Origin of the sequence: Streptomyces sp. NPDC048248 (assembly GCF_043201875.1) — a bacterium.
Lineage (GTDB): Bacteria > Actinomycetota > Actinomycetes > Streptomycetales > Streptomycetaceae > Streptomyces.
The window spans coordinates 1-57,671 of record NZ_JBICZL010000006.1; the positions used below are offsets into that span (position 1 = coordinate 1).

At 71.3% G+C, this 57,671-nt stretch carries 46 protein-coding genes, 1 tRNA gene and 1 rRNA gene (1 of these 48 running past the window's edge); 31 read left to right on the forward strand and 17 right to left on the reverse strand.

Annotated elements, in window-relative coordinates:
* Positions 1-148 precede the first annotated feature (148 nt).
* The 3 genes from rrf (at position 149) to ACGFZW_RS13770 (ending at position 1,189) form a co-directional block, all read left to right on the forward strand.
* Positions 149-265, forward strand: a 5S ribosomal RNA gene (gene rrf, locus ACGFZW_RS13760).
* A 116-nt stretch (positions 266-381) separates the two neighbouring features.
* Positions 382-1,059, forward strand: coding sequence for a DegT/DnrJ/EryC1/StrS family aminotransferase (locus tag ACGFZW_RS13765; RefSeq protein ID WP_393893292.1), 678 nt, complete (start codon positions 382-384; stop codon positions 1,057-1,059).
* A gap of 57 nt (positions 1,060-1,116) precedes the next feature.
* Positions 1,117-1,189: transfer RNA gene (locus ACGFZW_RS13770), tRNA-Thr, on the forward strand.
* A 133-nt stretch (positions 1,190-1,322) separates the two neighbouring features.
* Here the strand turns inward: ACGFZW_RS13770 and ACGFZW_RS13775 are convergent.
* Complete coding sequence (locus tag ACGFZW_RS13775; RefSeq protein ID WP_393893293.1) at positions 1,323-3,992, reverse strand: SpoIIE family protein phosphatase; 2,670 nt, start codon at positions 3,990-3,992, stop codon at positions 1,323-1,325.
* A 263-nt stretch (positions 3,993-4,255) separates the two neighbouring features.
* On the opposite strand from ACGFZW_RS13775, the gene ACGFZW_RS13780 reads away from it, so the two are divergent.
* The 9 genes from ACGFZW_RS13780 (at position 4,256) to ACGFZW_RS13820 (ending at position 18,485) form a co-directional block, all read left to right on the forward strand.
* Positions 4,256-9,781, forward strand: a complete 5,526-nt coding sequence (locus ACGFZW_RS13780) for a HAMP domain-containing protein (RefSeq protein ID WP_393893294.1) — start codon at positions 4,256-4,258, stop codon at positions 9,779-9,781.
* Between the two features lie 255 nt (positions 9,782-10,036).
* Positions 10,037-10,696: a two-component system response regulator gene (locus tag ACGFZW_RS13785; protein ID WP_393893295.1), complete on the forward strand. Its 660-nt coding sequence runs from the start codon at positions 10,037-10,039 to the stop codon at positions 10,694-10,696.
* A gap of 92 nt (positions 10,697-10,788) precedes the next feature.
* Positions 10,789-13,557 carry a DNA translocase FtsK gene (locus ACGFZW_RS13790; protein WP_393893296.1) on the forward strand — a complete coding sequence of 923 codons (2,769 nt, stop codon included), beginning with the start codon at positions 10,789-10,791 and terminating at the stop codon, positions 13,555-13,557.
* Positions 13,558-13,782: 225 nt separating this feature from the next.
* Entirely contained in the window at positions 13,783-14,592 is an 810-nt protein-coding gene (locus ACGFZW_RS13795; RefSeq protein ID WP_393893297.1) for a helix-turn-helix domain-containing protein, read from the forward strand.
* A gap of 102 nt (positions 14,593-14,694) precedes the next feature.
* Complete coding sequence (rimO, locus tag ACGFZW_RS13800; RefSeq protein WP_393893298.1) at positions 14,695-16,179, forward strand: 30S ribosomal protein S12 methylthiotransferase RimO; 1,485 nt, start codon at positions 14,695-14,697, stop codon at positions 16,177-16,179.
* The gene (gene pgsA, locus ACGFZW_RS13805) at positions 16,176-16,826 is read left to right on the forward strand and encodes a CDP-diacylglycerol--glycerol-3-phosphate 3-phosphatidyltransferase (RefSeq protein ID WP_393893299.1); all 651 of its coding nucleotides are present in this window, start codon (positions 16,176-16,178) and stop codon (positions 16,824-16,826) included. Before rimO ends, pgsA begins: the two co-directional genes overlap by 4 nt.
* A complete protein-coding gene (locus ACGFZW_RS13810) occupies positions 16,823-17,344 on the forward strand; it encodes a CinA family protein (RefSeq protein WP_393893300.1) in 522 nt (173 codons plus the stop codon). Before pgsA ends, ACGFZW_RS13810 begins: the two co-directional genes overlap by 4 nt.
* Before the next feature lie 109 nt (positions 17,345-17,453).
* The gene (locus ACGFZW_RS13815; RefSeq protein ID WP_393893301.1) at positions 17,454-17,837 is read left to right on the forward strand and encodes a helix-turn-helix domain-containing protein; all 384 of its coding nucleotides are present in this window, start codon (positions 17,454-17,456) and stop codon (positions 17,835-17,837) included.
* A gap of 177 nt (positions 17,838-18,014) precedes the next feature.
* On the forward strand, positions 18,015-18,485 hold the full coding sequence (locus ACGFZW_RS13820; RefSeq protein ID WP_393893302.1) for a Dps family protein: 471 nt from the start codon (positions 18,015-18,017) through the stop codon (positions 18,483-18,485).
* 476 nt (positions 18,486-18,961) lie between these two features.
* Here ACGFZW_RS13820 and ACGFZW_RS13825 read toward each other — a convergent pair whose 3' ends face one another.
* From ACGFZW_RS13825 to ACGFZW_RS13835, 3 genes are all read right to left on the reverse strand, one after another.
* The gene (locus ACGFZW_RS13825) at positions 18,962-19,738 is read right to left on the reverse strand and encodes an SDR family NAD(P)-dependent oxidoreductase (RefSeq protein ID WP_393893303.1); all 777 of its coding nucleotides are present in this window, start codon (positions 19,736-19,738) and stop codon (positions 18,962-18,964) included.
* A 77-nt stretch (positions 19,739-19,815) separates the two neighbouring features.
* A complete protein-coding gene (locus ACGFZW_RS13830) occupies positions 19,816-20,634 on the reverse strand; it encodes a DNA-formamidopyrimidine glycosylase family protein (RefSeq protein WP_393893304.1) in 819 nt (272 codons plus the stop codon).
* Positions 20,635-20,768: 134 nt separating this feature from the next.
* Positions 20,769-25,523, reverse strand: coding sequence for a DEAD/DEAH box helicase (locus ACGFZW_RS13835; protein ID WP_393893305.1), 4,755 nt, complete (start codon positions 25,521-25,523; stop codon positions 20,769-20,771).
* A gap of 180 nt (positions 25,524-25,703) precedes the next feature.
* On the opposite strand from ACGFZW_RS13835, the gene ACGFZW_RS13840 reads away from it, so the two are divergent.
* From ACGFZW_RS13840 to ACGFZW_RS13850, 3 genes are read left to right on the forward strand one after another with little or no spacing between them, the layout of a single operon-like run.
* The gene (locus tag ACGFZW_RS13840) at positions 25,704-26,639 is read left to right on the forward strand and encodes an AraC family transcriptional regulator (RefSeq protein ID WP_393893306.1); all 936 of its coding nucleotides are present in this window, start codon (positions 25,704-25,706) and stop codon (positions 26,637-26,639) included.
* A gap of 10 nt (positions 26,640-26,649) precedes the next feature.
* On the forward strand, positions 26,650-27,462 hold the full coding sequence (locus tag ACGFZW_RS13845) for an AzlC family ABC transporter permease (RefSeq protein WP_393893307.1): 813 nt from the start codon (positions 26,650-26,652) through the stop codon (positions 27,460-27,462).
* A complete protein-coding gene (locus ACGFZW_RS13850; protein WP_393893308.1) occupies positions 27,459-27,767 on the forward strand; it encodes an AzlD domain-containing protein in 309 nt (102 codons plus the stop codon). The genes ACGFZW_RS13845 and ACGFZW_RS13850 overlap by 4 nt, the downstream gene beginning before the upstream one ends.
* 37 nt (positions 27,768-27,804) lie before the next feature.
* On the opposite strand, the gene ACGFZW_RS13855 is transcribed toward ACGFZW_RS13850, so the two are convergent.
* Positions 27,805-28,728: a hypothetical protein gene (locus ACGFZW_RS13855; RefSeq protein ID WP_393893309.1), complete on the reverse strand. Its 924-nt coding sequence runs from the start codon at positions 28,726-28,728 to the stop codon at positions 27,805-27,807.
* Positions 28,729-28,805: 77 nt separating this feature from the next.
* Here ACGFZW_RS13855 and ACGFZW_RS13860 point away from each other — a divergent pair, with 77 nt between their 5' ends.
* The 4 genes from ACGFZW_RS13860 to recX all read left to right on the forward strand — a co-directional run bounded on the left by ACGFZW_RS13860 (position 28,806) and on the right by recX (position 32,565).
* The gene (locus tag ACGFZW_RS13860) at positions 28,806-29,000 is read left to right on the forward strand and encodes a DUF3046 domain-containing protein (protein WP_393893310.1); all 195 of its coding nucleotides are present in this window, start codon (positions 28,806-28,808) and stop codon (positions 28,998-29,000) included.
* Between the two features lie 152 nt (positions 29,001-29,152).
* The gene (locus tag ACGFZW_RS13865) at positions 29,153-30,532 is read left to right on the forward strand and encodes an AI-2E family transporter (RefSeq protein WP_393893311.1); all 1,380 of its coding nucleotides are present in this window, start codon (positions 29,153-29,155) and stop codon (positions 30,530-30,532) included.
* Positions 30,533-30,765: 233 nt separating this feature from the next.
* Entirely contained in the window at positions 30,766-31,887 is a 1,122-nt protein-coding gene (recA, locus tag ACGFZW_RS13870) for a recombinase RecA (protein WP_393893312.1), read from the forward strand.
* Positions 31,888-31,893: 6 nt separating this feature from the next.
* Positions 31,894-32,565, forward strand: coding sequence for a recombination regulator RecX (gene recX / locus ACGFZW_RS13875; protein WP_393893313.1), 672 nt, complete (start codon positions 31,894-31,896; stop codon positions 32,563-32,565).
* 228 nt (positions 32,566-32,793) lie between these two features.
* Here recX and ACGFZW_RS13880 read toward each other — a convergent pair whose 3' ends face one another.
* The 8 genes from ACGFZW_RS13880 to ACGFZW_RS13915 all read right to left on the reverse strand — a co-directional run bounded on the left by ACGFZW_RS13880 (position 32,794) and on the right by ACGFZW_RS13915 (position 39,654).
* Positions 32,794-33,171, reverse strand: a complete 378-nt coding sequence (locus ACGFZW_RS13880) for a rhodanese-like domain-containing protein (RefSeq protein WP_393893314.1) — start codon at positions 33,169-33,171, stop codon at positions 32,794-32,796.
* 193 nt (positions 33,172-33,364) lie between these two features.
* The gene (locus tag ACGFZW_RS13885) at positions 33,365-33,907 is read right to left on the reverse strand and encodes a cysteine dioxygenase (protein ID WP_393893315.1); all 543 of its coding nucleotides are present in this window, start codon (positions 33,905-33,907) and stop codon (positions 33,365-33,367) included.
* A 75-nt stretch (positions 33,908-33,982) separates the two neighbouring features.
* Positions 33,983-34,099, reverse strand: a complete 117-nt coding sequence (locus tag ACGFZW_RS13890; protein WP_393893316.1) for a putative leader peptide — start codon at positions 34,097-34,099, stop codon at positions 33,983-33,985.
* Positions 34,062-35,915 (reverse strand): FAD-dependent monooxygenase, encoded by a 1,854-nt coding sequence (locus ACGFZW_RS13895; protein ID WP_393893317.1) that lies wholly within the window; start codon positions 35,913-35,915, stop codon positions 34,062-34,064. The genes ACGFZW_RS13890 and ACGFZW_RS13895 overlap by 38 nt, the downstream gene beginning before the upstream one ends.
* Positions 35,916-36,090: 175 nt before the next feature.
* Positions 36,091-37,026: an amino acid ABC transporter permease gene (locus ACGFZW_RS13900; RefSeq protein ID WP_393893318.1), complete on the reverse strand. Its 936-nt coding sequence runs from the start codon at positions 37,024-37,026 to the stop codon at positions 36,091-36,093.
* Between the two features lie 73 nt (positions 37,027-37,099).
* Positions 37,100-37,747 carry an amino acid ABC transporter permease gene (locus ACGFZW_RS13905; RefSeq protein WP_393893319.1) on the reverse strand — a complete coding sequence of 216 codons (648 nt, stop codon included), beginning with the start codon at positions 37,745-37,747 and terminating at the stop codon, positions 37,100-37,102.
* Between the two features lie 153 nt (positions 37,748-37,900).
* On the reverse strand, positions 37,901-38,812 hold the full coding sequence (locus tag ACGFZW_RS13910) for a glutamate ABC transporter substrate-binding protein (RefSeq protein WP_393893320.1): 912 nt from the start codon (positions 38,810-38,812) through the stop codon (positions 37,901-37,903).
* 56 nt (positions 38,813-38,868) lie between these two features.
* Positions 38,869-39,654 carry an amino acid ABC transporter ATP-binding protein gene (locus ACGFZW_RS13915; RefSeq protein WP_393893321.1) on the reverse strand — a complete coding sequence of 262 codons (786 nt, stop codon included), beginning with the start codon at positions 39,652-39,654 and terminating at the stop codon, positions 38,869-38,871.
* A 276-nt stretch (positions 39,655-39,930) separates the two neighbouring features.
* Between ACGFZW_RS13915 and ACGFZW_RS13920 the strand changes: the two genes are divergently transcribed.
* The 4 genes from ACGFZW_RS13920 to ACGFZW_RS13935 all read left to right on the forward strand — a co-directional run bounded on the left by ACGFZW_RS13920 (position 39,931) and on the right by ACGFZW_RS13935 (position 44,036).
* On the forward strand, positions 39,931-40,674 hold the full coding sequence (locus ACGFZW_RS13920; protein ID WP_393893322.1) for a response regulator transcription factor: 744 nt from the start codon (positions 39,931-39,933) through the stop codon (positions 40,672-40,674).
* A gap of 16 nt (positions 40,675-40,690) precedes the next feature.
* Positions 40,691-42,106 carry a sensor histidine kinase gene (locus tag ACGFZW_RS13925; protein ID WP_393893323.1) on the forward strand — a complete coding sequence of 472 codons (1,416 nt, stop codon included), beginning with the start codon at positions 40,691-40,693 and terminating at the stop codon, positions 42,104-42,106.
* A gap of 225 nt (positions 42,107-42,331) precedes the next feature.
* Positions 42,332-42,535: a cold-shock protein gene (locus ACGFZW_RS13930; protein ID WP_393893324.1), complete on the forward strand. Its 204-nt coding sequence runs from the start codon at positions 42,332-42,334 to the stop codon at positions 42,533-42,535.
* Between the two features lie 145 nt (positions 42,536-42,680).
* On the forward strand, positions 42,681-44,036 hold the full coding sequence (locus ACGFZW_RS13935) for a DEAD/DEAH box helicase (protein ID WP_393893325.1): 1,356 nt from the start codon (positions 42,681-42,683) through the stop codon (positions 44,034-44,036).
* A gap of 15 nt (positions 44,037-44,051) precedes the next feature.
* Here the strand turns inward: ACGFZW_RS13935 and ACGFZW_RS13940 are convergent, their stop codons facing one another.
* The gene (locus ACGFZW_RS13940) at positions 44,052-45,050 is read right to left on the reverse strand and encodes a TAXI family TRAP transporter solute-binding subunit (protein WP_393893326.1); all 999 of its coding nucleotides are present in this window, start codon (positions 45,048-45,050) and stop codon (positions 44,052-44,054) included.
* A 160-nt stretch (positions 45,051-45,210) separates the two neighbouring features.
* Between ACGFZW_RS13940 and miaB the strand changes: the two genes are divergently transcribed.
* Positions 45,211-46,725: a tRNA (N6-isopentenyl adenosine(37)-C2)-methylthiotransferase MiaB gene (gene miaB, locus ACGFZW_RS13945; protein WP_393893327.1), complete on the forward strand. Its 1,515-nt coding sequence runs from the start codon at positions 45,211-45,213 to the stop codon at positions 46,723-46,725.
* A 164-nt stretch (positions 46,726-46,889) separates the two neighbouring features.
* A complete protein-coding gene (locus ACGFZW_RS13950; RefSeq protein ID WP_393893328.1) occupies positions 46,890-47,609 on the forward strand; it encodes a class III extradiol dioxygenase subunit B-like domain-containing protein in 720 nt (239 codons plus the stop codon).
* 149 nt (positions 47,610-47,758) lie between these two features.
* Here ACGFZW_RS13950 and ACGFZW_RS13955 read toward each other — a convergent pair whose 3' ends face one another.
* Together ACGFZW_RS13955 and ACGFZW_RS13960 are read right to left on the reverse strand one after the other, a co-directional pair.
* Positions 47,759-48,031 (reverse strand): antitoxin, encoded by a 273-nt coding sequence (locus ACGFZW_RS13955; protein WP_393893329.1) that lies wholly within the window; start codon positions 48,029-48,031, stop codon positions 47,759-47,761.
* A 55-nt stretch (positions 48,032-48,086) separates the two neighbouring features.
* The gene (locus tag ACGFZW_RS13960; RefSeq protein ID WP_393893330.1) at positions 48,087-48,413 is read right to left on the reverse strand and encodes a hypothetical protein; all 327 of its coding nucleotides are present in this window, start codon (positions 48,411-48,413) and stop codon (positions 48,087-48,089) included.
* Positions 48,414-48,592: 179 nt separating this feature from the next.
* Between ACGFZW_RS13960 and miaA the strand changes: the two genes are divergently transcribed.
* The 6 genes from miaA (at position 48,593) to hflX (ending at position 57,285) form a co-directional block, all read left to right on the forward strand.
* The gene (gene miaA, locus ACGFZW_RS13965; protein WP_393893331.1) at positions 48,593-49,531 is read left to right on the forward strand and encodes a tRNA (adenosine(37)-N6)-dimethylallyltransferase MiaA; all 939 of its coding nucleotides are present in this window, start codon (positions 48,593-48,595) and stop codon (positions 49,529-49,531) included.
* 108 nt (positions 49,532-49,639) lie between these two features.
* A complete protein-coding gene (locus ACGFZW_RS13970) occupies positions 49,640-50,134 on the forward strand; it encodes a hypothetical protein (RefSeq protein WP_393893669.1) in 495 nt (164 codons plus the stop codon).
* 82 nt (positions 50,135-50,216) lie between these two features.
* Positions 50,217-51,092: a diaminopimelate epimerase gene (gene dapF / locus ACGFZW_RS13975; RefSeq protein ID WP_393893332.1), complete on the forward strand. Its 876-nt coding sequence runs from the start codon at positions 50,217-50,219 to the stop codon at positions 51,090-51,092.
* Between the two features lie 218 nt (positions 51,093-51,310).
* A complete protein-coding gene (locus ACGFZW_RS13980) occupies positions 51,311-53,653 on the forward strand; it encodes a RelA/SpoT family protein (protein WP_393893333.1) in 2,343 nt (780 codons plus the stop codon).
* 111 nt (positions 53,654-53,764) lie between these two features.
* Positions 53,765-55,474 carry a M1 family metallopeptidase gene (locus ACGFZW_RS13985; RefSeq protein WP_393893334.1) on the forward strand — a complete coding sequence of 570 codons (1,710 nt, stop codon included), beginning with the start codon at positions 53,765-53,767 and terminating at the stop codon, positions 55,472-55,474.
* Positions 55,475-55,803: 329 nt separating this feature from the next.
* Positions 55,804-57,285 (forward strand): GTPase HflX, encoded by a 1,482-nt coding sequence (gene hflX, locus ACGFZW_RS13990; protein WP_393893335.1) that lies wholly within the window; start codon positions 55,804-55,806, stop codon positions 57,283-57,285.
* A 142-nt stretch (positions 57,286-57,427) separates the two neighbouring features.
* Here hflX and ACGFZW_RS13995 read toward each other — a convergent pair whose 3' ends face one another.
* Positions 57,428-57,671: the end of a trypsin-like serine peptidase gene (locus tag ACGFZW_RS13995; protein WP_393893336.1), read on the reverse strand. Its footprint extends 947 nt past the window's final position; only the last 244 of its 1,191 coding nucleotides appear in the window; the start codon falls outside the window, past its right edge — the gene reads right to left on this strand; it ends in the stop codon at positions 57,428-57,430.

Below are 57,671 nucleotides of genomic sequence, written 5' to 3' on the forward strand. Positions count from 1 at the left end.
GGTTGATAGGCCAGATATGGAAGACCGGTAACGGTTGGAGTTGACTGGTACTAATAGGCCGAGGGCTTGTCCTCAGTTGCTCGCGTCCACTGTGTAGGTTCTGAAGTAACGACCTGTGTTTTTGCCGGGTTGGTTAACTTCATAGTGTTTCGGTGGTCATTGCGTTAGGGAAACGCCCGGTTACATTTCGAACCCGGAAGCTAAGCCTTTCAGCGCCGATGGTACTGCAGGGGGGACCCTGTGGGAGAGTAGGACGCCGCCGAACAATCATTCAGCTCCGGTCCCTGAACCTCTTGGTTCAGGGACCGGAGCTTTTTTGTTCTGGTTCTCTGGTGGTGCTCGTAACGTGACGTTCACCTGGCCTGACCAGGATCCGCAGACATGGGGACATTCGAAACACTCAAGTCCGCCGGTGTGCGCGCCGGCGATGAGGTCGTGGTGCCCGCCTATGGCAACGCCGAAGTGGCTGAGGCGGTCGTGCAGTTGCGTGCCTTGCCGGTGTTCGCCGACGTGGACGCCGACAGCTACTGCGTCGACCCGGCCGCTGTGTCGGACGTCGTCACCAGCAGGACCGCGGCGGTCGTCGCCGTACACCGCTTCGGTCGGCGGGCTAACGAGGCCTGGATACGCGAGGTCGGCCAGCGCCATGGGTTGCTGGTGGTGGTCGAGGAAGAGCCCGGGGCGGACCCGGGCGGTGTGGAGCGGCGCCGGGAGCATGCGTCATACCTGGACGGCAGGCTCAGTGGAGTCCGGACGCCGGAGGCGGCCGTGGGGCACACCTACGAGCACTATGTGGTGCGGGTGCCGGGGAACGGGCGGCCCGACCGGGACGCGTTCGTGCGTGCCCTGCGGGCCAAGGGCGTGATGTGCCGGGTTCCCGTGCAGGCGCCCGTGTATCGGATGCCGGGGCTGCGGAGGGATGTGTTCCTGCCGCACACCGAGCGGGCCGTTGACGAGACGCTGGCGCTGCCGGCGCATGCGGGACTGTCGCGGCGGGAGTTGCACAAGGTCGTAGGTGCCTGCAATGCGCTGGGTGGATTGTTGCAGCCGGCCTTTTGATCCGATGGGTGGTTCGGAGGCGGCGCGGACTTCAGGTATGATCTATCCCGTTGACGCGCCCCAATAGCTCAGTCGGCAGAGCGTCTCCATGGTAAGGAGAAGGTCTACGGTTCGATTCCGTATTGGGGCTCAAAGAACAAAGGCCCCCGCCATTCGGCGGGGGCCTTTGTTGTGTCCGGAAGTTGACGGCGCTTCAGCCATCGGCGGGTTTTGCTCGGGTGGGGGTCAGGGCCGGATCGGGAGATCCGGCCCTGAGACGGACCTCATTCGGCTGGGACCTCGGGGACGCGCATGGCGAGGATCGCCATGTCGTCGGAGGCCGGTTCCGCAGCGAAGCGCTCCACGGCGCGCAGGACGCGGGCGGCGACAGCGCCGGCGGTCAGGCCGGTGCAGGTGGTCAGGACGTCGGTGAGGCCGTCGTCGCCGAGCATGCGGGTGCCCTCGCGGCGTTCGGTGACGCCGTCGGTGACGCACAGGAGGACATCGCCCGGGTCGAGGGTGACGTTCTGCTCGTAGAGTTCGAGGTCTTCCATGACGCCGAGGAGCGGCTGGGGTTCCGCGGCCGGCTCGACCGAGCCGTCCTGGCGCAGGCGCAGCGGCAGGGGGTGTCCGGCGCAGACGACCTTGAGGAGGGCGCTTCCGTCCTCCTGCGGCCACAGTTCGCCGTAAAGGAGCGTCAGGAAGCGGCTGCGGGCGCCTTCGTCGAGGATGGCGGCGTTGAGCCGCTCCAGGACGGCGGGGCCGCTGAAGCCCTCGCGGGCGAGCAGGCGCAGGGCGTGCCGGGCCAGGCCGGTGACGGCGGCGGCTTCGGGGCCCGTGCCGCAGACGTCGCCGATGGCGAAGCCGTACGCGCCGTCGCGGATGGGGAAGAGGTCGTAGAAGTCGCCGCCGACCTCGTTGCCCTCGCCCGCGGCGCGGTAGATGACCTCGACCTCGACGCCGGGGACGTCGGGGAGCTCCGGGGGCAGCAGGCTGCGCTGGAGGGACTGGCTGATGGCCGTGCGCTCGGAGTAGAGGCGGGCGTTGTCCAGGGCGAGGGCGGCCCGGCGGGAGAGGTCCTCGGCGAGTTCGAGGATTTCCTGGCGGAAGTGCTCCTCGGTGGGCTTGCCGAGGGTGAGCATGCCGATGACGCGGTTGCGCGCGACGAGGGGGAGTACGACGGTCTCGCCGCCGACTGCGGAGGCGGTGGCGAGCGTGGCACCCGGGCCGGTCGAGGGGCGGGCGGAGTTGCCCAGGCCCAGGCTGCGCAGGGACGTGCGCAGGGCGGCGTCGTGCGCGGCGTCGGTGGGGGCGGTCCAGACCCGGGCGCCGGGGGTGGGGACCGGCTCGGGCGGATCGACCTTCATCAGGAGGGTCTTGAGGCCGTCGATGCGGTCCTCGTCCTCGTGCAGGACGTAGGAGAGCTCGGGTTCGGAGCTCTGGTCGGCGACGGTGTAGACGGCGCACCAGGTGGCGAGGGTGGGGACCGTCATCTGGGCCATCAGGGCCAGGGTCTGGTCGCGGTCGAGGGTGCCGGCCAGGAGGTCGGAAGCCTCGACGAGGAAGGACAGCGAGCCGCGGCGGAGCCGTTCCAGTTCGGTGAGGCGGGCGCGTTCGACGGCGAGGGCGATGCGGTCGGCGGCGAACTGGAGGCGCAGCGCCTCTTCGTTGGTGTAGCGGCCGGCGGCCTCCGCGGCGACGCCGAGGGAGCCGGTCAGCCGTCCCTCGACCTTCAGCGGGACCGTGACGACCGAACGCATGCCCGTGCCGCTGAGCAGCGGGACCGCTCCGGGGACGGCGGTGAGGTCCTCGTGGACCGCGGGCATCCGGGCGGAGCCGTAGCGTCCGGAGCCGGCCTCGACCGGGACGCGGGCGAACCGCTGGCGGGCGGAGGGCAGGCCGGTGGAGGCGCGGACCTCCAGCTCGGTCTCGTCGTCGGTGGCCAGCAGGAGGTAGGCGGCGTCGCCGTCGAGCATGTCGCGGGCGCGTTCGACGGTGCGCTGGAGGAGGCCGTCGAGGTCGTCGGGGGCCGGGGAGCCGATGAAGACCTCGAACGGGTCGGACGATCGGCCCTCCGACTGGGCGCCCTGTGAGGCGGCGTCCGGGGCCGGGGTGCGCTGCGGGCTCTGGAGGATCGCCCGTTCGTGGTCGCGGACCAGGAGACAGACCGTGGAGGCCTCGCCGTCGGCGTCGCGGACGCGCAGGTGCGAGGCGTACACGGGGACGACCCGGCCGTCGGCGCCCCTTATGCCGTAGGAGCCCTCCCAGCGGGAGAGCTGCAGGGCCTCGGCGATGCCGGTGCCCGTGCCGGGGGTGTGCGGCCAGGCGGCGAAGTCGGTGAGGGGCTTGCCGATGACCTGCTCGGGGTCGTACGCGAAGAGGTCCTTGGCGTCGTCGTTCCAGAAGCCGATGCAGCCGCTGCGGTCGATCTGGATGACCGCGACCCGGACCCGGCTGTCGGTGACCGGGAGGGCGTCCACGGGGAGGGCGGGGCCGGCGGAGCGGGTGCCTGCGGGGCGCTCGGGGAGGTCGAGCTGGAACCAGACGTGCTTCTGGGCGGCGGTGTACTCCACGCCCCACCGGGAGGCGAGTGCGCCGCACAGAAGGAGGCCACGGCCACCCTCGCGGTCCGGGTGGACGATGGTCTGTCCGGCGTTCTGGAGGGGGATCTCACGTTCGGGGTACCGGTCGGCGACGGAGATGCGCACGCCGCCGTCCGTCCGCAGGCACAGCACGTCCGCGGCGGTGCCCGCGTGCACCACGGCGTTGGTCACGAGCTCGCTCGTCAACACGACGGCGTCGTCGACGATGTCGCCGTAGCCCCAGCCCTGGAGGGTGTCACGGACGAACGCACGGGCAGTGGCGACAGAGCGCCCGACCGGCTCGAAAGTGGCGGCGGCCCGCGCGGTGATCACTGGTCTCCTCGTGCGTGTGTCGGTGATCTGCTCCCCCATGCTGCGGCGCCCCTCCGAATACCTGTTGTGCTCGCACCACCGCCCGTACTGGATGGCCGGGGCGGGGTGGACAGCCGTATGCCAGGTTACTTACCTTCGCCGCGCCTGCGGATGCCGGTCACGTGTGTTTCCGCCCCAATCGTGCCCCGGGACGGGTGTGCGATGCTGCCGAACTGTTATGGCCTCGTTGGGCCATGGTGAAACACTGGGCAAGCATCACGAGAAAGCCTGGGTAGAACGGTCGACCCTGCGGGAGGGACACGGTGGAGTCTGGCGCAGCGGCGCGGGGCGCAAGCACACGCGCAAAAGGCGGACGATCCCGGAACAATGGGACGACCGAGGTGGATACGGCTGCCCTGAATCGGCTGTTGGTCGCTCTTGTCGCCATGCGGGACGGGAACTTCCGCAAGCGGTTGACGGTTTCCGGCGACGGCGTCATGTCGGAGATCGCGGCGGTATTCAACGAGGTGGCGGACCGCAATCTGCACCTGACGGGTGAGCTCGCCCGGGTGCGCAGGGTGGTCGGTCGTGAGGGAAAACTCACGGAACGGCTGGAGGTCGGCGCCTGCGAGGGTTCGTGGGCCGCGGCCATCGACGCCTCGAACGCCTTGGTGGACGACCTCGTACGGCCCGTCTCCGAAGTGGGACGGGTGCTGTCGGCGGTGTCCGAGGGTGACCTGGAACAGCGGATGGACCTGCGCTCGCGCAGTTCGGACAGCTCCTCGGAGCATCCGTTGCGGGGCGAGTTCCTCAAGGTCGGCCGTACGGTCAACGGCCTGGTCGACCAGCTCTCGGCGTTCACCGACGAGGTCACGAGGGTGGCCAGCGAGGTCGGTACGGAGGGCAAGCTCGGCGGTCAGGCGCGGGTGCGCGGAATGTCGGGTTCGTGGAAGGACCTCACGGAATCCGTCAACACGATGGCCTCCCGGCTCACCGCGCAGGTGCGTGACATTGCTCTCGTCACCACCGCGGTCGCGAAGGGTGATCTGTCCCGGAAGGTGACGGTTCACGTCGCCGGCGAGATGCTGGAGCTGAAGAACACCGTCAACACGATGGTGGACCAGCTCTCCTCGTTCGCCTCCGAGGTCACGAGGGTCGCCCGCGAGGTCGGCACGGAAGGGGAGCTCGGCGGCCAGGCGCAGGTGCCAGGTGTCGCCGGCGTGTGGAAGGACCTCACGGATTCGGTCAATCTCATGGCCGGAAACCTCACCGCGCAGGTCCGGGGTATCGCCCAGGTCACGACAGCGGTCGCCAACGGCGACCTGTCGCAGAAGGTCACGGTCAGCGCGCGCGGCGAGGTCGCGCAGCTCGCCGACACCATCAACACCATGACCGAGACGCTGCGCACCTTCGCGGACGAAGTGACGCGGGTGGCGAGCGAGGTCGGCGCCGAGGGGCAGCTCGGCGGTCAGGCGCAGGTGCCCGGCGCGGCGGGGACGTGGAAGGACCTCACCGACTCGGTGAACACCGCGTTCCGCAACCTCACGGCGCAGGTGCGGGACATCGCGCAGGTGACGACTGCGGTCGCCAACGGCGACCTGTCGCAGACGATCACCGTCGACGTGGCCGGCGAGATGCTGGAGCTGAAGAACACCGTCAATACGATGGTGGGTCAGCTGTCGTCGTTCGGTGCCGAAGTGACGCGCGTGGCGCGGGAGATCGGTGTCGAGGGTGAGCTGGGCGGCCAGGCCGCGGTGCCGGGCGCGGCGGGGACGTGGAAGGACCTCACGGACTCCGTGAACACCGCCTTCCGCAACCTGACCGGTCAGGTGCGCAACATCGCGCAGGTGACGACGGCGGTCGCCAACGGCGACCTGTCCCAGAAGGTCACCGTCGACGTCTCCGGCGAGATGCTCCAGCTGAAGAACACCGTGAACACCATGGTCGACCAGCTGTCGTCGTTCGCCGATCAGGTCACCCGGATGGCCAGGGACGTGGGCACGGAAGGCCGGCTCGGTGGCCAGGCCCGCGTGGACGGCGTCAGCGGCACCTGGAAGGAACTCACCGACTCCGTCAACTTCATGGCGGGGAACCTCACCTCGCAGGTGCGGCAGATCGCCCAGGTGACCACGGCGGTCGCGCGTGGCGACCTGTCGCAGAAGATCGACGTGGACGCGCGCGGCGAGATCCTGGAGCTGAAGAACACCATCAACACGATGGTCGACCAGCTCTCCGCGTTCGCCGAGCAGGTCACCCGGGTCGCCCGGGAGGTCGGCACGGACGGCAGGTTGGGCGGCCAGGCGCAGGTGCCGGGCGTCGCGGGCGTCTGGCGGGACCTGACGGACTCGGTGAACGGCATGGCCGGGAACCTCACCGCTCAGGTCCGCAACATCGCGCAGGTCGCCACGGCGGTCGCGCGCGGTGACCTCTCACAGAAGATCGACGTGGACGCCCGGGGCGAGATCCTGGAGCTGAAGAACACCCTCAACACGATGGTCGACCAGCTCTCGTCCTTCGCGGAGCAGGTCACCCGGGTCGCCCGCGAGGTGGGCACCGAGGGCATCCTGGGCGGCCAGGCCGAGGTGCAGGGCGTCAGCGGGACGTGGAAGGACCTCACCCAGTCCGTCAACTTCATGGCGAACAACCTGACCTCCCAGGTCCGCAACATCGCCGAGGTGACGACCGCGGTGGCCCGCGGTGATCTGTCCAAGAAGATCACCGTCGACGCCAAGGGCGAGATCCTCGAACTGGTCACGACCGTCAACACCATGGTCGACCAGTTGTCCTCGTTCGCCGAGCAGGTGACGCGGGTGGCCCGTGAGGTGGGCACCGAGGGGCAGCTGGGCGGTCAGGCGCGGGTGCCGGGTGCCACCGGTATCTGGCTGGATCTCAGCGACAACGTGAACCTGATGGCCAACAACCTGACCATCCAGGTCCGCAACATCTCGCAGGTCTCGGCGGCGGTCGCCAACGGCGATCTGACGAAGAAGGTGACGGTCGAGGCGCGCGGCGAGGTCGCGCAGCTCGCCGACACGGTCAACACGATGGTCACGACGCTGTCGTCGTTCGCCGACGAGGTCACGCGAGTGGCCCGCGAGGTGGGCACCGACGGCATCCTGGGCGGCCAGGCCCGCGTCCCCGGTGTCGCCGGTACGTGGAAGGACCTCACCGAGTCGGTGAACTCCATGGCCAACAACCTCACCGGCCAGGTCCGCAACATCGCCATGGTCACCACCGCCATCGCCAAGGGTGATCTGACCAAGAAGATCGACATCGACGCGCGAGGCGAGATCCTCGCGCTGAAGACCACCATCAACACCATGGTCGACCAGCTGTCGTCCTTCGCCGAGCAGGTCACCAGGGTGGCCCGCGAGGTGGGTACGGAAGGCCAGCTGGGCGGTCAGGCACAGGTGCGGGGCGTGGCCGGCACCTGGAAGGACCTGACCGAATCGGTGAACGAGATGGCGGGCAACCTGACCCGTCAGGTGCGTGCCATCGCCGCGGTCGCCGCCGCGGTCACCCTCGGCGACCACAACGTCCGCATCGATGTGGACGCGGCCGGCGAGATCCTGGAACTCCAGGACAACGTCAACACCATGATCTCCACGCTCCGCGAGACCACCCTCGCCAACGAGGAACAGGACTGGCTCAAGGGCAACCTCGCCCGGATCTCGGGCCTGATGCAGGGCCGGCGCGACCTCAAGGACGTCGCCACGCTCATCATGAGCGAGCTCTCGCCCGCGGTCTCGGCACAGCACGGCGCGTTCTTCCTCGCCGCGCAGCCCGACAGCCAGGAGATCGGCGCGGACGGCGGCGAGGCGGGCGCGTACGAGCTGCGGCTGATGGGCTCGTACGGCTACGCCATGGGCGGGATGCCGACGACCTTCAGGCCGGGCGAGACGCTGATCGGCACGGCCGCGGAGGAGGGGCGCACCATCCTGGTGGAGAACGTCCCCTCGGGCTACCTCAAGATCGCCTCCGGGCTCGGGGAGGCTCCGCCGGCCAACGTGATCGTGCTGCCGGTGCTCTTCGAGGACAAGGTGCTGGGTGTGATCGAGCTGGCCTCGTTCCAGCCGTTCACCCAGATCCAGAAGGACTTCCTCAGCCAGATCGCCGAGATGATCGCCACCAGCGTCAACACCATCTCGGTCAACACCAAGACCGAGGTCCTGCTCAAGCAGTCACAGGAGCTGACCGAGCAGCTCAAGGAGCGCTCCGGTGAGCTGGAGAGCCGGCAGAAGGCGCTGGAGCTGTCCAACTCCGAGCTGGAGGAGAAGGCCGAGCAGCTGCGTGCGCAGAACCGTGACATCGAGGTGAAGAACACCGAGATCGAGGAGGCGCGGCAGGTCCTGGAGGAGCGCGCCGAGCAGCTCGCGGTCTCCATGCGCTACAAGTCGGAGTTCCTGGCGAACATGTCGCACGAGCTGCGCACGCCGCTGAACTCCCTGCTGATCCTCGCCAAGCTGCTCGCCGACAACGCCGAGGGGAATCTCTCCCCGAAGCAGGTGGAGTTCGCCGAGACGATCCACGGGGCGGGCAGCGACCTGCTCCAGCTGATCAACGACATCCTCGATCTGTCGAAGGTCGAGGCGGGCAAGATGGACGTCAGCCCGACGCGGATCGCGCTGGTCCAGCTCGTCGACTACGTCGAGGCGACGTTCCGGCCGCTGACCGCGGAGAAGGGACTCGACTTCTCCGTACGGGTCTCCCCGGAGCTGCCCGCCACCCTGCACACCGACGAGCAGCGGCTGCTCCAGGTGCTGCGCAACCTGCTGTCCAACGCGGTGAAGTTCACCGACAGCGGCGCCGTGGAGCTGGTCATCCGGCCGGCCCGCACGGACGTGCCGGTGGCGATCCGGGAGCAGCTGCTGGAGCACGGTTCGCTGCGCGACCCGGACGCCGACATGATCGCCTTCTCGGTGACCGACACCGGTATCGGTATCGCGTCGAGCAAGATGCGGGTCATCTTCGAGGCCTTCAAGCAGGCGGACGGAACGACCAGCCGCAAGTACGGCGGCACGGGTCTCGGCCTGTCCATCAGCCGGGAGATCGCCCGGCTGCTCGGCGGTGAGATCCATGCGGCCAGTGAGCCCGGCCGCGGCTCCACCTTCACGCTGTACCTGCCGCACAACCCCGGTGGGCTGCCTCCGCAGGGCTACCCGCAGCTGGTGGCCGGCGGTCTTGCGATGGACGCGGAGGCGCGTGAGACGGAGGTCGTGCGGCAGGCCGAGGCCGAGGAGCTGCAGGGCGAGGAGCCGAACGACCCCGGTACCCTCAACCGGCGGCGCCGGCGCAGCGTTTCGGGTGGCGCCCGGCGGTTCGCGCTGCCGCCGTCGTCCCTCCCGCCGAAGCATCCGGCGCAGGCGCCTTCGCAGCCTTCCCAGCCCACGCAGCCGACCACCCAGCAGCCCGCGGACGAGCAATGGCTCGGCAACGGCCAGGATCTGGTGGCCCCGGGGCCCGAGGGCGGGTTCCACGGTGAGAAGGTGTTGATCGTCGACGACGACATCCGCAACGTCTTCGCGCTCACCAGCGTCCTGGAGCAGCACGGGCTCTCGGTGCTGTACGCGGAGAACGGCCGGGAAGGCATCGAGGTGCTCGAACAGCACGACGATGTGGTCCTGGTGCTGATGGACATCATGATGCCGGAGATGGACGGTTACGCGACCACGGCCGCGATCCGTCGGATGCCGCAGTTCGCCGGGCTGCCCATCATCGCGCTGACCGCGAAGGCGATGAAGGGCGACCGGGAGAAGAGCATCGACTCCGGAGCCTCCGACTATGTGACCAAGCCGGTGGATACCGATCATCTGTTGTCGGTCATGGAGCAATGGATGCGCGCGGAGTGACGGGGCGTCCACTATGGAGCCGAAAGAGGATCACCGCGTGCTGACTCAGGGTCGCCGTGGACGTGTGGAAGCGTGGGATTCGGGGAACCTTCTGGTCTCCCGCTGCGTTTCTGCTACGTGCACAGTGACATCGCGGTGACAGGGTGTGGCGACAAGCGGGGTGCAGCTACCATGACCGGCACAAGGACGGGCGGCGTGACGGAGTCGTCCCCTGGGGCGGCGTCCGGTTCCATGCCGGGGCGAGGAGGGCGGGCCATGGTGCAGAAGGCCAAAATCCTCCTGGTCGATGACCGGCCGGAGAATCTGCTGGCGCTGGAGGCGATCCTCTCTGCGCTCGATCAGACACTGGTGCGGGCATCGTCCGGGGAGGAAGCGCTCAAAGCGCTGCTCACGGACGACTTCGCGGTGATTCTGCTCGATGTACAGATGCCGGGAATGGACGGATTCGAGACCGCCGCGCACATCAAGCGGCGGGAGCGGACCCGCGACATCCCGATCATCTTCCTCACGGCCATCAACCACGGGCCGCACCACACCTTCCGCGGGTACGCGGCAGGTGCGGTCGACTACATCTCCAAGCCGTTCGACCCGTGGGTGCTGCGGGCGAAGGTCTCGGTCTTCGTCGAGCTGTACATGAAGAACTGCCAACTGCGGGAGCAGGCCTCTTTGCTGAGGCTGCAGCTGGAGGGCGGGCGGCCGAGCCCCGACGAGGCGAAGGAATCCGCCGGGCTGCTCGCCGAGCTGTCGGCGCGACTTGCCGCGGTCGAGGAGCAGGCGGAGGCGCTGTCCAAGCAGTTGGACGAGTCCGCGGATGCCGCGGCGGTGGCCACCGCCGCGCATCTGGAGCGGAAGCTGACGGGCCTGCGCAGAGCGCTGGACGCACTCGAGCCGGGGTCGGGAAACGGCGCCGGGTAACTGACGCCCCCTCATGAGGCGCAGGCGCGACACGAATGGGTGAAACGCCGCGCGCTCGTGTCCCGCGCGTCGTCGGCTGTAATCTCGTCACCATGGCCTCACGTACGTCCGGCAAGGGAACCCAGAGCACGGCGGGCCCCTCGAAGCAGCGCGCCGGACAGGCCGGAGGCGCCGCCAAGAAGGCCGCAGCGAAAAAGGCTTCGTCCGCCCGGAAGCCACCGGTGAAGAAGACCGTGGCCGCGAAGCGGGCGCCGGCCAAGAGGGCGCCCGCGAAGAAGGCCGCCCCCAAACCGGCGCCGTCGCCGACCGGGGGCATCTACCGCCTCGTCCGTGCCTGCTGGCTGGGCGTGGCGCATGCCGTCGGGGCGCTGTTCCGCGGCGTGGGCCGCGGTGCGAGGAATCTCGACCCGGCCCACCGCAAGGACGGGCTGGCGCTGTTGCTGCTCGGCGTGGCGCTGGTGATAGCGGCCGGCACCTGGTCCAACCTCAGCGGCCCGGTGGGCGATCTCGTCGCGCTGCTGGTGACGGGCGCCTTCGGGCGGCTCGACCTGGTCGTACCGATACTGCTTGGCGGCATCGCCGTACGGCTCATCCGGCACCCCGAGCAGCCCGAGGCCAACGGCCGGATCATCATCGGGCTGTCCGCGCTGGTCGTGGGGGTCCTCGGGCAGGTCGCGATGGCCTGCGGGTCGCCGGGCCGGGACGAGGGCGTCGCGGCGATGCAGGACGCCGGCGGTTATGTCGGCTGGGTCGCCTCCAAGCCGTTGATCTTCGCCGTCGGGCAGACCCTCGCGGTGGCACTGCTGGTGCTGCTGACCGTCTTCGGTCTGCTGGTGGTGACCGCGACACCGGTGAACGCCATCCCGCAGCGGCTGCGCGCGCTCTGCGTGAAGCTGGGCGTGCTGGAGCCCGCGGAGCCCGAGGGCTTCGTCGGCGAGCTGGACGAGTACGACGACGACTGGCGCGAGCAGCCCGCCCGCCGGCCGCGGCGCGGCGCCCCGGCGGATGCGAACGATCCGGACGCGCGGGAGGAAGAGGCGCTCGCCAAGCGCCGCCGTCCGCGCCGGGCGTCCGTACAGCCAGGTGACCGGACGATGGACGCGGTGGATGTGGCCGCCGCGGCCGCCGCCTCCCTGGACGGCGCGGTACTGCACGGCGTCCAGCCCTCCCCGCTCGTCGCGGGGCTGAGCAGCAGCATCTCCGGGGAGCGGCGGGAGCGCGGCGACGAGAGCGGCGCGGGGGAGAGCGGTTCGGTGCCGCCGGCCCGGGGCCCGGAGCCGTCGGCCGCCGTCGAGAAGTCCTCCGCGGTGCCGGACTACACCAAGGCCGCGCCGGAGCCGTCCGGAGAGCTGCCGGCGCGCGCCGAGCAGCTCCAGCTGTCCGGCGACATCACCTACTCGCTGCCCTCGCTCGACCTGCTCGCCCGGGGCGGTCCCGGCAAGACCCGCAGCGCCGCCAACGACGCCATAGTGGCGTCACTGACCACGGTCTTCCAGGAGTTCAAGGTCGACGCCGCGGTCACCGGATTCACCCGGGGGCCGACGGTCACCCGCTACGAGGTCGAACTGGGCCCGGCGGTGAAGGTCGAGAAGATCACCGCGCTGGCCAAGAACATCGCGTACGCCGTCGCCAGCCCGGACGTCCGGATCATCAGCCCGATCCCGGGCAAGTCCGCGGTGGGCATCGAGATCCCCAACACCGACCGCGAGATGGTCAACCTCGGCGATGTTCTGCGGCTGGCCGACGCAGCGGGCGACGAGCATCCGATGCTGGTGGCGCTCGGCAAGGACGTCGAGGGCGGCTACGTCATGGCGAACATGACGAAGATGCCGCACGTCCTCGTGGCCGGTGCCACCGGGTCCGGCAAGTCCTCCTGCATCAACTGCCTGATCACCTCCGTCATGCTGCGGGCCACCCCGGAGGACGTGCGGATGGTGCTGGTCGACCCCAAGCGGGTCGAGCTGACCGCCTACGAAGGCATCCCGCACCTCATCACGCCCATCATCACCAACCCCAAGCGCGCCGCAGAGGCGCTGCAGTGGGTGGTCCGCGAGATGGACCTGCGCTACGACGATCTCGCGGCGTACGGCTTCCGGCACATCGACGACTTCAACGAAGCGGTCCGCAGCGGCAAGGTCAGCTCACCCGAGGGCAGTGAGCGCGAGCTGTCGCCCTACCCGTATCTGCTGGTCATCGTGGATGAGCTGGCGGACTTGATGATGGTGGCGCCGCGGGACGTGGAGGACTCGATCGTCCGCATCACGCAGCTCGCCCGCGCGGCCGGCATCCACCTGGTGCTCGCCACCCAGCGCCCTTCCGTCGACGTGGTCACCGGCCTGATCAAGGCCAATGTGCCGTCCCGCCTCGCCTTCGCCACCTCCTCGCTCGCCGACAGCCGCGTCATCCTCGACCAGCCGGGCGCCGAGAAGCTGATCGGCAAGGGCGACGGGCTCTTCCTGCCGATGGGCGCCAACAAGCCGGTCCGCATGCAGGGCGCCTTCGTGACCGAGTCCGAAGTCGCGGCGGTCGTCCAGCACTGCAAGGATCAGATGGCGCCGGTCTTCCGCGACGACGTCACCGTGGGCACAGCGAAGAAGAAGGAGATCGACGAGGACATCGGCGATGACCTCGATCTGCTGTGTCAGGCCGCTGAACTGGTCGTTTCCACCCAGTTCGGGTCGACGTCCATGCTGCAGCGCAAGCTGCGGGTGGGCTTCGCCAAGGCCGGACGGCTGATGGACCTCATGGAATCGCGCAACATCGTCGGGCCGAGCGAGGGTTCCAAGGCACGCGATGTCATGGTGAAGCCGGATGAATTGGACGGAGTGCTCGCGGTGATCCGGGGGGAGGCTACCGAGTAGCACAGACGTCCGGCTCACCCGTACGAGACGGGGACGCAACCGTTTCTCCTGCCGATACGTCAAGTTGAGGGAGGTGAGGGAACGATGCTGCAACATCAGGCCCGCCGGCTCCGACCGCGGGCGTTCTGATGGCGTACAAACTCTGCTCTCCCGCTTGCCCGACCCTTTCGCTCCACCCCTAGACTGAACCTCCAGCAGGTGGCTACACGCTCGAAAGGCGCCCCCGTGTCCATCGGCAACTCCCCCGAAGACGACCGGCCTTCCGTCGGTCGCGCCCTCCAGCAGGCCCGTATCGACGCACGGCTGACCGTCGAAGAGGTCAGTACGACGACACGGGTGCGCATCCCCATCGTGCACGCGATCGAGCAGGACGATTTCTCGCGCTGTGGCGGCGACGTCTACGCCCGGGGACACATCCGTACGCTCGCCCGCGCCGTTTCCCTCGATCCCGAACCTCTCGTCCACCAGTTCGATGCCGAGCACGGCGGACGGCCCGCACCGACCCCCGCCGCGCCCCTCTTCGAAGCCGAGCGCATCCGCGCGGAGCCTCGACGGCCCAATTGGACCGCCGCCATGGTCGCGGCGATCGTCGCCGTCGTCGGCTTCGTCGGCTTCACGATGTTCAACGGCGGGGAAAAGAACACCGGCGGTCCGATCGCCGCCGACGACACCACGGGTGCCCGCAAGCCGGCGCCCGCCCCGCGCACCACCAGGCCCACCGTCAAACCCGACACCCCCCAGCCCTCCGACAGCGCCATCGCCGGGCTGCCCAAGGACAAGGTCACGATCAAGGTGACCGCCCGGGACGGCCAGAGCTGGGTGTCCGCCAAGGACGCCAACGGCAAGCTCCTCCAGGACGGCCTGCTCAAGCAGGGCGAGTCCAAGACCTTCACCGACAAGAAGCGGATCGACCTGGTCCTCGGTAACGCCGGAGCCGTACAGCTGTACGTCAACGGCAAGGAGGTCAAGCAGGTCGGCGACGAGGGATCCGTGGAGCGGCTCAGCTACACCCCCGGAGACCCGCAGGCGGGCTGATACCCGGCACGACCCCCTCCGCCGCCAGGCCCCGGATGCCCGGGACCGGCGGCGGAGACCTGGGCGCAATGGGTACGGCCGGGACGAAGTAGGCTGAGCCTCATGCCCGAACGCCGTACCGTCGCCCTCGTCACCCTTGGCTGCGCCCGTAACGAGGTGGACTCGGAGGAGCTCGCAGGCCGCTTGGCAGCGGACGGCTGGGAGCTCGTCGAGGAAGCCGCCGAAGCCGATGTCGCCGTCGTCAACACCTGCGGCTTCGTCGAAGCCGCCAAGAAGGACTCCGTCGACGCCCTGCTCGAAGCCAACGATCTGAAGGATCACGGCAAGACCCAGGCCGTGGTGGCCGTCGGCTGCATGGCCGAGCGCTACGGCAGCGAGCTCGCCCAGGCGCTGCCCGAGGCCGACGGTGTGCTCGGCTTCGACGACTACACCGACATCTCCGACCGCCTGCAGACCATTCTTAACGGCGGCATCCACGCCTCGCACACCCCGCGCGACCGCCGCAAGCTGCTGCCGATCAGCCCTGCCGAGCGGCAGGGCGCGGCCGAGGTCGCTCTGCCGGGCCACGCCCAGGACACACCCCCGGAGGACCTCCCGGAGGGCGTCGCACCGGCCTCAGGGCCACGCGCGCCGCTGCGCCGCAGGCTCGGCAGCAACCCGGTGGCCTCGGTCAAGCTCGCCTCCGGCTGCGACCGGCGCTGCTCGTTCTGCGCGATCCCGTCCTTCCGCGGCTCCTTCATCTCGCGCCGGCCCTCCGACGTGCTGGGCGAGACGCGCTGGCTGGCCGAGCAGGGCGTCAAGGAGGTCATGCTGGTCTCCGAGAACAACACCTCATACGGCAAGGACCTCGGCGACATCCGGCTGCTGGAGACGCTGCTGCCGGAGCTGGCCGCGGTGGACGGCATCGAGCGGATCCGCGTCAGCTATCTGCAGCCCGCGGAGATGCGGCCCGGGCTCATCGACGTGCTGACCGGCACCGACAAGGTGGCGCCCTACTTCGATCTGTCCTTCCAGCATTCGGCGCCCGGGGTGCTGCGCGCGATGCGCCGCTTCGGGGACACCGAGCGCTTCCTGGGTCTGCTGGAGCAGATCCGGGCGAAGGCGCCGCAGGCCGGCGCCCGCTCCAACTTCATCGTCGGCTTCCCGGGCGAGAGCGAGAGCGACCTCGCGGAACTCGAGCGCTTCATCACCGAGGCCCGCCTGGACGCCATCGGCGTCTTCGGCTACTCCGACGAGGACGGTACGGAAGCCGCCTCCTACGAGGAGAAGGTCGATCCGGACGTGGTCGCCGAGCGGCTGGCGCGGGTCTCGCGGCTGGCCGAGGAGCTGACCGCACAGCGCGCCGAGGAGCGGGTCGGTGAGCACGTCCGGGTGCTGGTCGACCGGATCGACGAGGAGGACGGCATCGTCGGGCGGGCCGCGCACCAGGCACCGGAAACCGACGGGGTCACGCTGCTCTCGTCCGACCTGGAGCTCGCTCCCGGTCGTATGGTCGAAGCAAAGGTGGTGGCGAGCGAGGGCGTGGACCTCGTGGCCGAGGTGCTGTCGGTGGACGGCGCGGCATGTACCGAGGAGGCGGGCAGATGACCGGAGTCCCGGCTTCCGCAGCGGGTGGCCCGCGCACGGCGCCGGTCGTCCGGCAGGCCGGGCTGTGGAACATCGCCAACGTCCTCACCATGCTGCGGCTGGTGCTCGTCCCGGCCTTCGTGATGCTGCTCATGCACGAGGACGGATCGGATCCGGCCTGGCGCGCCTTCGCCTGGGCGGCCTTCGCCGTCGCCATGATCACCGACATCTTCGACGGACACCTGGCGCGCGCGTACAACCTGGTCACGGACTTCGGGAAGATCGCCGACCCGATAGCGGACAAGGCGATCATGGGCGCGGCGCTGGTGTGCCTGTCGGTGCTGGGTGATCTGCCGTGGTGGGTGACCGGTGTGATCCTCTTCCGCGAGCTCGGCATCACGCTGATGCGCTTCTGGGTGATCAAGCACGGTGTGATTCCGGCCAGTCGTGGCGGCAAGATCAAGACATTGGCGCAGGGCACCGCGGTGGGGATGTACGTCCTGGTGCTCACCGGGCCGCTGGCGACACTGCGCTGGTGGGTGATGGCGGTAGCCGTGGTGCTGACCGTCGCCACCGGGCTGGACTACGTGCGCCAGGCCGTGTCCATGCGCCGGGCCGGGCTGGCCAAGGAGCGGGCCGAGCGGACCGATCGGGAAGCCGTACGGTGACCGGGCCGGGTTCTGCGGCGGCCGGGGCGTTGGAGCAGCTCGCGGGGCGCGGGCAGAGCCTGGCGGTGGCCGAATCGCTGACCGGGGGGTTGGTCGCGGGCGCGCTGACCGCCGTACCCGGGGCCTCGCGCGTCGTACGGGGTTCGGTGACCGCCTACGCCACCGACCTCAAGCGTGCCGTGCTGGGCGTGGACGGCGCGCTGCTGGCCGAGCGCGGAGCCGTGGACGGCGAGGTCGCGCGCCAGATGGCGAGCGGTGTGCGGCGGGCTCTGGGCGCCGACTGGGGCATCGCCACGACCGGGGTCGCGGGCCCCGACCCCCAGGACGGGCAGCCCGTGGGGACCGTGTTCGTGGCGGTCCAAGGCCCCGATGGCGCGGGCGGGGTGCGCCGGCTGGCACTGGAGGGGGATCGTGACCGAATCCGCCTGGACACCGTGGAAGCCGTGATCATCCTGTTGTTGAGCGAACTGACAGAAAATGCGCGGGCACAGGATACGGAACAACACAGGGGGAATTGATGTTTGCAGCCCTGAGAGAACACGAACTTGCGCCCGGCACGGCTGCGGCCCGAGGCGGTACGGTGGGGCGAGAAGGATCCGGATCCGAGGTCCGAGGAGGGAGCCAGCGATGATTCTGCTTCGTCGCCTGCTGGGTGACGTGCTGCGCCGACAGCGTCAGCGCCAGGGCCGAACCCTGCGCGAGGTCTCTTCCTCCGCTCGGGTATCACTCGGCTATTTGTCCGAGGTCGAAAGGGGGCAGAAGGAGGCGTCCTCCGAGCTGCTCTCGTCGATCTGTGACGCGTTGGATGTGCGCATGTCAGAGCTCATGCGAGAGGTCAGCGATGAGCTGGCGCTCGCCGAGCTGGCACAGTCCGCGGCCGCGAGTGACCCGGTGCCGGCACCGGTGCGGCCGAAGCTCAACTCGGTGTCCGTCACCTCCCTGGCCGGTGTGCCGGAGGACCGCGTCACCATCAAGTCCCCGGCGGACGTCGTGGATGTCGTCGCCGCCTGACGCCCCCGTTCATCCCCTGCAGAGCCCCGACCGGTTGTCGCCGGTCGGGGCTCTGTGGCGTGTGTGGGCCTGGTGGGCGCGGGTACCCGCTCGGTCGGACCGCCCGATCTACTCAGAACGCAACAATCGTTTGTACGCTGAGTAAATCGGAACAATCATCTGAAAAGGAGTATTTGGATGCCTGTGGTCAAGAGCACACTGTCCGATGACGACCTCAACGTCGTCGGCAACGCCCTGCAGGGCGCGCTCGTCGATCTGGTGGACCTCTCCCTTGTCGCCAAGCAGGTGCACTGGAATGTCGTGGGTCCGCGCTTCCGTTCCGTCCACCTGCAACTCGACGAGGTCGTGGACACCGCACGGCAGCACGCCGACACCGTTGCCGAGCGGGCTTCCGCGATCGGTGTGGCGCCGGACGGCCGGGCCGTGACGATCGCCAAGACGAGTGGCATCGGCGAGGTATCGGACGGCTGGATCAAGGACGGTGACGCGGTGCAGACCCTGGTGACGGGGCTTGCCGCGGTCATCGAGCGGATGCGGGAGCGCATCACCGCCACCGGTGACCCGGACCCGGTCACTCAGGACATCCTCATCGGTCTGACGGCGGAGCTGGAGAAGCACCACTGGATGTTCCAGGCCGAGTCCTCCTGACCGGCTGATGGCCGCCACGTCGAGGGTCGCGGTGTCCGGTGGCCGGTCATCCGACCCGTCGCAGGACGCGTCGTCCACGGATGGGCGTACCGCCACCCGGTGCGCGCCGGGACTGCCCCGGTGCGCCCTCGCGCCGGGTGGCGGGTCCGCTTAGCGTCGGTCGGAGGAGGCAGCCATGGCGTGGCACGATTTCGTGGCCCGCGGCGTGACCGGGACACTTCCGGCCCGCGGGCCGGATGACCGGCCTTCCCGGGCGATACCGGGGCGCTGGATAGCCGTGACCGTCATCGGCGGGCTGTGGTGGTGGGCCGTACTCCGGCTCACGCTGTGGCCCCACGTGGCGGGCATGGTCGAGGGGGCGGTGGCGGCAGGCGGGTGGGGGCTCAGCCTGCTTCCGGTGCACTGCGTCCCCTGGGCGGGCCGCAGGGACCGTGGGCGCGAGCGCGCCAGGCCGGGGGAGGAGGTCTGGAGGGCGCTCACCACGGCATGGCGACGCCGCCGTTGGGGCGGAGAATCTGGCCGGTCGTGAAGGACGAGGCATCGGACGCCAGGTGGAGCACGGCGTGCGCGATGTCCTCGGGCTCACCCACCCGGCCCAGGGGAGACATCCGGATCATGGGTCCTTCGGCCTGCCGGCGGGCCTCGGTCGTGTGGCGGTCGGTCATGGCGGTCCGCACCCAGCCCGGGGCGATGGCGTTGACGCGGATGCCGTGTCGGCCGACCTCGGAGGCCAGGGTCTTGGTGAGCTGGACCACCGCCGCCTTGGCCACGCCGTAACAGAGCAGCCCGGGAGCGCCGGTGTCGATGGCCCCGGACGCCATGGTCACGATGCTGCCCCGGGTGTCGGCGGCGAGCATCGCACGAGCGGCCTCCTGGCAGCCGTGCAGCACGCCCTTGAAATTGGTGTTCCAGACCCGGTCGAGATCCGCGTCCTCGGTCTCCAGAACCGTCGAGGTGTGCATGATCCCGGCGATATTGGCCATCACGTCGAGGTGGCCGGTGGCCCGGCGGGCCTCCTCGACGACGCCGGCGACCTGATCGCGCCGGGCGACATCCAGGGCGTGGGGGCGGGCGGAACCTCCTGACCGGTTGATGGTCGAGGCGGTCGCTTCGGCCCCGCTGCCGTCGAGGTCCGCGCAGTGCACCGTTGCGCCGGCCTCCGCGAGCAGGACGGCGGTGGCGCGCCCGATACCGCTCGCAGCGCCGGTGACGATCGCGGTGCGGCCCATGAGGTCGTACGCCGTGACAGGCATGGCGTGAGGGTAGAGAGATTGCTGACGGTGCGTCAATTGGTGTGCCGGGCGGATTCCGCGCCACCAGGCCGTGGGCGTCAGGGGGCGGCGGATCCGGGGTGTGGCTCGGGAGGCTCCGGTTGGCAGGCCGGACACCAGTACGTGACGCGTTCCTCGGGGGCGGGGCCCTGGTCGGCGGAGAGGATCCGGGTGCCACAACGCCGGCAGGGTTGCCCTGCTCTGCCGTAGACCCACAGTCGGCGGTCGGTGCGGGCGCTGGGGGTGGTGACGCGTGCCGGGCGGTGCTTGTTGGCTTCGAGGAGCTTCTTGGCGAGCGTGATGGCGCGCTCGGGGTCGGGGAGGGCGCCGGCGGGGAGCCACGGCGAGGCGCGCAGGAGGAAGCAGAGCTCGCACTTGTAGACGTTGCCGATACCGGCGAGATTTCGCTGGTCGAGCAGGGCTTCGCCCAGCGGACGCGCGGGGACGGAGAGCAGCCTGCGCAGGGCTTCGGCCGGGTCCCAGTCGGGGCCGAGGAGATCGGGCCCGAGGTGGCCGACGACCCGGGACTCGTCGCTGGTGCGCAGCAGCTCCAGGACGGGGAGGCGGTAGCCGACGACCGTGTGCCGCTCGGTGCCGAGGATCGCCCTGATCTGGTGGGCGGGGCCGCCCCGCCAGTGTTCGTCCGGGCGGTAGATCTTCCAGGCGCCGTCCATGCGGAGATGGGAGTGCAGGGTGAGGCCGCCCTCGATGCGGGTGAGGAGGTGCTTGCCGCGCGGGACTACGCCGAGGACCGTGCGCCCGGTCAGGTCCACCGTCGCGAGTTGCGGGACACGGAGGTCGGAACGGGTCAGCGGATGATCGGCCAGCGCGTCGTGCAAGCGCTGGGCCAGACGCCAGACGGTGTCGCCTTCGGGCATGGATCCATCATGCCGGGGAGTGGCGCCGTGAGGGCGGATCCGGCTGTTGGCCTCCTGCTTCCGATGGCGCCGACCGGCCGGGCGCGTGCCGCAGCACCATGGGGCCGCGGTCGGCGGGCTCGGGGCGCTGGTCGTCAGCCGCGCAGCCGCATTCCCCGAGGGGTGGGGTGGAAGCCGGCGACCTCCAGGGCGGGGGCGAAGGGGGAGGTGAGGGCCGCGGTGCCGTTGATGCGTTCGGTGGTGATGGTGCCGAGAGCGCCCGCGCGGGCGGCTTCGGTGAGCGCCGCGACGGCGGGCTGGACCCGGGCATCGCTGCCGGCGTCGGCCGGATCGTCGCCCAGGGGCCAGATCAACAGCGTCTTGCCGCCGCGCTCCATGTAGAGCGTCAGCTCGCCGTCGACGAGGACGACGAGGGAGCCCGCCTTGCGGCCGGGCTTGTGGGTCGATCCTTCGGGTGGGTCGGGCCACGGAAGGGCGGCGCCATAGGCGTTGGCCGGGTCGGCGGCCGCCAGGACGACGGCGCGCTGCGGTCCACCGTGGCGATACCGGCCCGCACTTCCGTCCGGAAGAGCCTCGTCCGCCGTGCGCTCCCGCTGGGTGTTGACCGCGCGCAAGCGGTCCACCGCGCCGTCCATCGCGAACTGCGCGGCGCCCAGCCCCTCCACGACATATCCGCGGCGCGCCTGCCCGGACTCCTCGAACACCGCAAGTACCCGATAGGCGGCGGAGAAGCCGCCCTCGACACCCTCCGCGGCGACGGCGCCGCGGGTGACGATGCCGTGCCGGTCCAGGAGCGTACGTGCCAGCGCATGGGCGCGGTGGGTGGCGTCCGGTTCGAGGGCGGGGAGCACGGACCAGCGGCCGCCGACCGTGGGCGGCCCGGAGCGCGAGGCGGTGGGTCGGCCCGTACGGCCCGTCGCGGCGGTCAGGGAGCCGTACCGGCCGCGGGGGACCGCGCGCCGGGCGCGGTGGGCGGTCGAGCCGGCCGTGCGGCCCGAGCCGAGGAGGGCGCGCAGCGGGGCGAGGGTGTCGTTGCTCAGCCGCCCGGACCAGGCCAGATCCCAGAGCGCATCGGCGAGTTGCGGGTCGGTGGCCTCGGGATGGGTGGTCGCCCTGACCTGGTCGGCGATCTGCCGGAAGAACAGGCCGTACCCGGGGGCGAGGGTGGTCAGCACCGATTCGTGCAGCGCCGTGAGTTCGAGGGGGAGTGGGGGAGGGAGCAGCAGCGGCGCGGAGTCCGTGAGATGCAGGGAGAGCCAGCCGTCCTTGCCCGGCAGCGCGCCGGCACCCGACCACACCACCTCGCCGGTGGCGGTGAGTTCGTCCAGCATCGCGGGGGTGTAGTCGCCGACGCGGGACGGCAGCACCAGTTTCTCCAGGGCGGACGCCGGGACCGGGGCGCCCTGGAGCTGCTCGATGGCGCGGACCAGGCCGTCGATGCCACGCAGGCCGTGCGAGCCGCCGGAACTCCGCCCCGGGCCGCCCGGCGCGGTGACGTGCTGCCACTGGGGGAGGAAGGCGGCGAGCGCGGCCGGCGGCACCGGCTCCAGTTCCTCGCGCAGCGCGGCCAGCGAGCGGCGGCGCAACCTGCGCAGCACCTGTGCGTCGCACCATTCCTGACCGATGCCGGCCGGGTGGAATTCGCCCTGGACGACACGGCCCGCGGCGGCCAGACGCTGCAGCGCGCCATCGGTCACGGCCGTGCCCAGGCCGAAGCGGGCGGCGGCCTGCTCCGAGGTGAAGGGGCCGTGGGTGCGGGCGTAGCGGGAGAGGAGGTCGCCCAGCGGGTCCTTGACCGGCTCGGTGAACGACTCCGGCACACCGACCGGAAGGGCCGTCCCCAGGGCGTCGCGCAGGCGTCCGGCGTCCTCCACCGCGGCCCAGTGGCCGGCGCCGGCGATCCGCACCGTGATGGCCCGGCGGGCCGAGGCCAGCTCCCGGGGCCAGGCCGGATCCGCGCCGCGCTCGACCAGCTCGGCGTCGGTCAGCGGCCCGAGCAGCCGCAGCAGGTCGGCGACGCCCTCGGGGTCCTTGACGCGACGGTCCTCCGTGAGCCACTGCAGCTCGCGCTCCAGCTCGGCCAGCACCTCGGCGTCCAGCAGCTCGCGCAGCTCGGCCTGGCCCAGCAGCTCGGCCAGCAGGCGGGAGTCCAGGGACAGCGCGGCGGCGCGCCGCTCGGCCAGCGGGGAGTCGCCCTCGTAGAGGAACTGGGCGACGTAGCCGAAGAGCAGCGAGCGGGCGAACGGCGACGGCTCGGGGGTGGTGACCTCCACCAGGCGCACCCGGCGCGCCTCGACATCGCCCATGAGCTCCGTCAGACCCGGTACGTCGAAGACGTCCTGCAGGCATTCGCGGACGGCTTCCAGCACGATCGGGAAGGAGCCGAACTCGCTCGCCACCTGGAGGAGTTGGGCTGCCCGCTGGCGCTGCTGCCACAGCGGGGTGCGCTTGCCGGGGCTGCGGCGCGGCAGCAGCAGGGCGCGGGCGGCGCATTCGCGGAACCGGGAGGCGAACAGCGCGGAGCCACCGACCTGGTCGGTGACGAGCTGATCGACCTCGCCGTGGTCGAAGACCACATCCGAGGCGCCCACGGGCGACTGCTCCGGGTCGAATTCCGTGCCCCGGGCGGCGAGGCCGGGGTCGCCCCCCGGTTCGAAGCCGTCGTCGAGAAGATCCAGGCCCATCAGGTCGGCGTCCGGCAGCCGCAGCACGATGCCGTCGTCGGCATGCATCACCTGTGCGTCCATGCCGTAGCGCTCGGAGAGACGGGCGCCGAGCGCAAGCGCCCAAGGAGCGTGCACCTGCGCGCCGAAGGGGGAGTGGATGACGACCCGCCAGTCGCCCAACTCGTCGCGGAACCGCTCGACGACGATGGTGCGATCGTCCGGGACATGACCGCAGGCCTGCTTCTGCTCGGCGAGATAGCTCAGCACGTTGTCGGTCGCCCAGTCGTCGAGCCCGGCTGCCGCGAGGCGGCTGCGGGCGTCCTCCGGGCCGAGCGAGCCGACCTCGCGCAGGAACGCGCCGAGCGCGCGGCCCAGCTCCAGGGGGCGGCCGAGCTGGTCGCCCTTCCAGAAGGGCAGCCGGCCCGGTACGCCCGGTGCGGGTGTGACGAGGACGCGGTCGCGGGTGATGTCCTCGATGCGCCACGACGTCGTGCCGAGGGTGAAGACGTCGCCGACGCGGGATTCGTAGACCATCTCCTCGTCCAGCTCACCGACCCGGCGCCCGCCACCGCCCTTGCCGGAGTCGCCGCCCGCCAGGAAGACGCCGAACAGACCGCGGTCGGGGATCGTGCCACCGGAGGTGACGGCCAGCCGCTGCGCCCCGGGGCGGCCGGTCACCGTCCGGGCGACGCGGTCCCACACCAGGCGCGGGCGCAGCTCGGCGAAGGCGTCGGAGGGATAGCGACCGGCGAGCATGTCCAGCACCGCGGTGAACGCCGACTCGGGGAGCGCGGCGAACGGCGCCGCCCGGCGGACGACGGCCAACAGCTCCTCCACGTCCCAGGTGTCCATCGCGGTCATCGCCACGATCTGCTGGGCGAGGACGTCCAGCGGATTGGCGGGCACCCGCAGGGCCTCGATGGCGCCCGAACGCATCCGCTCGGTGACCACGGCGGCCTGCACCAGGTCGCCGCGGTACTTGGGGAAGACGATGCCCGTCGACACCGCGCCGACCTGGTGGCCGGCGCGGCCCACCCGCTGCAGTCCGGAGGCGACGGACGGCGGTGACTCGACCTGGACCACCAGATCCACCGCGCCCATGTCGATGCCCAGCTCCAGGCTGGAGGTCGCGACCACGGCCGGAAGCCGGCCGGCCTTCAGGTCCTCCTCCACCTGGGCGCGCTGTTCCTTGGAGACCGAGCCGTGGTGGGCGCGGGCGAGCACCGGGGGCGCGCCCTTGGCGGCACCGGCCTCGGCCATGATCTCCGCGGGGGAGTGCGCCTCGGGCATGGCCTCGCCGGTGGCCCGCTCGTAGGCGATCTCGTTGAGGCGGTTGCACAGCCGCTCCGCCAGCCGGCGGGAGTTGGCGAAGACGATCGTGGAGCGGTGGGCCTGGACGAGGTCGGCGATCTTCTCCTCGACCTGTGGCCAGATGGACGGCTTCTCCCCGGTCTCGCCCTCCTGGACCGGGGAGCCGCCCAGCTCACCCATGTCCTCCACGGGGACGACGACGGAGAGGTCGAACCGCTTGCCGGAGGGCGGCTGGACGATCTCCACCCGCCGCTGCGGCGACAGATAGCGGGCGACCTCCTCCACCGGCCGGACCGTCGCCGACAGGCCGATCCGGCGGGCGGGGCGGTCCAGCAGCTCGTCCAGCCGCTCCAGGGAGAGCGCCAGATGCGCGCCCCGCTTGGTCCCGGCGACGGCGTGCACCTCGTCGAGGATCACCGTCTCGACGCCCGCGAGCGCCTCCCGGGCCGAGGACGTCAGCATCAGGAACAGGGATTCGGGGGTCGTGATGAGGATGTCCGGCGGGCGGTTGGCGATCGAGCGGCGCTCGGCCGGCGGGGTGTCCCCCGAGCGGATGCCCACCGTGACGTCCGGTTCCGGCAGCCCCAGCCGCACCGACTCCTGGCGGATGCCCGTCAGCGGACTGCGCAGATTGCGCTCGACATCGACGGCGAGCGCCTTCAGCGGTGACACGTACAGCACCCGGCAGCGCTTCTTCGGCTCGGCCGGCGGGGGCGTGCTGGCCAGGGAGTCCAGCGAGGCCAGGAAGGCGGCGAGGGTCTTGCCGGAGCCCGTCGGCGCCACCACGAGGACGTCGGAGCCCTCCCCGATGGCCTGCCAGGCGCCCTCCTGCGCCGCGGTGGGCGCGCTGAACGCCCCGGCGAACCAGCCGCGGGTCGCGGGAGAGAAGGATTCGAGCGCTGCCTTGGCCATGTTCCCCATCGTGCACCGCACCACTGACAATGCGGCCGTACGCGACGGGCGGACGGCGCGTGCCGGTGCCGGACGGGGGCCGGCCATCCGCGGTCCGCCCCTCCCCGACGAGACCGTGCGGGACCGTCCACGCAGCGGACGCACAGGTCGGAGGCGGCCGCGCAGGCGCAGAATGGAGCCATGGTCACGGGCAGCGAAGACGGCTCCGCCACGGAGGGCGGCGGGCCCGGTGCAGCGGTCACGCCCCGGTCGCCAGGCGAATGGGCACGCCACTGGGCGCTTGCCGAGCTGCCCGGTCTGGAACTGCTGCGCGCCCGATACGTCCGGCACTCCTTCCCCCGGCACGCCCACGACGGCTACGTCGTGTGCGCGGTCACCGACGGGGTCGAGGAGGTCGGCCTGCGGTCCGGCGTGATCCGCGCCGGCCACGGCGGCGTGATCATGATCAATCCGGAGGTCGCGCACACCGCACGCGCCGGCGTCCCCGAAGGCTGGGCCTACTCCACGCTCTACCCCTCGGCCGGGCTCGTCTCCGAGATCGCCGAGGAGACGACCGCGCTGCGCGGGACCGCTGGGTTCACCGAGACCGTCGCCGTGGACCCGCACCTGGGCGGCATGATCACCGGGATCCACCGGGCCGCGGAGGACGGCAACGCCCTCGCCGCCGACAGCCTGCTGCGGATCGCCGTCGCCCGCCTGCTGCGCAGCTACGGCGGCCCCCTCCCGGCCCGCACGCCCCGGTCGGCGGGCGCCGATGCCGCCGCCGGCGCCAAAGCCGTCCTGGAGGAACGGATGGCCGACCCGCCCTCCCTGGAGAAGCTGGCGGCGGAGCTGGGGACCAGCCCGTTCGCGCTGCTGCGGGCCTTCAAGCACGTCTACGGCATGCCGCCACACACCTGGCTCACCGATGCCCGGGTGCGCCGGGCCCGCCGCCTCCTGGAGGCGGGCAGCGCGCCCGCCGAGGCAGCCCTGGCCGTCGGCTTCACCGACCAGCCGCACCTCAACCGCCACTTCACCCGGATCGTCGGAGTGCCGCCCGGCGCGTACCGCAGGGAACGCACCGGCAGCCGCGTCGGCGCAAGAACGTACAAGACCCCGGGCCGCGCTCCCGCCTAACGTCGCGGGTGTGCCAGAACAGACAGACACAAGCACCCCGGAGCGGGCCGCGCCGCCGCGGCCCGTCACACCGGACTCCGCCGTCATCAGGGACGCCCTGGGCGTCGGCGTCGCGGTGGGCCTTTCCGGCTTCGCCTTCGGCGTGACCGCTGCCGGGGCCCACCTCAGCATCCTCCAGACCTGCGCGCTCAGCCTGCTGGTCTTCACCGGAGCCTCGCAGTTCGCCCTCGTCGGCGCGCTTGCCGCGGGCGGCAACCCGCTCACCGCCGCCGCCGGCGCGTTCTTCCTGGGGGCCCGCAACGCCTTCTACGGGCTGCGGTTGTCCGCGCTTCTCGGCTACCGGGCGTCCATCCGGCCCCTCGCCGCCCACTGGGTCATCGACGAGACGTCCGCCGTCGCCCTGGCGCAGCCCGATCGGCACAGCGCCCGCCTCGGCTTCACCGTCACCGGGCTGACCCTGTACATCCTGTGGAACCTCACCACCCTGGGCGGCGCCCTCGGCGCCGAGGCGCTCGGTGACACCGCCGCCTGGGGCCTGGACGCGGCAGGTCCCGCGGTCTTCCTGGCGCTGCTCGCACCGATGCTCAGGACCACCGTCGAGCGGGCGTCCGCAGGCCTCGCCGTGGTCCTGGTCATGGTGACCACGCCCGTGATGCCCACGGGCGTCCCGGTCCTCCTCGCGGCGCTCGCCGCACCCGTCGTCCTCTTCCTGGAGGGGCGCCGGGCGCGAACGAAGACGACCACCGACACCCCCGGCGCGCCGCACGCCCCTCACGGGCAGGACAGCGACAGCCGTACCGACACGCAGGAGGATCCGACATGAGCGTCTGGATCGCCATCGGTGCCACCGCCGTCGGCTGCTACCTGGTCAAGTTCCTCGGTCTCGCGGCGCCCGCCGGTCTCCTGGAGCGCCCGCTCGTCAAGCGGCTCGCCGCCCTCCTGCCGGTTGCCCTGCTGGCCGCGCTCACCGCACAGCAGACCTTCAGCGACGGGCAGCACCTGCTGCTCGACGCCAAGGTGGCAGGCGTCGCCGCCGCGGCCCTCGCCCTCGCCCTGCGGGCGCCGTTCCTCCTGGTCATCGGCGTCGCGGTGGTCGTCACCGCCGGGGTGCGCGCCTTGGGAGGGTGATCGCCGGCCGAGGCGGGAGCGGCCGGGCGTTCCCGCCTCAGCCCAGCGGTCGGCCGTAGGCCCGCAGTGTGAGCAGCGCCTTGAGGGTCACCATCGGGCGGCACTCCAGGGCCGTGCCCGGGGCCCAGGTCCGCCAGTTCAGCGGCCAGCCGCCGTCCTCCTCCTGGAGCGACGCCAGATGGTCCAGAGCCCGGTCCAGCTCAGCGTCGCTGAACCACCGGCGCGCGAGCGAATCCGGCCTGGGGGCGAAGTCGTACGCCAAGTGGTGCTCCTCCGGGCCGTACCCCTCCGCCACGGGGACGTCCGCCGCACGGTCGGGGTCCAGCAGGACCAGCCCCTGCTCCCGCGCCAGCTTGCCGAGGCGCTTCGCCGCGGCCGCCGCCCGCGCGCGGTCCGGTGCGCCGTCCAGGAAGGCCACCGCGGCCTCCAGCTCGTACGGGTGGGTCTTCTCCAGCGACTCCACGGCGACCCAGCAGTAGTCCGTCGCCCGGAACAGCCAGGCGTGCCACACCTCGTTGCGGTGCAGCACACCCACCACGGGCCCCGTCGCCAGGAGTGCGCTCGGCGGATCGTCGACCACCGGGATCCACGGCGCGGACGGATACCCACCGATCGACGGGTGCAGCGCCGGCAGCGCGCCCTCCGGGGTCGAGATCCGCGTCAGATAGCGGCAGATGTGCTCCACCCGGCGGCCTTCGCAGCGCCCGATGCCGTCCAGCACCGCGAGGGCGTGCGCGGTGTGCAGCGGCTGGCTGACCGGGCCGCGCAGATCCGGCTCCAGGGCGTGGCCGTAACCGTCGTCGTCATTGCGGTACGCGGCGAGCGCGGTCTCCACCGCGTCCGCACCGCCGCCGAGGAAGTGGTACTCGAAGAGCCGCTGTTCGAGCACCCGCGCGGTCAGCCAGACGAAGCGCTCGGCACGCGCCACAGGGGTCGGGGAGGGGCTTGCGTTTTCGGCCATGGCCCGACCGTAGAGCCCACACCGCCCCGTGGCGGCGCTCGTGCACGGCTGCCCTCCCAGGGCGGGATACTGGGGGCATGCGGTTGACGGTCTTCTGGCAGCGGATGGCGGATCACTTCGGTGCGGCGTACGCCGACTCCTTCGCGCGCGATCACGTGATGTCCGACCTCGGCGGCCGGACGGTCCACGAGGCGCTGGACGCGGGCTGGAGCGCCAAAGAGGTGTGGCGGGTGGTCTGCTCGACGATGGATGTTCCCTACGACAAGCAGTGAGCCGGGCTCCGGCGTGGTGGGCGCCCGGGGCGGTGTGCACCCCTGCCCGCCTCGGTCCCCCGGCACGCTGAGGGACGCCCAGGGAGCGACCATCTCGGACGAATGCGCGGGGCAGGCCGTGCACTGTCGTACCCGTGCGCGACACTTGGGCCGTGCCCGCGACAGATGAGATCACCAGCAACGACGACCCACGGCCCGAGGATCGCCTTGGCGCCCGGATGCCGCGCTGGCTGCCGCGCGCCATGCTGCTCGCGCTCGCTCTCGTGGGCTGCTTCCAGCTCGCCAGCTGGGCGTTCCACCAGCTCATCAACCTTCTGCTGAACGTACTGATCGCGTTCTTCCTCGCGCTGGCCGTCGAACCCGCGGTCGACTGGATGGCGGCCCGCGGCATGCGGCGCGGGCTCGCCACGGGGGCGGTGTTCATCGGGGTCCTCGTCGTCACCGCCGGATTCTTCACCCTGCTCGGCTCCATGCTCGCCGGTCAGATCGCCACGATGGTCGAGGAGTTCCCGCACTATCTGGACTCCGTCATCAGGTGGACGAACGACACCTTCCACACCCACCTCTCGCGGGTCGAGGTGCAGAACAACCTGCTCAAGTCCGACTGGCTGCAGAAGTACGTCCAGGACAGCGCCAACAACGTCCTCGCCGTCTCAGCGACAGTGCTCGGCAGCCTGTTCAACCTGCTGACGGTCGCTCTGTTCTCGTTCTACTTCGCCGCCGACGGCCCCCGGCTGCGCCGAGCGCTGTGCTCCGTCCTCCCGCCCAGCCGGCAGGCCGAGGTGCTGCGTGCCTGGGAGATCGCGGTCGCCAAGACCGGCGGATATCTCTACTCCCGCGGCCTGATGGCGCTGATCTCGGGCGTCGCGCACTACGTCCTGCTGGAGATCCTCGGCGTGCCGTACGCCCCGGCGCTGGGCATGTGGGTGGGCCTGGTCTCGCAGTTCATCCCGACCATCGGCACCTATCTGGCGGGCGCGCTGCCGATACTGATCGCCTTCAGCGTCAACCCCTGGTACGCCCTGTGGGTGTTCGGGTTCGTGGTCGTCTACCAGCAGTTCGAGAACTACCTCCTCCAGCCCCGGATCACCGCGAAGACCGTCGACATACACCCCGCCGTCGCCTTCGGGTCGGTCGTCGCGGGCACGGCGCTGATGGGAGTGGTCGGCGCGCTGATCGCCATCCCGGCCACCGCGACGCTGCAGGCGTTCCTGAGTGCGTACGTCAGGCGGTACGAGGTCACCAACGATCCGAGGGTCCGGGGAGGCGCGGGCCGCAGACGTGGCGCGCGGGTGCTCGCGCGTGCCCGGCGCACCCTGCACGCCAGGCAGCCGACCGCTCCGCTGGAGGACTGGCGCAAGAGCCCGGGCGGGTCGCATCTGGATCCGGGGACCGGGAAGAAGAAGGGGAAGGCCGGGGAGGAGCCGCCCTCGGACGAGACCGGTCAGGATGCCCGCGGCGAGGACCAGGGCGGCGAAGAGCCGGGCAGGGAGCAGGGGAGCGACGAAGGCGGTCCCGAGAACGGTCGCTGAGGGCGATGGCCGGGGCGGGCGGCGGCTGCCGCGGAGGGCGCCCCGCTCCCGGGCGCACGGGTGGTGCGCTTGACACCAAAATCGAACATCCATTCTGATGGGAGATCCGACCTGTGTCCCGGAGCTTTCCGGAAGTTATCCACAGGCTGGAGCCGGGTCCGGGCGCATTGTCAGTGGCAGGCGTTAGCGTCATGGACGTGAAGCGATCGACTCAAGCAAATCGGGTGGAACCCATGGCAGGCACTGACCGCGAGAAGGCGCTCGACGCTGCGCTCGCACAGATTGAACGGCAATTCGGCAAGGGCGCCGTGATGCGCATGGGGGAGCGGCCCAACGAACCCATCGAGGTCATCCCCACCGGCTCGACCGCGCTCGACGTGGCGCTGGGCGTCGGCGGCATCCCCCGCGGCCGCGTGGTGGAGGTCTACGGTCCGGAGTCCTCCGGTAAGACGACCCTGACGCTGCACGCCGTGGCGAACGCCCAGAAGTCCGGCGGCTCCGTGGCGTTCATCGACGCCGAGCACGCACTCGACCCCGAGTACGCCAAGAAGCTCGGTGTGGACACCGACGCCCTGATCCTGTCCCAGCCGGACAACGGCGAGCAGGCCCTGGAGATCACGGACATGCTGGTCCGGTCCGGGGCGCTCGACCTCATCGTCATCGACTCCGTCGCCGCCCTGGTGCCGCGGGCCGAGATCGAGGGCGAAATGGGCGACTCCCACGTCGGTCTCCAGGCCCGGCTCATGAGCCAGGCGCTGCGCAAGATCACCAGCGCGCTCAACCAGTCCAAGACCACCGCCATCTTCATCAACCAGCTCCGCGAGAAGATCGGCGTGATGTTCGGCTCGCCGGAGACCACGACCGGTGGCCGCGCGCTGAAGTTCTACGCCTCCGTGCGTCTCGACATCCGCCGCATCGAGACCCTCAAGGACGGCACCGACGCGGTCGGCAACCGCACCCGCGTCAAGGTCGTGAAGAACAAGGTCGCGCCGCCCTTCAAGCAGGCGGAGTTCGACATCCTCTACGGCCAGGGCATCAGCCGCGAGGGCGGCCTGATCGACATGGGCGTGGAGCACGGCTTCATCCGCAAGTCCGGCGCTTGGTACACCTACGAAGGCGACCAGCTCGGCCAGGGCAAGGAAAACGCCCGCAACTTCCTCAAGGACAACCCGGACCTCGCCAACGAGGTCGAGAGGAAGATCAAGGAGAAGCTGGGCATCGGCGTGAAGCCGCAGGACCCGGCCGCGGAGCCCGGCGTGGACGCCGCGGGGGTGGTGGCCGACCCGGCCGCCGCGGTTCCGGCACCGGCGGCCAAGGCCGCCAAGGGTTCCAAGGCCGCCGCGGCCAAAAGCTAGTCCGCCATGACGCGGCGAACGGAATGGCCGGGCAGCGAGGACGACACCAGCAGCGCTGCGGGCGACGCCGAGAACCGTAACGGCCGCAGGGGCCGTAAGAAGGGCGGTGGTTCCGCCCTTGCCTTCAGTGGGGGAGACCCGGACTCACCGAGGGCCGGGACGGAACCGCCGCGTACGCCCGAGGAGCAGGCACGGGCCATATGTCTGCGCCTGCTCACCGGAAGCCCGCGTACGCGCAAGCAACTTGGGGACGCCCTGCATCAGCGGGGTATCCCCGAGGAGGCCGCGGAGGAGGTGCTGTCCCGATTCGAGGATGTCGGGCTCATCGATGACGCGGCCTTCGCCGACGCCTGGGTGGAATCACGCCACCACGGCCGAGGGCTGGCCCGCCGCGCCCTCGCGCGCGAACTGCGCACCAAGGGTGTGGACTCCGCCGTGATCGATGAGGCCGTCGGGCGCCTCGACTCCGAGCAGGAGGAGTCCACCGCCCGCGCCCTGGTCGACCGCAAGCTCCGCACGACGCGGGGGCTGGACAGGGAAAAGCGGCTCCGCCGACTTGCCGGGATGCTGGCCCGCAAGGGCTATCCGGAAGGTCTCGCCCTCCGCGTGGTCCGCCGGGCGCTGGAAGAGGAAGGCGAAGACCCGGAGCTGCTGGACCAGCATCTGCCGGACGTCTGAGCCCCTGCCCGTGAGACATCGCAGCCCGGTCGTCGGACAGCGAGCCCGGCCGGGCATCGAACGCCGGCCCGATCGACGGAGACGAAGCGAGCAGGTCGAGCAGGGGCCGGGAACGGGCAGCAGCGGTGGGGCGCCGCCGAGCGCGCCCCGGCCGGCCGCCGTCGTCCGGTGTACCGGACGTGTCAGGCTCCTGCCCGGCACTTCCCGTCCGCAGCTCGCCGCGGGACCTCAGTCCGTAACCGGCAGGCCCGCTGCCCGCCATGCCTGGAAGCCGCCCGTCAGGTCCGTTGCGCGGTGCAGGCCCAACTGACGCAGGGAGACGGCCGCGAGACTCGATGCGTAGCCCTCGTTGCAGATCACCACGACGGGCAGGGCGTGATGGGTCGCCTCGGGGGCGCGGTGGTCGCCCGTCGGGTCGAGCCGCCACTCCAGCTCGTTGCGCTCGACGATGAGCGCGCCGGGAATGGTGCCGTCACGCTCCCGCAGCGCCGCGTAGCGGATGTCCACCAGGAGCCCGCCGGCTTCCTGCACCGCGGCGGCCTCCTCGGGGCCGATGCGCACCAGCTCTTCCCGGGCCTTGTCCAGCAGATCCTCGACGGCGCTCATCCCGCCCACACTCCTCTCACGCCTCCGGTGTTTCCGGCGCTGCCGGTGCCTACGGTGTCCCGCGCCCGAACAACCCCCGGCCCGCGCGGGCCAACCCGGTCGGTCGGACGTGTCAGGGCGGTCGTCGGCAACGGCTCCCGCAGCCTCGGGCCACGACGGACGCGCACCGTCATCTCCCCCGTCCGCCGGGCGATCACTCCCACTCCTCCGGGCGCTCGACCTCTTCGAGTCGCAGCACGGGGCCGGTCCGGCTGTAACGGCGCATCAGCGGCAGCGGCGGGTAGTAGGCGTGCACCGACACCGCATGGGTGTCGTGGGAGAGGTTGAGCACCTGGTGGACATGGTGCGGGCCGAAGGCACGGCCCCGCCCATCGCTGAGCGTGCGCTCCCGGTCCACGCCGTCGGCGAGCTCCAGGGTCTTCCAGCCCTCGGTGGGCAGCTGGACCGCGAGCGACTGTTCGGTCAGCTCACCGCCGGCCGCAGCGAAGGCGCCGCGCGAGCCGCCGTGGTCGTGCCAGCCGGTGCCCGTGCCGGGCGGCCAGCCGATGAGCCACGCCTCGCTGCCGCCGGGCCCGTCCAGCCGGATCCAGGTGCGGCCTTCGGGGTCGAGGGGGAGCGAGGTGACGAGTGCGCTGTCCGCGGCGGTGCGGCGGGCGAAGTCGAGGAGCTCGGATGCGCTGGGGCCACTGTCATGGCCGGTGGCATGCGGGAGCACAGGGGTACGTACGTCGGGCACGGAAACCGTCCTGGTGATCGCGAAGAGGCGCGGCCGCCAGGAGATGACGAGGGGCCGCGCGGGAAGGAAGGCGAATCAGAAGGACGGACTACACATGCAGCCCGCATAGCGGACCAGGTCCAGATGGACCCTCCGCCAGAATCGCGAGCCGTGATCAGTCACCCTCGGAGTGAAGCATGTGTGTTCCCGCACGGTCAACAGCCGGAAGCGCGTCGTGAGCGGATGCGGGCCCGGGCGCCGCACCCCCGTCGGCCTCCTCGGCGGGACTGTTCGCCGCGGTGCCGCTTTCGTCGCCCGCGTCGGCTCCCCCGGGAGCGGCGGGCCGTGGCAGCTGTCGCATCCCCTCCCGATCGCCGGCCCCGCCCCGCACCGCGTCCGCGCAGGCGTACAGCTCCTCCGGCCGGACGCCCGACAGTGCGGTGACGAGGTGACCGTCGGGCCGTACGAGCAGCACGGTGTGTGCCGGAGCGCCCGGATAGGACTCGGTCACCAGGACCTCGGCCGGCATGGGCAGCCCGGAGACGGTGCCGGTCAGCCGCGGCATCAGGCCGGCGGACTTCCAGTGCCGCCGGTCCCACACCCCGGTACCGGGCGCCACCAGGACCGCCAGCAGCCCGTGGCCCAGCCGGTCACGCAGCCGGACGACCGACCCGTCCGACGCGGTCACCGGGACGTCGGTGACGGGCGCCCCCGGAAGGGTGCCGACGGGCGTGCCCGCCGCCTGCTCGGCGGTCGGCGCGAGTGGGGAGCGGGCGTACGCCGGCGGTGCGCCCAGCGGGCCGCGACCCAGATGTCCGTCCGTCAGCATCGCGCAGCGACCGCGCGCGCCGCCCGGCACCATGGTCCGCCAGCGGGCTCCGCCGCCCTCCCGAAGCAGCGGCAGCACCTGGTCGGCGGCGCGCAGCCGCGCCGCGACCGACCCACGCCGCTCCGCCTGGTAGCTGTCCAGGAGTGCCTCGGAAGCCCCTTGGTGCCAGGCCAGGCCCAGCTTCCAGGCGAGGTTCTCGGCGTCCCGCAGCCCCTCGTCCAGTCCTTGGGTCCCGAGCGCGCCCAGCAGATGCGCGGCGTCACCGGCGAGGAAGGCACGGCCCAGTCGCCAGCGCCGCGCCAGCCGGTGATGGACGGTGTGGACGCCGGTGTCGAGCAGCTCGTACGGGGGGACCAGCCGGCCGTGGCCGCGCCCTCGGGCGTGCGGGGTGGCGTGGGGGGACGCGGTGGCACCGTCCGGCCCGGTCACCGCTTCATGGGCCCATCCGGCCAGGGAGTCGCGGATCCTGGCGACCAGCGCGTCCGGCGTGACCAGCTCACGCCCGGGCGGCAGCAGCCAGTCCAGCCGCCACACGCCGTCGGCTAGAGGGCGGGCAGAGACCTCGCCGCGGGGCCCGCCGTGCCGGGTCGGTGAGCGGTGCAGCAGTGCCTCGCCCGGCCAGGGGAGGTCGGTGCGTAGTGCCGCGACGGCGTGCCGTTCGACGGCCGTGCGGCCCGGGAAGCGGATGTCGAGCAGCTTGCGGACCGTCGAGCGGGGGCCGTCGCAGCCGACGAGGTAACTGCCGCGCCACCACGTCCCGTTGGGCCCGCGGGTGTGGGCGCTGATGCCGCGCTCGTCCTGCTCCAGCTCGGCCAGCCGGCTGCCGGTGACGATCTCGGCGAGCTTCTCGCGGGCGAGGGCGGCGCGCAGCGCGCGGGTCAGGGAGTGCTGGGGGAGATGGACGGGGGAGGGCGTGGCACTGGGCGACGGGTGGTCGAAGACGACGCGCTCCAGCAGGCGGCGGCGGTGCATCGTGCGCCAGGCGGTCCAGCGGGTGCCCGCCGTCTCCAGAGTGTCGGCGCAGCCGAGGCGCCCGACGAATTCCGCGGTCTCCTGACGGAGCACGGCGGTGCGGGCGGGCCGGGTGTCCTCCTGGCCGGTGGTCTCGTCCAGGACGACCGAAGGGACACCGAGGCGGGCCAGGGAAAGGGCGAGCGAGAGGCCGACCGGGCCGGCCCCGACGACGATCACCGGGTCCACGGCGTGGCTCCCTGAGTCCAGCGGTGCTTACGGGGCGTGCGGGAACTGGCAGTTGGAGCCCGGTGCGTGATCACACAGCGTATGCAACCCATTGCGGCCGTCCCCGTCAAGTGACCAAAGGCGGCGGCACGTGCGCCGCCGCCTTCGGGCAGTTCGAGGACAGTCTGTCGTACCGTCAGTCCTTCTTGTCGACCGGCCCGCCGGGGATCGGGTCGTGGACTTCCAGGGCGTCGGTCGCCGCCACCGGCTCACCGGCCTCGGTCACCCCGATGCCGGTCCTGGCCCGGCGGCCGCGCCGCTCGATCCAGTTCGCCAGGGCGGACAGCGCCAGGCACATCGCGACGTAGATGCTGCCGATGACGATGATGACCGGGACGTAGGTGTCGTTGCCGTTGACGATGATGTTGGTGCTCATCAGGCGAGCCGTGTAGAGCAGCTCCTCGAACGTGATGATGTATCCGAGGGAGGTGTCCTTCAGGGTCACCACCAGCTGGCTGATGATCGTCGGCAGCATCGCGCGGACGGCCTGCGGAATCAGCACCGTCGTCATGACCTGCGTCTTGCTCATGCCCAGCGCGTAGGCGGCCTCGCTCTGCCCCTTGGGCACGGAGTTGATGCCGGCCCGCAGCACCTCGGCCTGCACCGAGCCGTTGTAGATCGTCAGGCCGATGACCAGCGCCCAGAACTGTGGCGCGCTGCCGGAGAGGCCCAGGCTCTCGCGGTTGCTGAGGAGGATCACCCACAGCGCGTAGATCGTGATCAGCAGCGGGACGGCGCGGAAGAGCTCGATGAAGCCCGTCGCCAGCCAGCGGACCGGCTTGTGGTCGGACAGCCGTGCCACCGCGAGCAGCACGCCCAGGACCAGCGACAGGACCGCCGCGACCGCGAAGACGGACAGTGTCGTCACCACGCCGTCGCGGATGTTGGCCCGCACACCGGCGTTGTTGAAGATGTTCCACACCTCGGGCTCGAGCTGGCCCTTGGCGCTCAGCCGCATGAACGCGAAAGCGATCAGCGAGAGCACCGCGAGGGAGCCGAGGACGGTGTAGAAGCGGTTGCGTACCTTCGCCTTCGGTCCCGGTACGTCGTAGAGAACGCTGGCGCCGCTCATGCCCTTACCTCGCTCTGTTCCGCCCCGCCTGCGCGTGGCATCCACGTCATGCTGTTCCGCCTCTCACGTCCGCTCATCGGGCGACCCCCATCCGGCGCTCCGCCAGCCGGAAGAGACCGCTGATGGCGAAGGTGATGACGAGGTAGGCGAGCGCGGTCCACAGGAAGATCCAGGCGATCGCGTACCCCTTGTCGTTCAGCAGCTTGGAGACGTTGAACAGCTCGCCGTAGCCGAACGCTCCGGCGATCGCGGAGTTCTTCGTCAGCGCGATGAAGATGCTGCTCAGCGGCGGCAGAACGGTGCGCGTGGCCTGCGGGAGCACGATCTCGCGCAGCGTCTGGGCGAACGTCATGCCGATGCTGCGCGCGGCCTCGGCCTGGCCCAGGGGGACGGTGTTGATACCGGACCGGACCGCCTCGCACACGAAGGAGGAGGTGTAGAAGCCGAGGGCCAGAGTGGCGAGGATGTACGGGCTCGCCCCCTGGAAGAGGATCTGGGGGACGACGAAGAACGCGACGAGGAAGAGCAGCGTCAGCGGCGTGTTGCGCAGCACCGTGACCCAGGCCGTCCCGAAAGCGCGCAGCGGCGGGATCGGAGAGACCCGGAAACCGGCTATGAGAACGCCGAGTACCAGGGCGAGCAGCGCGCTGGACGCGGTGATCGCCAGGGTTCCGAGGAATCCGTCGCGGAACTCGGGCAGATAATCGAGGAGTACGTTCATGGGGTCTCCGCGGTAGCGGTCAGGTCGACGGCGGGAAAGGGCCGGTGCGGACGTCGGCGCGGGGCCGTCGGTGCGGGCCGGAAGACAGCGCGCCCCGTACACCCGCCGCGGCGGGCGTACGGGGCGGCGCAGTCGGAGATGTGCGCGGGCGCCTCAGTAGCGCGGCAGCGGCGTCTCCGGGGCGACGTAGGACGAGCCCGACTTGCCGAGCGTGCCTTCGTACGCCTTCTTGTAGTCACCGTTCTTGATGTGGCTCTCCAGCGCGTCGGTGATCGCGTTGCGCAGGGCCTTGTCGTCCTTGAGCATGCCGACGCCGTAGGGCTCCTTGGTGAACGGCTTCTCGACCACCTTGAGCTTCTCGGGCCGCTGGGCGGCGTAGCCCTTGAGGATCGCGTCGTCGGTGGTGACCGCGTCCACAGCGCCGTCCAGCAGGAACTTGACGCAGTCGGAGTACTTCGACGTCTCGGTGGTGTTGGCGCCGTACTTCGGCTTCTTGATCTCCTGGAGCGGAGTGGAGCCGACGATCGAGCAGACCTTCTTGCCCTTGAGGGAGTCCGGGCCCTTGATGGCCTTCTCCTCCTTGCGCACCAGGAGGTCCGCGCCTGCGGTGTAGTACGGGCCCGCGAAGCCGACCTGCTTCTTGCGCTCGTCGTTGATCGTGTACGTACCGACGTAGAAGTCGACCGAGCCCTTGGAGATGGTGGTCTCACGGACGTTGGAGTCGATCGTCTTGAAGGTGATCTGCTTCTCGGAGAAGCCGAGGTCGGCCGCGACCATCTTGGCGATCTCGATGTCGAAACCGGAGAACTTCCCGGTCGCCGGGTCCTTGAAGCCGAGGAACGGCTGGTCGGCCTTGACGCCAACGGTGATCTTCTTGGCCTTCTGGGCCTTCTTCAGCACCGCCGAGTCGATCTTCGGCGCCGAGGCGACCTTGTACTTGCCGCTGAAGAGATCGCCACCGGCGGGCTTGTCGCCGGCCGTACCCGACTCGCCGCCACACGCGGTCGCCGTCGCCGCCAGAGCGAGCACCACCGCACCCGCAGCGGCCGTCTTACGAATCCTCATGGTGAACATCCTTTGGTTCAACAAGTGTTGGCAAACATGGTGGCCCAACTGCGGCCTCAGTGGTGAAGGATCTTCGACAGGAAGTCCTTCGCCCGGTCGCTGCGCGGGTTGTTGAAGAACTGGTTCGGCTCGGCTTCCTCGACGATGCGGCCGTCCGCCATGAAGACGACGCGGTTGGCCGCGGAGCGGGCGAAGCCCATCTCGTGGGTGACGACGACCATCGTCATGCCGTCCCGGGCGAGCTGCTGCATGACCTCCAGCACCTCATTGATCATCTCCGGGTCCAGCGCGGAGGTCGGCTCGTCGAAGAGCATGACCTTCGGGTCCATCGCCAGCGCACGGGCGATCGCCACGCGCTGCTGCTGGCCACCGGACAGCTGGGCGGGGTACTTGTCGGCCTGCGTGCCGACGCCCACCCGGTCCAGGAGGGCGCGGGCCTTCTGCTCCGCGGCCGCCTTGTCCGTCCTGCGGACCTTGGTCTGCCCCAGCATCACGTTCTCGAGCACCGTCTTGTGCGCGAAGAGGTTGAAGGACTGGAAGACCATGCCCACGTCGGCGCGCAGCCGCGCCAGCTCACGCCCCTCCTGCGGCAGTGCCTTGCCGTCGATGCTGATGCTGCCGGTGTCGATCGTCTCCAGGCGGTTGATCGTGCGGCAGAGCGTCGACTTGCCGGACCCCGAGGGCCCGATCACGACGACGACCTCGCCGCGGCGGATCGTCAGGTCGATGTCCTGGAGCACGTGCAGCGCGCCGAAGTGCTTGTTCACGTTGTCCAGCACGACCAGCTGATCCCCTGCCGGCGCGGGACCCTCGGCGTTCTTGGTCACCGATACTTCGCTCATCGGCGTGTAGCTCCGTCCTCCTCGGTTGTGGAGGACCCTAGTAACGGCCTGCGACCAGCGTCATTACATCTGAGGGGAAATTGAGCATAACGATCCGGCCGCAAAGGGACACACTGGGTGAAAGACCTACGACGGTGCGTGTCCGGTGCCGGCATGCCCCCGGCGTACCGGCTGGGTAACGGATGGCGTCGCGGGGGTGGCCTCCCCTTGACGCGCACACCACCTATCGCCGTAGATGCCCTGTGGCCTGTACGCACGGAACCGAGGAGGAGGCCGATGAGACTGCTGCTCGTCGAGGACGACGATCATGTCGCCGCGGCCCTGTCCGCCGTGCTCGCCAAGCACGGCGTCGCGGTCGTGCACGCACGCAGCGGCGAGGAGGCCCTGCAGGCGTTGCTGCCCCACGACACGGAGCCGTTCGCCGTGGTGCTCCTCGACCTCGGCCTGCCCGACCAGGACGGCTTCGAGGTGTGCGGCCGGATCCGCAAGCTCTGCGCCATCCCGGTCATCATGGTCACCGCGCGCTCGGACGTGCGCTCGCGCATCCACGGCCTCAATCTCGGCGCCGACGACTATGTCGTCAAGCCCTATGACACCGGCGAACTGCTCGCCCGCATCCACGCCGTGAGCCGGCGCAACGCCTCCGGCGGCGCCGACCAGCAGGCCGAGGAGAGCGCCGGGGGCGGCGACGCGTTGCGGCTCGGCCCGGTCAGCGTCGAACTCGCCACCCGCCAGGTGTCCGTGGACGGCACCGCGGTCCCGCTCACCCGCAAGGAGTTCGACCTGCTCGCCCTTCTCGCCCAGCGCCCCGGAGTGGTCTTCCGCCGGGAGCAGATCATCAGCGAGGTGTGGCGCACGAGTTGGGAGGGCACCGGCCGGACCCTGGAGGTGCACATCGCCTCGCTCCGCGCCAAACTGCGGATGCCCGCGCTGATCGAGACCGTCCGCGGCGTCGGCTACCGCCTGGTCGTCCCGGCCCCCGCCGCTCCGGGCCCGCCGCCCGCCTCGCCGGCGTCCTGAAGGCCACCGCGAGCACGTGCGCACCCGACTCCTTCCGCTCCTCATCGTCCTCATGGCCGGTGTGCTGCTCGCGCTCGGCATCCCGCTCGGCGTCATCACGGCCGGGGTGGAGCAGCAGCGGGTGGTCGTCGACCGGATCGACGACGCCGCGCGGTTCGCCTCCCTGGCGCAGTTCGTCACCGCCCGCCCCGAATCCGACACCTCGGTCAAGAGCCCCGACGAGGACGAGCGGCGCAACACCCTCCGCTCCGAGCTGGCCCGCTACCACGACCTCTACGGCATCCGCGCCGGCGTCTTCTACCGCGATCACACGCCGATGGCAGCGGCCCCCGGCGACCTGCCGGTGCCCCGCGACCGCGAAGGCGCCCAGGCCTTCCGCGAGGCGCTGGCCGGGCGCCGCAGTCACGACCCGCGGCAGATCTGGCCCTGGGACCGCGACGGCCGCATCCCCGTTGCCTCGCCCGTCATCCGGGACGGTGACGTGGTCGCGGTCGTCGTCACCGACTCGCCCACGGCGCAGATGCGTTCGCACATCGTGGACGGCTGGCTGACCATCACGGCGGGGGTGTGCGCGGCCATGCTCCTCGCCGTCGCCGCGGCCTTCCGTCTCACCGGCTGGGTGCTGCGCCCGGTGCGGGTGCTGGACGCGGCCAGCCACGACATCGCCACCGGCCGGATGAAGTCCCGGGTCGCCGCCACCGCGGGCCCGCCCGAACTGCGCCGCCTGGCCCGCTCGTTCAACGAGATGGCCGACAACGTCGAGGACGTCCTGGAACAGCAGCGGGCCTTCGTCGCCGACGCCTCCCACCAACTGCGCAACCCGCTCTCCGCGCTCCTCCTGCGCATCGAGCTGCTCGCGCTGGAACTCCCCGACGGCAACGAGGAGATCGCCTCGGTCCGCACCGAGGGCAAGCGCCTGGCGCACGTCCTCGACGACCTCCTCGATCTCGCCCTCGCCGAGCACACCCCCGCCGATCTCCAGCTCACCGACGTCGCCGCGCTGGCCGTCGAACGCGTCGGCTCCTGGCACCCGCTCGCCGACGACAAGGGCGTCCGGCTGATGTACGAGGGGCACAGCGCCGTCACCGGCTGGGCCGATCCGGTCGCCCTCTCCAGCGCGCTCGACGCGGTCGTCGACAACGCCCTGAAGTTCACCCCGCCCGGGGAACCGGTCACCGTCGCGGTCGTCGCGGACGGCGAGAGCGTCCGCGTCACCGTCGCCGACCGCGGTCCCGGACTGACCGACGACGAGCTGGCACGGATCGGCGACCGATTCTGGCGCAGCGGCCGCCACCAGAACGTCTCCGGATCGGGTCTCGGTCTGTCGATCACCCGTGCGCTGCTCGCCGCGGGCGGTGCCACCCTCGCCTTCGCTCCGCACCCGCCGCACGGCCTGCGGGTCACCGTCACCGTGCCGCGCAACGCGCCGTGAAGCCGTGCCCCGCCCGGCCACCTGGGCATTCGCCGCAACACCACCGGAATCTGTGCTAACGTGAACAGCGTTGCAGTTGTGGTACCCATGAACTTTGTGCGCGCCCGGAGGCTTGTAGCCCCGGGCGTTCATTGTTTTCCGGACCTTTCCGGTGTGGGGCAATCATCTCGGCGACATGGAGGCCGCGAAGTGCGGTCTCCGGTTTGCCCCATGAAGGAGAAAAAAATGGCTACTGGCACCGTGAAGTGGTTCAACTCGGAAAAGGGCTTCGGCTTCCTCGAGCAGGACGGCGGCGGCCCGGACGTCTTCGCCCACTACTCGAACATCCAGGCTCAGGGCTTCCGTGAGCTGCTGGAGGGCCAGAAGGTCTCGTTCGACGTGACCCAGGGCCCCAAGGGCCCGCAGGCGGAGAACATCATCCCCGCCTGACGCACCCCCGCGTCTCGCGGACGGGGCCCGCACCGGCAGGCCGGTGCGGGCCCCGTCCCGTGTGTACGGACGCCGGAGCGTGACGTACGCGTCACGACGTGCGAGATCGTGACGACCCACCAGTGCCTCCCCTGAAGGGCCTTCAGTGACACGAGCGACCGCACCGCGACAGAGCGCCGTCCCGCAGACGTCCGCACCGACGTCTCCTCCTACGCCCGCCGGCTCCTTCGACGAGCTGCCGCTGGCACCGGCCCTCCTCTCCGCGCTGCGTGCGCAGGGCGTCACCGAGCCGTTCCCCATCCAGGCCGCCACCCTCCCCGCGACCCTCGCGGGCCGGGACGTGCTCGGCCGCGGACGCACCGGCTCCGGCAAGACCCTCGCCTTCGGGCTCGCGATGCTCCACCGCACCGCCGGCAAGCGCGCAGTGAGCAAGCGCCCGCTGGCGCTGGTGCTCGTCCCCACCCGCGAACTGGCCGGCCAGGTCTCCGAGGCGCTCGCGCCGTACGCGGCCGCACTGGAACTGCGTACCGCCACCGTCGTCGGCGGCACCTCGATCACCCGTCAGGTCGATGCCCTGCGCAAGGGCACCGAGGTGCTGGTCGCCACCCCCGGCCGGCTCGCCGACCTGCTGGACCGCCGCGCCTGCAAGCTCGACCAGGTCGCCGTCACCGTCCTCGACGAGGCCGACCAGATGACCGACATGGGCTTCCTGCCGCAGGTGACCCGGCTGATGGAGAAGGTCGACCCGAACGGCCAGCGCATGCTGTTCTCCGCCACCCTGGACCGCAATGTCGACAAGCTCGTCCGCCGCTTCCTGACCGACCCGGTCACCCACTCCGTCGACCCGTCGGCCGCGACGGTCACCACCATGGACCACCACGTCCTGTACGTGGACGACGTCGACAAGCGCGCCACCGCCACCGAGATCGCCGCCCGCGAGGGCCGCGTGATCATGTTCGTCGACACCAAGCGCGGCGCCGATCGGCTGACCAAGCACCTGCTCGCCCAAGGCGTACGCGCCGCCGCGCTGCACGGCGGCAAGTCCCAGCCGCAGCGCACGCGCACGCTGGAGCAGTTCCGCACCGGCGACGCCTCGGCGCTGATCGCCACCAACGTCGCCGCCCGCGGAATCCACATCGACGGCCTCGACCTGGTCGTCAACGTCGATCCGCCGACCGAGGCCAAGGACTATCTGCACCGCGGCGGCCGCACCGCACGGGCCGGCGAGTCCGGCACCGTCGTCACCCTCGTCACGCCCGGCCAGCGCCGGGACATGACCCGGCTGATGCGGCAGGCGCAGATCAGCCCGGGCACCGCCGAGGTCGCCCCCGGCGACACCGAGCTGATACGGATCACCGGCGCCCGCACGCCGAACGGCGTCCCGATCGTGGCCGCCGCGCCCGCCACGGCGGCGTCCGCCGGCGCCGCGGGCAACGGCGGCAGGCGCCGTCCCCGCCGCGGCAGGCCCGCCCGCCGCTCCGCCGGGACGCAGCGGACCTGACCCGGGGGCGCCGCGTCAGGGCTTGACCGACACGTAATAGCGCCGGGCGCCCTGATGCAGCGCCAGCGGATCGGTGAAGACCGCCGTCCGCAGGTCCACCTTCTGCGCGGCGTGCACCTCCCGGCCGATCCGGTCGCGGCTGTCGATGACGGTCCGGGTGATGCCCTCGGTCAGCGCGGCATCCGCCCGGTCCGTCGTCACCAGCAGATTGGCCACCGCGATGGTCTTCACCGCCTGCCCGTCCTGGACCCGCGGATAGGCGTCGGCGGGCATCACCGCCGCCCGGTAGTAGCGCGTGCGCTCGCCCTGCCGGTGCAGCGCCGGGCTCAGGTCACCGAGCTGCACCAGGCGGACCGGGAACCGCTGCGCCAGGTGCTGTACCGCGGTCGTCGGCAGTCCGCCCGACCAGAAGAAGGCGTCCAGCTCACCGCGCTCCAGCAGCCCCGGCATCCGGTCGATGCCGACCCGCACCGGCTCGATGTCCTTGTCGAAGTCCAGCCCCGCCGCCTCCAGCAGCCGACGGGTGATCAGCTGTACGCCCGAGCCGTCCGCCCCGACACCGACCCGCAGCCGGCGCAGCTCCTTGGTCGAGCGGACCGGGGAGTCCTTCGGCACGACCAGCTGCATGTAGTCGTCGTACAGCCGGGCGCAGGCCCGCAGCCGTGCGGCGCCGGGCTCGCCCCTGCTGCGGTACGTCGACACCGCGTCGGCCGTCGCGATGGCGAACCCCGCGCGCCCGGCGACCAGCTGCCGCAGGTTGTCTATGGACCCCTCACTGCGGGCCAGCCGCAGGTCGACCTCCGGCATGTCACGGGCCATGTCCTGCTTCAGCAGTTCCCCGTAGCGCGCATAGACCCCGGTCGGCACCCCGGTCGCAAGCGTCACCTTCCCGCCGGGGGAGGGCTCAGCGCCCGTCGACAGCAGCCACCACAGCAGCATGCCGAGCGCGACCGATGCCGCGACGGTCAGCTGGAGGGCCCGGCGGCCGAAGGCGCGGGGGAGTGCGGAGACCATGGGCGGGATCCTGCCAGCAGTGACGCCCGAATGGGAGGGGGTGCCGCTGCCGCACGGCTCCCGGCCGCCCGTCGTGCCTTCCGTGCGGCCCGCGGGCCCCGGGTCCGCGCAGTCCGCTCCGGAGTCGGGAGGCACTCCGGACACCGCCTACCCTTGACGCATGAGCAGCAGTGACCGGAGCCAGGCAGTGGGCGTCAAGCGCAGTTATGAGATCCGCACCTACGGGTGCCAGATGAACGTCCACGACTCCGAGCGGCTGTCGGGCTTGCTGGAGGACGCCGGATACGTCCCCGCGCCCAAGGACGCCGAAGGTGCCGACGTGGTCGTCTTCAACACCTGCGCCGTGCGCGAGAACGCCGACAACCGGCTCTACGGCAACCTCGGGCAGCTCGCCCCGAAGAAGGCCGCCCGGCCGGGCATGCAGATCGCCGTCGGCGGCTGCCTCGCCCAGAAGGACCGCGACACCATCGTCAAGAAGGCCCCCTGGGTCGACGTGGTCTTCGGAACGCACAACATCGGCAAGCTGCCGGTGCTGCTCGAGCGTGCGCGCGTCCAGGAAGAGGCACAGGTCGAGATCGCCGAATCGCTGGAGGCTTTCCCCTCCACCCTGCCCACCCGCCGCGAGAGCGCCTACGCGGCCTGGGTCTCCATCTCGGTCGGCTGCAACAACACCTGCACCTTCTGTATCGTCCCGGCGCTGCGTGGCAAGGAGAAGGACCGCCGGCCCGGCGACATCCTCGCCGAGGTCGAGGCGCTGGTCGCCGAGGGCGTCAGCGAGATCACCCTGCTCGGCCAGAACGTCAACGCCTACGGCTCCGACATCGGTGACCGCGAGGCGTTCAGCAAGCTGCTGCGCGCCTGCGGCGCCATCGAGGGCCTGGAGCGCGTGCGCTTCACCTCCCCGCACCCGCGTGACTTCACCGACGACGTCATCGCTGCCATGGCCGAGACCCCCAACGTCATGCCGCAGCTCCACATGCCGCTGCAGTCCGGCTCCGACTCGGTCCTCAAGGCCATGCGCCGCTCCTACCGCCAGGAGCGCTTCCTCGGCATCATCGAGAAGGTGCGGGCGGCGATGCCCGACGCCGCCATCTCCACCGACATCATCGTCGGCTTCCCGGGGGAGACCGAGGAGGACTTCGCGCAGACGCTGCACACCGTCCGCGAGTCCCGCTTCGCCCAGGCGTTCACCTTCCAGTACTCCAAGCGCCCGGGGACGCCCGCCGCCGACATGGACGGCCAGATCCCCAAGGCGGTCGTCCAGGAGCGCTACGAGCGCCTCGTCGCCCTCCAGGAGGAAATCTCCTGGGCGGAGAACAAGAAGCAGGTCGGCCGCACCCTGGAGGTCATGGTCGCCGAGGGCGAGGGCCGCAAGGACGACGCCACCCACCGGCTGTCCGGCCGGGCTCCCGACAACCGCCTCGTCCACTTCACCCGCCCCGAGGAGCCGGTGCGCCCCGGCGACATGGTGACCGTCGACATCACCTACGCCGCACCGCACCACCTCCTCGCCGAGGGCGCGACCCGGACGGTGCGCCGCACCCGCGCCGGTGACGCCTGGGAGAAGCGCAACGCCGCCCCGACCGAGAAGCCCCAGGGCGTGCTGCTCGGCCTGCCCACCATCGGCGCCCCGGCGCCCGCCCCCGCCCCCACGTCGGGCTGCGGCTGCGACTGACCGCTCCTCGCCAGGGCGACCTGATCCTCGGGTCAAGCCGCCCTGGCCGGCTGCCCCGCCGCGGATGACGGAGCGCGCCATCCGGGGGCCGGTGCGGCCTACGGCGGAAGGCAAAACCGCAGGCGGGGCGAGTGACCCGCATCCTGGACGTTACGCTGCGTGGCATGCTCGTAGCCGCCGCCATCTGCCCCTGCCCACCGCTGCTCGTCCCGGAGGTCGCCGCCGGTGCCGCCCCCGAGCTGGAGGCGCTGCGCGCCGCCTCCTTCGACGCGGTCGGCGTGCTCGCCGCGGCCAGGCCGGACCGGCTGATCGTCATAGGACCGGCCGAACAGACGGGCCGCGGCCCCCACCCGCAGGGCGCCGTCGGCTCCTTCCGCGGCTTCGGGGTGGAGCTGGAGGTGCCACTGGGAGCTGTGTCCCCCGGGTCCCCCAGGGTCGAGCGGGAACTCCCGCCGTCGCTGACCGTCGGCGCCTGGCTGCTGTCGCGTACGGAGTGGGCGGACGCCCCCGTCGAGGGCCTGGGGGTCGGAGAGCCGCTGACCCGGGACCGCTGCCTGCCGGTCGGCCGCGAGATCGCCGCCTCCGCGGCACGGGTCGCGCTCCTGGTGATGGGGGACGGCAGCGCCTGCCGGTCGGTGAAGGCACCGGGATACTTCGACGAGCGTGCCGAGGCTTTCGACGCGGGGGCCGCCCGCGCGCTGGGAGCCGCCGATATCGCCGCGCTGACCGCGCTCGACGAGGAGCTCGCCTTCGACCTCCGGGCGTCCGGGAGGGCCTGCTGGCAGGTGCTGGCCGGCGCGGCCCAGGGCGCGGGGCTCCAGGGGCGGCTGCTGCGCGAGGAGGCGCCGTACGGCGTCGGCTACTTCGTGGCGACGTGGTCCTAGCCGCCCAGGGCTGCTGCGAGAGCGGATCCGGTCGTCCGCAGAAACAGACGGCGACGGGCGCGAGGTGATTCACCTCGCGGCCGTCGCCGTCTGCACGTGCCGTGCACCAGCTGCGGCGCGGCTCCCCGCGCCAAGACCTGCTCACTGCCTCAGGAAGGCCCGCTGTCGGGCCACTGGGCGCGTTTCGCGGGTCCCGGGCCGTGCGAATGCTCCGCCTGCTCCGAGAGCCGCTCCAGCGCGTGCCTGGCCTTGCCGGTGCCGGAACGGATCCGGCTGCTGTACTTGCCCTTGGTCTTCTCGTCGACCGTCTTCGCGGCCTTCTCAAGACCGGACTCGATCTTGTCGTGGTGCTGCTGCGCGAAGTCGCCGGCCCGGCCCTTCAGGTGGTCGGCACCGGTCTTGAGATTCTCCTTCAGGCCCATGACGGCGCCCCCTTCTCCCTGCTGCCGAAGCTTGTGAACCGTTTCGACGCCGGAATTACTTCCGGGCACCCTTGTCGGTCTCGCTGTCCGCCACCGACTGCTGGCGAGGAATCTCCGCGCCCGCGGCGGCCGCCCCGATCGCCCCGTCCGTACCCGGCTCATCCGCCGTGTCGGTCTCACCGGACACCTCCGCCGGCGCGGCGGCCTCCGGGGTGCCGACGGACTCCGAGGACGCCTCGGTGGCCTGCGCGGCCCCGCTGCCCTCGGCGTCGTCCGCCGGGCCGGCGGAATCGGCGGGCGACGAGCCTTCCGCCCTCACCTCTGCTGCTTCCTCCGTCGCCGCATCGGTCCGGCGGCGGCGAAACCGGGAGAACACACCCATATCTGCTCCTACCTTACGCATTCAGGTGAAATCCCGCGTCACCCGGAGCGTCCCATTGCGCCGCCCGCGGGCGCCGGTCGTGCACCGGCTCTCGGGACCTCGAAAGGGCAACGACCCCATCGGTGGCCCGTCACGTCGCTCGTTCGAGAGGGCGGCGTGATGTTTGCGAGACTGACGGGGTGAACACCGCCGTTCCCGCTCCGCGGGTCATCGCCGTCGTCGGCCCCACCGCTGCCGGAAAGTCCGATCTGGGCGTCGCGCTCGCCCGGCACCTGGGAGGCGAGGTCATCAACGCCGACTCCATGCAGCTCTACCGGGGCATGGACATCGGCACCGCCAAACTCACCCCGGACGAGCAGCAGGGCATCCCGCACCGCCTCCTCGACATCTGGGACGTGACCCGCGCCGCCAGCGTCGCCGAGTACCAGCAGCTGGCGCGCGCCGAGATCGACCGTCTCCTCGCCGAGGGCCGCACCCCGGTCCTCGTCGGCGGCTCCGGCCTGTACGTCCGCGGCGCCATCGACGCCCTCGACTTCCCCGGCACCGATCCGGAGGTGCGCGCCCGGCTCGAGGCCGAGCTGGCGGAGCTGGGCAGCGGAGCCCTGCACGCCCGGCTCACCGCCGCCGACCCCGAGGCGGGCCGGGCGATCCTGGCCGGGAACGGCCGCCGCATCGTGCGCGCCCTGGAGGTCATCGAGATCACCGGCCGTCCCTTCACCGCCAACCTGCCCCGCCACGAAGCGGTCTACGACACCCTGCAGATCGGCGTCGACGTCGAGCGCCCCGAACTGGACGAGCGGATCGCGCTGCGGGTGGACCGCATGTGGGAGGCCGGGTTGGTCGACGAGGTGCGCCGCCTTGAGGGCGAGGGGCTGCGCGAGGGCCGTACGGCCTCCCGCGCGCTCGGCTACCAGCAGGTACTGGCCCAGCTGGCCGGAGAGTGCACCGAGCAGGCCGCGCGCGAGGAGACGGTGCGCGCCACCAAGCGCTTCGCGCGCCGTCAGGACTCGTGGTTCCGCCGGGACCCGCGCGTCCACTGGCTGAGCGGCGCCGCGGACCGCAGGGCGGAACTTCCCGGGCAGGCGCTGGCGTTGCTCGAACGACCGGTCACAGCCTGATCACGTCATGGCATCGGGACGCTCCGGCCGTCATCCGGCCCCCTGAGGGCGTGTCATCATCGACCTTCGATCGAGGCGTGCAATCTGCAGTGGGGAGGGCGCGTGGCAATGAAGGCCGGCCCTCGTAACGGAGCGCAACAGCCGGACCGCGACGGCGCCGACGCGGCACCGCTGACCGCGGACGGTCCGGACGGCATGGCCGAGCAGGCCGCGCTGGACGACTCCGACGGCCCGGACGCGGACGACGCTCCCGCCGAGGACGGCGCGTCCTTCCGGGAGCTGCGCCCGCCGCGCAGACTGCGACTGTGGCAGCTCGCGCCGATCGTGGTGCTCGCGGCCGTCGGCTCGCTGATGTTCGCCTTCCCGCTGGCATTCGAGCTCGGCGGCGACGGTGGCGCGGTGATCGCGATGCTCGGTCTGCTGCTGTGCTGCTGCGCAGCGGGCTGGGGCATGATGGCCGCCCGCCGGGTGGGCCACACCTGGCCCGGACTTCCGGTCCGCGGTTCCGGACGGCGCACCGACTGGCGCGTCGTCCTGATCTACACCGCGATGGTGACCGTCCTGGCCGCTCTCGCCATCTTGCGCGTGGCCCGCCTGCGCTGACGCGTGCCGGGACCCGGCCGCCCCTCGCGGCGCCCGTGCCCCGCCCGCGCCGATCGCCCCGCCACCCCCGTACGATTCAAGGGTGACCACCGCACAGCGCATCACCTTCCTCAAGGGCCACGGCACCGAGAACGACTTCGTGATCGTTCCCGACCCCGACGGCCGGCTCGACCTGTCCGCGGCCGCGGTCGCCCGGATCTGCGACCGCCGGGCCGGTGTCGGCGGCGACGGCGTGCTCCGCGTCGTACGGTCCGCCGCACACCCCGAGGCACGCGCGCTGGCCGGCGAGGCCGAGTGGTTCATGGACTACCGCAACGGCGACGGTTCGATCGCCGAGATGTGCGGCAACGGCGTCCGCGTCTTCGCGCGCTACCTGCTGCACGCGGGGCTGGCAGAGGCGGGCGACATCGCGATCGCCACCCGCGCCGGCATCCGCCGCGTGCACGTCGCCAAGACCGGCGACGTCACCGTCTCCATGGGCCGCGCCGAGCTGCCCGCTGAGGGCGTCGAGGTCACCCTGGACGGCCGCAGCTGGCCGGCCCGCAACGTGAACATGGGCAATCCGCACGCCGTCGCGTTCGTCGAGGACCTGGCCCACGCCGGTGACCTGCTGAGCGTTCCGCCGTTCAGCCCAGCGGCGGTTTATCCCGACGGCGTGAACATCGAGTTCGTCGCCGACCGCGGCCCGCGGCACGTGGCGATGCGCGTGCACGAGCGCGGCTCGGGCGAGACCCGCTCCTGCGGCACCGGCGCCTGCGCGGTCGCCGTGGCCACCGCGCGCCGGGACGGCGTGGACCCCTCGGAGACCGGGACTCCCGTCACGTACACCGTCGATGTGCTCGGCGGCAGCCTCTCGATCACCGAGCTGCCGGACGGCACCGTCGAGATGACGGGCCCGGCCGTGATCGTCGCCGAAGGCACCTTCGAGCCGGACTGGCTGTCCGCCTCCGCGGCCTGACGCACCTCATCGCGGGCCCCTACGAACGCCCCTGAGCGACAGCCGGGGGGTCTTCGCGGGACACGGTTACAGCGGTCTTCTTCGCTCGAATGGGTGATCCGTTTCACGCTGAGCGAGAGGCGGGCAGCGGTGCGTGATGGGCTCGGTAGCATCAAGCACCGGCCCGGACGTCCGAACTGACGGCGCCCAACCGCCGGTCGACGCTGCCGGAGGTGCCCATGAGCGCAGAGGCCACTAACCCTGGTATTCCTGAAGCAGCGGGCCGCAAGCGCGGCCGCCCCCGTCTCGATGTGCGGGGGCTGCGCCGGATCGGGCGCGCCGCGCTCCTCGGTCCGACCCCCCGTGACGGCCTCCCGCACGCCCTGGAGCATGTCGCCAAGGTGCACCGCGGACACCATCCGGACGCCGACCTCGACATCCTGAGCAAGGCCTATGTGCTGGCCGAGTCCTCGCACCGCGGCCAGATGCGCAAGAGCGGCGAGCCGTACATCACCCACCCCCTCGCCGTGACGCTGATCCTCGCCGAACTGGGCGCGGAGACCACGACATTGACCGCCTCGCTGCTCCACGACACCGTCGAGGACACCGAGGTGACGCTCGATCAGGTGCGAGCGGAGTTCGGCGCCGAGGTCTGTTACCTCGTCGACGGCGTGACGAAGCTGGAGAAGGTCGACTACGGCGCGGCGGCGGAGCCGGAGACCTTCCGCAAGATGCTCGTCGCCACCGGAAACGACGTCCGGGTGATGTCCATCAAGCTCGCCGACCGGCTGCACAACATGCGCACCCTCGGCGTGATGCGCCCCGAGAAACAGGCCCGGATCGCCAAGGTGACCCGCGATGTGCTGATCCCGCTCGCCGAACGCCTCGGCGTCCAGGCGCTCAAGAGCGAGCTGGAGGACCTGGTCTTCGGGATCCTGCACCCCGAGGAACACGCCACCACCCGCCGTATGGTGCTCGAACACGCCGGTCGGCCGGACCCTCTCGCCACCATCGCCGACCGGGTACGCAGCACCCTGCACGACGCCGGAATCGAGGCCGAAGTCCATGTGTTCGCCCGGCACTTGGTGTCCGTGCACCGAGTCCTGCTGGGGCGCGGCGAGGTCACCGGCGCGGACCTGGGGCGGCTGCTGGTGCTCGTCGCGGAGGACGCCGACTGCTACGCCGTGCTCGGTGAGTTGCACACCTGTTTCACCCCGGTCGTCTCGGAGTTCAAGGATTTCATCGCGGCCCCCAAGTTCAACCTCTACCAATCGCTGCACACCGCCATCACCGGCGCGGCCGGGGAGATCGCCGAGACGCTGATCCGTACGCACCAGATGCACCGGGTCGCCGAGGCGGGAGTGATCGCCCTGGGCAACCCGTACACGCCCACGGACGGCGCGGACGCACCCGACGGAGAGCGGGCCGACCCGACCCGCCCCGGCTGGCTCTCCCGGCTGCTGGAATGGCAGCGGACGACCCCTGACCCCGACACCTTCTGGACCTCGTTGCGCGACGACCTCGCACAGGACCGGGAGATCACGGTCTTCTGCGCCGACGGCCTGTCGGACGGGCTGTCCGCCGGCGCGACGGAGGGGGAGCCGGGCGGTCTGGGAGGCGCCATCGGACTGCCCGCCGGGGCGAGTTGTGTGGACGCCGCCTACGCCCGGCACGGCGAGGCCGCGCACTGCTGCATCGGCGCCCGGGTCAACGGCCGCCTCGCCACCCTCTCCACCGTCCTGCACGACGGCGACAGCCTGCACCTGCTGATGGCGCCCGACTCCGCGACAGGCCCCTCGCCGGAGTGGCTCGACCACGCCCGTACGCCCGCCGCCCGGCTCGCCATCGCCCGCTGGCTGGCGGAGCCGCTGTCGGCGGGCGGCAGGCCCGGCCCACGGGCCACGGGGCCGGCAGGCCTCTCGCGCACCGACCGTGAGGGCCCGGACCTTGAGCGCTCGGACCGCTCGGCCTCGCACCAGGCCCTGGGCGGCGCCCTCGCGGACTGCGGTGCGCACGCCGCCGATGACGCCGAAGCAGGACAGGGCGACGCTCTCCGGAACTCCCCGGACGACGGTCCCTCCTGGCGGTCCCCGGCCACCCCGGCCTCCGTGCTCGCGGTGGCGGATCTGCCCGGCGCGGCCCTGCGGCTGGCCGGCTGCTGCACCCCGGTGCCGCCGGACACCGTCACCGGCTTCGCCGTCCGGGGCGGCACGGTCACCGTGCACCGCGCGCTGTGCCCCGTCGTGGCGCGGATGGCGGCGACGGGCCGCCAACCGGTCGGCGTGCGATGGCGTGGCGCGGGCAAGACCGGCCACGGCTGCCGGGTGACGCTCCTCGCCGAGGCATTCAGCCGGCCCCACCTGCTGGCCGACCTCACCGAAGTGATCGCCTCGCAGGGCGCGGCCGTGGTCTCCGCCGCCGTCGAACCCCCGCATGAGCAGCGGGTGCGCCACACCTACACGCTGCAACTCCCCAATGCCGCCGGGCTGCCGGCGCTGATGCGCGCGATGCGTCAAGTACCCGGCGTCTTCGACGTGTTGCGGGCGGGCCGCGCCAGGCAGGCCGCCGCGGCGCGTCGCTGAACGATCACGAGGCGCGCGGGCGTAAGCCGGACGACACCAACCACCGCCCGTTCGGGTGCCGTGGTGCCGCGCCGTCCACGGGCGGGGCGGCCGCGCTGATAGCGGTAACCCATGTCCCTTCGCTCGCGTCGCCCGTCCCGAGACCCCGACCGCCCCGCCCGCGGCCTGACCCGTGCCCCGCGCGGCCGGATCGCCTCGCGGGCCGCCCGCCGTGCCGCCGCACTCGGGCTGGCGGCCGCCGCCACACTCGGTGCGGCCGTACCTCCAGGCCCGGGGCCGCTCGGCATCGGCGACCGCCTTTTCCCCATGCTCGGCAACCCCGGCTACGACGTCACGTCCTACGACATCTCCCTGGACTACTCCGGCCACAACGACCGGCCCCTGAACGCCGTCACCGACATCACCGCCCGGGCCACCGGCGACCTCGACCGGATCAACCTCGACTTCGCCCGGGGGAGCGTCTCCTCGGTCGTGGTCGGCGGCCTCCCCGCGCAGCACGAGCAGCACGGCGAGGACCTCGTGGTCACCCCGCTCGTGCCCGTCCTTCGGGGGGAGGAGCTGCGGATCGCCATCCGGCACACCAGCGACCCGGGCGACAAGAGCGACGGCGGCTGGATCCGTACCACCGACGGGCTGGCGATGGCGAACCAGGCCGATGCCGCGCACCGCGTATTCCCCTGCAACGACCACCCCTCCGACAAGGCGTTCTTCACCTTCCACATCTCCGCGCCCCAGGGCGTGACGGCCGTCGCCAACGGAGAACCGGTGGGGAAGCCGGTGGGGGAGCGGGCCGAGAAGGGGGACCCCGGCCCACGCCGGACCTGGACGTACCGCACCGCGCACCCCATGGCCACCGAGCTGGCGCAGGTCTCCCTCGGCACCTCCGCCGTGCTGCGCCGCCGCGGACCGCACGGCCTGCCGGTGCGCGACGTCGTACCGACCGCCGACCGCGCCGCCCTCGCGCCCTGGCTGGCCAAGACCCCGGGACACCTGGCCTGGATGGAGCGCAGGATCGGCCGCTACCCGTTCGAGACATACGGGGTGCTGGTCGCGGACGCCAAGACCGGCTTCGAGCTGGAGACCCAGACCCTCTCGCTCTTCGAGAAGGGCCTGTTCACCACCGACCGGCTGCCCGCCTGGTACGTCGAGTCGGTGATGGTGCACGAGCTGACCCACCAGTGGTTCGGTGACAGCGTCAGCCCGCACCGCTGGTCCGACGTCTGGCTCAACGAGTCGCACGCCACCTGGTACGAGGCGCTCTTCGCGCAGGAGAAGGGCGGCAAGGCGGCCTCCCTGGAGACGCGGATGCGCCGGGCGTACGAGTTGTCCGACCGCTGGCGCGCCGCCGGAGGACCGCCCGCGTCGCCCAAGCCGCCGGACCCCGGTAAGAAGATCAGCATCTTCCGCCCGGTCATCTACGACGGCAGCGCGCTGGTGCTGTACGCCCTGCGACAGAAGATCGGACCCACCGCCTTCGACCGCCTGGAGCGCACCTGGGTCGCGCGGCACCGTGACGGCGTCGCCGGTACCGCCGACTTCATTGCCCTGGCCTCCGACATCGCCGGTCAGAACCTCGCGGGCTTCTTCCGGTCGTGGCTGTACGCGGCGAAGACGCCGCCGATGCCGGGCGAACCGAGCTGGAAGAGCCAGTCGCCCACGGCGGCCGCGGCGCCGGAGGCGCCGACCGAGGCCCCGAAGCCCGATACCGACCGGGCGGAGGCGCCGAAGCCCGCCGCGGACCGGCCGGAGGCGCAGAAGCCGACCGGCGGCCCGGTCCAAACGGACAAGCCGTCGCTCAGGGACGCGGGGAAGCCGTCCTGAGGGGCCCCGCGCGAAGCCGTGCGGGGGCAGTCCGGAGCGGCCGTCGCAGCCGCGCCACGCGACTGCTCACCCGCTGTGACCGGTGTGCCCGTCCGCCCCGGGCCGGGGGCCGTCCCTCGGAGGGCGGCCTTCCGGGGCGCGTGGGCCGCGCCGGGCCCGGAAATCACCGGAAAACCCGCGTGACGGGCTTCACCGGTCGTGCGACCATCATCGGGTCGACGCCGATGTGTCCGGGGAATCTCCCGGGCGGCTCGGACGTTGTCATCACCGACAGTCCCAGTGGGACCGGCAGGCCCCCATCGAGGACTCCCAACGACACAAAGGATCAAATGACCTCCTCTTCTTCCCTTCCGCAGGACCGGCAGCGCCTCCCCGAGAGCCTTCGGGCCGACGCCCTGATGGAAGAGGACGTCGCCTGGAGCCACGAGATCGACGGGGAGCGTGACGGCGACCAGTACGACCGCTCGGCGCGCGCGGCGCTGCGTCGCGTGGCGGGCCTTTCCACCGAGCTCGAAGACGTCACCGAGGTCGAGTACCGACAGCTCCGTCTGGAGCGTGTCGTGCTCGTCGGCGTCTGGACCTCGGGGACGGTGCAGGACGCGGAGAACTCCCTCGCCGAGCTCGCCGCCCTGGCGGAGACCGCCGGCGCCCTGGTGCTCGACGGCGTCGTCCAGCGTCGTGACAAGCCGGACCCGGCCACCTACATCGGTTCGGGCAAGGCGCTCGAGCTGCGCGACATCGTGCTCGATTCCGGGGCGGACACCGTGGTGTGCGACGGTGAGCTCTCCCCGGGCCAGCTCATCCACCTGGAGGACGTCGTCAAGGTCAAGGTGGTCGACCGGACCGCCCTGATCCTCGACATCTTCGCCCAGCACGCCAAGTCCCGGGAGGGCAAGGCGCAGGTCGCCCTGGCGCAGATGCAGTACATGCTGCCCAGGCTCCGCGGCTGGGGTCAGTCGCTGTCCCGGCAGATGGGCGGCGGTGGAGCCAGCGGCGGCGGTATGGCCACCCGTGGCCCCGGTGAGACCAAGATCGAGACGGACCGGCGCCGGATCCGCGAGAAGATGGCGAAGATGCGCCGGGAGATCGCGGAGATGAAGACCGGCCGGGACATCAAGCGCCAGGAACGCCGGCGCAACAAGGTCCCCTCGGTCGCCATCGCCGGCTACACCAACGCCGGCAAGTCCTCGCTGCTCAACCGTCTCACCGGCGCCGGTGTGCTGGTGGAGAACGCCCTGTTCGCCACCCTGGACCCGACCGTCCGGCGGGCCGAGACGCCCAGCGGGCGCCTCTACACCCTCGCCGACACCGTCGGCTTCGTACGGCATCTGCCGCACCACCTCGTCGAGGCGTTCCGCTCCACGATGGAGGAGGTCGGGGACTCCGATCTCATCCTGCACGTCGTCGACGGCTCGCATCCGGTGCCGGAGGAGCAGCTGGCGGCCGTGCGCGAGGTGATCCGGGACGTCGGCGCGACGGACGTGCCCGAGATCGTCGTCGTCAACAAGGCGGACGCCGCCGATCCGCTGGTGCTCCAGCGTCTGCTGCGGCAGGAGAAGCACGCCCTCGTCGTCTCGGCCCGTACCGGCCAGGGCCTGACGGAGCTGCTCGAACTCCTCGACGAGGAACTGCCGCGCCCCGAGGTCGAGATCGAGGCGCTGGTGCCCTACACCCAGGGCGCCCTGGTCTCGCGGGCGCACGCCGAGGGCGAGGTCCTCTCCGAGGAGCACACCGCGGAGGGCACGGTTCTCAAGGCGCGCGTCCACCAGGAGCTGGCCGCCGAATTCCGGCCGTTCGTACCCGCGGCGTAGTGACGCCCCAGGAGCCGTGTCCCCTGGGGGCGCGGCCCAGGGCGCAAACGAGCGAGGCCCGCCCCCGGTCTTCCGGGGGCGGGCCTCGTTCATGGGCCGGTGGTGCGGCGCCGGAACCCGGCACCACACCACCGTCAGGGCATCAGCCCTTGGCGGCCCAGCGCTTGCTCATCGCGTCGAAGATGGCCTTGGCCTCGGGGCCCAGGTGCGGGCCGGCCGACCAGCGGGCCGGACGCGGCCCCATCGACATGTTGGAGACCAGCACCGGCTTGCCGTCCTGGCCCTTGATGAACCAGGGGCCACCGGAGGAGCCACCGGTCATGGTGCAGCCGATGCGGTACATGGTCGGCTTCTGCGCGTCCATCGACAGGCGGGTCGGCCTGTCG

Bases quoted from the DNA above. Each gene is read 5' to 3' on its own strand.
- ACGFZW_RS13765 (WP_393893292.1), top strand. From the start codon at position 382: ATGGGGACATTCGAAACACTCAAGTCCGCCGGTGTGCGCGCCGGCGAT.
- ACGFZW_RS13775 (WP_393893293.1), bottom strand. From the start codon at position 3,992: ATGGGGGAGCAGATCACCGACACACGCACGAGGAGACCAGTGATCACC.
- ACGFZW_RS13785 (WP_393893295.1), top strand. From the start codon at position 10,037: ATGGTGCAGAAGGCCAAAATCCTCCTGGTCGATGACCGGCCGGAGAAT.
- ACGFZW_RS13790 (WP_393893296.1), top strand. From the start codon at position 10,789: ATGGCCTCACGTACGTCCGGCAAGGGAACCCAGAGCACGGCGGGCCCC.
- rimO (WP_393893298.1), top strand. From the start codon at position 14,695: ATGCCCGAACGCCGTACCGTCGCCCTCGTCACCCTTGGCTGCGCCCGT.
- pgsA (WP_393893299.1), top strand. From the start codon at position 16,176: ATGACCGGAGTCCCGGCTTCCGCAGCGGGTGGCCCGCGCACGGCGCCG.
- ACGFZW_RS13815 (WP_393893301.1), top strand. From the start codon at position 17,454: ATGATTCTGCTTCGTCGCCTGCTGGGTGACGTGCTGCGCCGACAGCGT.
- ACGFZW_RS13820 (WP_393893302.1), top strand. From the start codon at position 18,015: ATGCCTGTGGTCAAGAGCACACTGTCCGATGACGACCTCAACGTCGTC.
- ACGFZW_RS13825 (WP_393893303.1), bottom strand. From the start codon at position 19,738: ATGCCTGTCACGGCGTACGACCTCATGGGCCGCACCGCGATCGTCACC.
- ACGFZW_RS13830 (WP_393893304.1), bottom strand. From the start codon at position 20,634: ATGCCCGAAGGCGACACCGTCTGGCGTCTGGCCCAGCGCTTGCACGAC.
- ACGFZW_RS13835 (WP_393893305.1), bottom strand. From the start codon at position 25,523: ATGGCCAAGGCAGCGCTCGAATCCTTCTCTCCCGCGACCCGCGGCTGG.
- ACGFZW_RS13840 (WP_393893306.1), top strand. From the start codon at position 25,704: ATGGTCACGGGCAGCGAAGACGGCTCCGCCACGGAGGGCGGCGGGCCC.
- ACGFZW_RS13850 (WP_393893308.1), top strand. From the start codon at position 27,459: ATGAGCGTCTGGATCGCCATCGGTGCCACCGCCGTCGGCTGCTACCTG.
- ACGFZW_RS13855 (WP_393893309.1), bottom strand. From the start codon at position 28,728: ATGGCCGAAAACGCAAGCCCCTCCCCGACCCCTGTGGCGCGTGCCGAG.
- ACGFZW_RS13860 (WP_393893310.1), top strand. From the start codon at position 28,806: ATGCGGTTGACGGTCTTCTGGCAGCGGATGGCGGATCACTTCGGTGCG.
- recA (WP_393893312.1), top strand. From the start codon at position 30,766: ATGGCAGGCACTGACCGCGAGAAGGCGCTCGACGCTGCGCTCGCACAG.
- recX (WP_393893313.1), top strand. From the start codon at position 31,894: ATGACGCGGCGAACGGAATGGCCGGGCAGCGAGGACGACACCAGCAGC.
- ACGFZW_RS13880 (WP_393893314.1), bottom strand. From the start codon at position 33,171: ATGAGCGCCGTCGAGGATCTGCTGGACAAGGCCCGGGAAGAGCTGGTG.
- ACGFZW_RS13900 (WP_393893318.1), bottom strand. From the start codon at position 37,026: ATGAGCGGCGCCAGCGTTCTCTACGACGTACCGGGACCGAAGGCGAAG.
- ACGFZW_RS13905 (WP_393893319.1), bottom strand. From the start codon at position 37,747: ATGAACGTACTCCTCGATTATCTGCCCGAGTTCCGCGACGGATTCCTC.
- ACGFZW_RS13910 (WP_393893320.1), bottom strand. From the start codon at position 38,812: ATGAGGATTCGTAAGACGGCCGCTGCGGGTGCGGTGGTGCTCGCTCTG.
- ACGFZW_RS13915 (WP_393893321.1), bottom strand. From the start codon at position 39,654: ATGAGCGAAGTATCGGTGACCAAGAACGCCGAGGGTCCCGCGCCGGCA.
- ACGFZW_RS13920 (WP_393893322.1), top strand. From the start codon at position 39,931: ATGAGACTGCTGCTCGTCGAGGACGACGATCATGTCGCCGCGGCCCTG.
- ACGFZW_RS13930 (WP_393893324.1), top strand. From the start codon at position 42,332: ATGGCTACTGGCACCGTGAAGTGGTTCAACTCGGAAAAGGGCTTCGGC.
- ACGFZW_RS13940 (WP_393893326.1), bottom strand. From the start codon at position 45,050: ATGGTCTCCGCACTCCCCCGCGCCTTCGGCCGCCGGGCCCTCCAGCTG.
- miaB (WP_393893327.1), top strand. From the start codon at position 45,211: ATGAGCAGCAGTGACCGGAGCCAGGCAGTGGGCGTCAAGCGCAGTTAT.
- ACGFZW_RS13950 (WP_393893328.1), top strand. From the start codon at position 46,890: ATGCTCGTAGCCGCCGCCATCTGCCCCTGCCCACCGCTGCTCGTCCCG.
- ACGFZW_RS13955 (WP_393893329.1), bottom strand. From the start codon at position 48,031: ATGGGCCTGAAGGAGAATCTCAAGACCGGTGCCGACCACCTGAAGGGC.
- ACGFZW_RS13960 (WP_393893330.1), bottom strand. From the start codon at position 48,413: ATGGGTGTGTTCTCCCGGTTTCGCCGCCGCCGGACCGATGCGGCGACG.
- ACGFZW_RS13970 (WP_393893669.1), top strand. From the start codon at position 49,640: ATGAAGGCCGGCCCTCGTAACGGAGCGCAACAGCCGGACCGCGACGGC.
- ACGFZW_RS13980 (WP_393893333.1), top strand. From the start codon at position 51,311: ATGAGCGCAGAGGCCACTAACCCTGGTATTCCTGAAGCAGCGGGCCGC.
- ACGFZW_RS13985 (WP_393893334.1), top strand. From the start codon at position 53,765: ATGTCCCTTCGCTCGCGTCGCCCGTCCCGAGACCCCGACCGCCCCGCC.
- hflX (WP_393893335.1), top strand. From the start codon at position 55,804: ATGACCTCCTCTTCTTCCCTTCCGCAGGACCGGCAGCGCCTCCCCGAG.